We start from the raw sequence: 56,906 nt of genomic DNA on the forward strand, positions 1-56,906 counted from the left end.
CCTCGAAGGCATCGGCATGACCGCCGCGCGCCCGGAGTCCGATGTCGAGCGCATCCAGCGTCAGGTGGATTCGGCACAAAAGGCGGTGAAGCGTGCCGCCACGCTCACCCAGCAGTTGCTCTCGTTCGCCCGCAAGCAACGGCTGGACGGCCGTACCGTGAACGCCAACGCGTTGATCGAGGGCATGCACGACATGATGTTGCGCGTGCTTGGCGAGGCCGCCGACATCCGGCTCCAGTTCGACGACGACCTGCACCTGTGCCGCATCGACCCCACACAGGGCGAGGTGGCGCTGCTCAATATCGTCATCAACGCGCGTGACGCCATGGCCGGCCGTACCGGGCAGGTCATCACCATCGGAACGCGGAACGTCAGCATCGGACCCTCGGACGAACGCTCCTTCAGCGACCTGCGCCCAGGCGGCTACGTCGAGATTTCCGTGACGGACACCGGCAACGGCATGCCGCCGGACGTGATCCAGCGGGTCATGGAGCCGTTCTTCACCACGAAGGAAGAAGGCCGGGGCACCGGCCTGGGCCTCTCCATGGTGTACGGCTTCGCACGCCAGTCCGGGGGCGGGGTGCACATCTACTCGGAAGAAGGCGTGGGTACCACGGTGCGCCTGTTCTTCCCGGCGGCCAGCGCGGATATCCATCACCCGATCGAGAAACGCATCGACCCCACGGTGGAACGCCGCGGTCACGAACGCATCCTCGTCGTCGAGGACCGCGAGGACGTGGCCGAACTGGCGCGCGATATCCTCGAGGAGAACGGCTATGCCGTTCACGTGGCGGCGCACGCACAGGAGGCACTCGCCTACCTGGACGAGGGGCGAAAGTTCGACCTGTTGTTCACGGACCTCATCATGCCCGGCGGCATGAACGGCGTGATGCTGGCCCGGAAGGTGAGGGAGCGGTTGCCGCGCGTGCGCATCCTGCTGACGACGGGCTATGCCGATTCCTCGATCGAACGCCAGGACGCCGGCGGCAAGGAGTTCGACATCATCCACAAGCCGTATGGGCGCGCCGAACTGGCAAGGAAGATTCGTATCGTCCTGGAGGGGCACACGGGCGTCAGTTGACCGGTATGGACGGCTAAATGTTTCCTGAATCGGGCCCCTTGAACTTTTTTCGGAAGTTCATAAATTACGACCGCTGGCCGCTTCGGGGCCAGCCTCGCCACGGCCCATCCCGGGCGTGGCGCCGAGAACTCATTACCATGTTGCGAGGATATGGCTATGCGAACTCTTCTTAATGTGGCTCCGCTCCATCGTTCGAGCGTCGGCTTCGATCGCGTCTTCGACCTGCTGGAGGCGGCCACCGTGCGCGGCCAGTCGGCCGACAACTACCCGCCGTTCGATTCGGTGAAGCTCGCCGACGACCAGTACCGTATCACCATGGCAGTCGCCGGTTTCCGCGAGGACGAACTGGAGATTTCTACCCAGGCGAACTGGCTGCTGGTCAGCGGTGAACGCCAGGCCGAAACCGAGGGCGAATACCTGCACCGCGGCATCGCGACACGTCCGTTCCAGCGACGCTTCGAACTGGCGGAGCACGTGCATGTCACCGGCGCGACGCTCCGTGACGGGCTGCTCTCCATCGAGCTGAAGCGTGAAGTGCCCGAGGCGATGAAGCCGCGGCGTATCGACATCGCGTCGCAGCCGCATCCGAAGGAAAGCGTGCGACACCTGCTGGACCAGGCGGCATCGTGATGTGCGTTTCGTGACATGTGTATCGGGAGCCCTGCGTTTGCGGGGCTCTTTTTTTGCGGGGAAATCTTGGGATTTGGCGGGGGAGCGTACGTGGATCGCGTACATCGTGCGCTCCTACACCTGTGTACTTGGATCGCCCACATCGTGGGCTCCTACATGCGTGCGGATGTAGGAGCTCACGATGTGGGCGATGCTTTGATCGGCGCACGTCACCCTGATCGACGCCGCGTGCCGATCAGGGCGTGCCGTAGGGCAGGGTGTGCTCGGAAGACGTCACGGCGGTGCCGGGGAAGACGCCGTAGGGAAGCATCGTACCCGCTGCGGAAGCGCGGACCGGTGCCGTGGCTGCGGTATCCGCCGAATACGCCGAAGACCTTTGCTCCGAAGTGACGAGGCGATGCCACTGCGGCGCGGTGGCCATGACGCCGAGGGCGAGCACGATCAATGCGAGCGGAAACGCGTGGCCAGCGGGGCGGGCGGAGACGGAGGTGTTCATGCAAGGTCCTGCGCCAGGGCGGGGCGCCCTGTTCTTCGGGTAAAAGCTTGCGCGCTTGCTCGCGTGCGATCCAATCGTTCGTTGCTATGGACGCGATAGGGCCCGCGAATGCGTCAGTCGCGCGCGATGGCGAAGTCGCGGGCCACCGGCGTATCCAGGGCACGGACGATCGATGCGACGATCCGGGCGAAGGCTTCCGGATCTTCCAGCACCATCAGGTGACCGACGCCGGGCATCACGTAGGTTTCCACTGCCATGGCGGCCAGACGCGTGGGCACGCCGAGGGCGCTGGACGAGAGTTCGCCCTGGATCAGGTAGGTGGGTGTCTGCGCCATGACCCGCGACACCGCCGTGGCGTAACCGGGGTGCACGGTTTCCACCAGCAGCGCCCGGGCCATCGCGTGGACCGCGGTGGCGGACTGGTGGTTCAGCCATTCACGTACACGATCCACATGCACGGGATCGCCCCGCAGGTGTTCGGGAGCCAGGAAGACGCCAGGGTCGGCCTGTGCGCGGTCCAGCCATGCCTGGATCTGTCCCGGACCCATGGGGGCGAGGCGCGACGACAGGAAAGCATCGCTGGGGGCGAGATTGCCTTCGGCACTGATCAGGCCGGTCACGCGGTCGGGCCAACGCTCCGCGAAACGGATGCACAGGGGCGCACCGCCCGAATGGCCGGCGAGCACCACCGGCTGCTCGCCGAAGGCCTGGCGGATCAAGCCGTCCAGGTGGGTCACCTGCTCGGCGACCGAGGGCGGGCGTTGTCCTGCATAGGCTCCGTAGCCGATCAGGTCGGGACTGAGCACCCACGCCGGGTCCATGCCGGTGAGCAGTTGCGGGAACCTGAGATGGCCGATGAAGCCATGCACGTAGACGAGCGGTAGTGGCATCCGGACTTCCTCCAGGGAAGTTATCGGCCGGCGTCGTCGTCTGCTTGAGGGGCCGGCATCCCTTTAAGCGTTCCAACTCTCCCTCAGCCGCCCGGCGCGTTCCCGGATGGCCGCCAGCTGCGGTTCGCTCAGGCGGTCCAGGGAGCGCCACTGCAGCGCGGCACGTGGGTGGTGCCGGAATCGGTCCCGATGGCGGTCGAGGAAATCCCAGTAGAGCGTGGTAAAGGGGCAGGCCTCGTCGCCCGTGGCCTTGCCCGGCTGGTAGCGGCAGCCCTCACAGTAGTCGCTCATGCGCTCGATGTATCGCCCGGAGGCCGCGTAGGGCTTCGAGACCATGCGCCCGCCGTCTGCGAACTGGCTCATGCCAAGCGTGTTCGGCGCCTCCACCCACTCCACGGCATCCACGTAGATAGCCAGGTACCAGGCGTGGACCTGCGCCGGTTCGACTCCCAGCAGCAGGGCGAAGTTACCGGTGACCATCAGCCGCTGGATGTGATGGGCGTAGCCCGTGCGCAGGGTCTGCGTAATCACCTCGCGCAAGCACCGCATATCGGTCTGGCCGGTCCAGTAGAACGCCGGCAGCGCCTGCCGCGCGCCGAGCGCATTGGAGGCGAGCAGCCGCTCGGGCGCCAGCCAGTACACCCCGCGCACGAATTCGCGCCAGCCGAGCACTTGTCGCACGAAGCCTTCAACGGAAGCCAGGTCGGCCTGGCCCTGGCGGTAGCGTGACAGGGCGGCCTCGATCACCTCCGCCGGCGATACCAGGCGCAGGTTGAGGCTGGTCGACAGGCGCGCGTGATAAAGCCACGGCTCACCCGTCCACATCGCATCCTGCCACGGCCCGAAGACGGCCAGCCGATGGTCGAGGAAGTCGGTCAGCGCCTGCAGGGCATCGTCCCGGGTCACCGGCCAGTCGAAAGCGCCGGTTTTACCGGGATGATCGGGAAACATCGCCTCCACATCGTCCACGGCGGATCGCGTGATGGCATCCGGTGCGAACGGCATCGGTGCCGGCAGCCAACCCGGCCCCTGCCGTCCGAAGCTCTTCCGGTTCTGCGTGTCGTAGTTCCACTGGCCGCCGAGTGGCTCGCCGTCGTCCAGCAGGATGTCGTGGCGCCGACGCATCCAGCGGTAGAAATGCTCCATCCGGAGCTGGGCCTTGCCCCTGGCCCAGCGGGAAAAGTCGTCTGCGGATACGAGGAAGTGCCGGTCGGGTCGCTCCACGTAGGGCAGGCCATGGGCATCGGCCAACGCGCGCAGGCCGGCGCGAAGCCTGTGCTCTCCGGGACGCACCGCCAGCAGGCGCTGTGGGCGCGCCGAGGCGATCGCCTGGGCAAGCAGGTCGAGCAACGCGTCGGGACCCGGCGCGTCGATCGCGGTGTAGTCGAGCGGATAGCCACGTTCGCGCACGCTGGCCGCGAAATGGCGCATGGCGGCCAGGAAAAGCACGGTGCGTGCCTTGTGCGACCACACATGCTCGGATTCACCCCGGCGCTCGGCCATCCAGACCCGGTCCTGGCCCGGGTCGAAATCGTCGAAGACCGCCGAATCCATGTTCAGCTGGTCACCGAAGACGATAACGAGGTGACGCATCCCTTGCCCCTGGTGCACCGAAAGGACGAGTCCAACAGCCCGCGCGTCAAGCGCAGGCGAATGTCGTACGGGAGCGCGATGCTCCCGTACGACCATGAATCGATCAGGCCTTCGCGTCCTTCGGCTCCTGCTTGAGGACACCCAGGTCCGCACCGGTCACGGGATCGCGTGACGGGTCGGACGCGCCGCGCGTGGCGAACAAGCCCACTGCGGCCTCTTCCTCGCCCGTCAGCTGCACCGACGCGCTGCCGTCGCCACCATCGACCGGGATCGTGTCGTCGGAGGGCACCATGACCTCCCACTGCTCGCCCCGGTTCCACGGTCCAGCCATCTCGCCTTCGCCCTGCGACGTATTGACGTACAGATTGGTGAAGCGCGGGTCGCCCGGGAGCTTGCCCGGCGGGAAGCTCTTGTCCATCGCGTACAGCGCCTTCTCGAAGGACTTCTGGTGGGCGATCTCGCGCGTCATCAGGAAGGTCAGCGCATCTTTCACCCCGGTATCCGCGGTGACGTTGATGAGGCGCTCGTAGACGATCTTCGCGCGGGCTTCGGCCGCGATGTTCGAACGCAGGTCCGCCGTGGGCTCGCCGATGCTGTCCACGTAGGCACCACTGAACGGCACCCCGGCCGAATTGATCAGGGCCGGGCCGCCGCCGAACAACACCTGGGTGACGTGGCTGTCGTTGCCGGCACCCTGAAGCGATCGGAACAACACGGCCTCTTCGTCCACCGCTTCCGCGAGACGCCCCTTGGCGCCGCGATTGAGCATGGCGACCAGCGAACCGATCACCTCCAGATGGCTCAATTCTTCCGTGGCGATGTCCAGCAGCATGTCCTTGCGGCCTGCGTCTTCCTCGGCCAGTGCCTGGGTGAAGTAACGCATGGCGGCGGCGAGTTCGCCTTGCGGCCCGCCGAACTGTTCCAGAAGCAGGTTGGCGAGCGCCGGGTTTCCTTCGCTCACCCGGACGGTGTACTGGAGTCGCTTGTTGTGGCTGAACATGCTGGCGTTACTCTTGGCTGGCTGAGCGGCCAGAGTCGGCGCACGGGTGTCTAGGGCGCGGAGCAAGCGGGTGACGCAATCACGACGGGCGTGAAATAGAGCCGTCGGCGACGCTGGATCGGCTCATCCGGCCCCGGCCGGGCATCGGCGGGCGGGCGGGTGAGTTGCGTCAGGCGCTGGCGGCGTCGGGGTCTTCCTCGAAGACGCGGTGATGGGTCGATCGCCGTCGCGGTGCCTCACCGAGCCAGCCCGCATCCGCCTGCGTATCGTCCAGCCACTCGCGGGGCAGCCCGAGGACGACCTCGATATGGCGCGCCACCAGGACGGGAATCTCGCCGCCCTGCGCCATGATCTCCAGTCGCTTCGCCGTCACGGGATTGCCGAGGTAGTCCACGCGGGCCTCCCACGTGACGATGTCGCCTTCGGTCATCCACTGCAGGATGCGGGCGAGCTGGGCATGGCGGGCGATTTGGATGGGCATGGAAAGATATACGTAGACCGGGACTATACGGATGTAACGGCCGACTGGCGGAACCCTGCAGTCGGATTGCCGATATCGCGCCTTGTTCGCCTCATTCGATTTACGTTAAAGTTCGCGGCGAAACGATGAGCCAGCTGACGGCAAGCCCCAGTCGTCCCAACGATCGGGCGGCCCGATGGCTGTACCCGGTGTTTTCCTGCCTGGGGGTTTATCGTCATGTCTCATCGTCACGGAGGGTCGTTCCGTCGATCCTTGCTCAGCATCGCCCTGGCCGCGGCATCGTCCGCCGCACTGCACGCCCAGGACACGCCACCCGCCGCTACGGGTGCCACCACCCTGGATACCGTGAAGGTGAGGGGCCAGGCCGCATCGCCGTATACCGCCGGCCATAGCGCCTCCACCACTCGCCTCCCGCTCACCCTGCAGGACACGCCACAGTCCATCAGCGTGATCACCGAGCAGCGGATCGCGGACCAGAACCTCACCAACCTGCGCGACGTGCTGGACAACACCACCGGCGTCTCTTCCACGGCGTACGACTCCGAGCGCGTCGTGTTCTGGTCGCGCGGCTTCCAGATCGAGAACATGTCGTACGACGGCGTGCCGGTGGCGTCCAGTCTCAACATCGGCTCCGCCGATGCCTCGCTGGATACGTCGATCTACGAACGGATCGAAGTGATCCGCGGCGCCACCGGGTTGCTCAGCGGCTCGGGCAGTCCGTCGGCCAACATCAATTTCGTGCGCAAGCATGCCGACAGCCGCACGGCGCAGGCCAACGTGACGCTCAGCTACGGCAAGTGGCACACCCAGCGGGAAACGCTGGATGCCTCGGCGCCGCTCAACGATAGTGGCAGCGTACGCGGGCGTTTCGTGGCGGCGCACGAGGAAGGCGACAGCTACCTCGACCGCTACCATCAGCAGAAGAACGTGGCCTATGGGGTCATCGATGCCGACCTGGGCGAGGACACGACGCTCAGCGTCGGCTACGACTGGCAGAAGACACGGCCCACAGGCGTGACCTGGGGCTCGTACCCCGTCTTCGACGATGCCGGCGGCTTCATCACCTGGCCGCGCAGCTTCTCGCCGGCAGCCGACTGGAGCCACTGGAACAACACCACGCAGACGGCGTTCGTCGACCTTATCCATGCCTTCGCCAACGGCTGGCAGCTGCATGCCATGGCCAGCCACCGGCAGACGGATGCCGACTCGGCGCTGTTCTACGTCTACGGCTGGCCCAACCGTGCCACGGGGGAGGGCATCACCCCGTATGCCTACAAGAGCTTCCAGCGCGGCAGCCAGAACAACCTGGATCTCTACCTGTCCGGCCCCTTCAGCGCGTTCGGCCGTGACCACGAATGGGTGGTCGGGCTGACCGGCTCGCAATACCGCACCGATTATTTCGATGACCCGCACGGCGACCTGCCCGACGTAGGCAACTACTTCGACTGGAACGGGCAGTATCCCTATCCGGACTTCGCGTCGAGCAGCGAGCGGGTCTCGATCGCCCGCACCCGGCAGAGCGGCGCCTATGCCGCGGCGCGCCTCTCGCTGGCCGACCCGCTGAAACTGGTGATCGGTGCCCGCTATGCCCGTTGGAAGAACGATACCGACGACAGCACCGCTGGCCTCTATCGCGAGCAGGCCAGCAAGACCATCCCGTATGCGGGGCTCATCTACGACCTGAGCCCCGTCTATTCGGCGTTCGTCAGCTACACGCAGATCTTCGATCCGCAGAACAACCGGCGGCAGGACGGCAGTTATCTGGAGCCGGTTCTGGGCACCAGTCGCGAGGCCGGTATCAAGGGTCGGCATTTCGACGGCGCCCTGAACACCTCGCTGGTCGTCTTCGAAACGAAACAGGACCACGTGGCGGACGCGTTGCCGGGGGTCTACCTGGCCGACGGCCTGACCCAGGCGTACCGGTCGGTCGACGGCACCACCTCGCGGGGCTACGAGTTCGACGCCTCGGGTGCGCTCTCGGCGGACTGGAACGCTACCGTGGGCTGGTAGCACTTCAACGTGAAGTCGCCCGATGGCGGTGCGTTGCGTCCCTCACTGCCCCGCACGCTGGTCAGGCTGTTCAGCACCTACACGTTGCCCGACGCGTGGCATCGCGTCACCGTGGGCGGCGGCGTGAACTGGCAGGGGCCGTCGAAGGCCCAGGTGGATGGTCCGTCCGGTGCCCAGCGGCTGACGCAGTCGTCGGTGACGCTGGTGAGCGCCATGGCGCGCTACGCCTTCAACGAACGCAGCTCGCTGCAGTTCAACGCGGACAACCTGCTGAACCGTAAGTATTTCGTGCTGGACGACTTCAGTAACCTCTATTACGCACCCGGCGCCAGCTGGAATGTGGCCTTCACGTACCGGTTCTTCTGAAATCACGCGCCTGCGCGCGTCACGGGGCGTTCGCAGGCCTTTCGCTTACTCTTGCCCCGCGCCGCCGCGGTCGATGACTTCAGGCGGTGCCCATCCTGCCGATACCGGTGGGACGATAAGGGAGCGCGGATGTCACGACAAAACAGCTGCAGTGCCTGCCGCGACGGCCACGGATTCGCGCAAGCGATCACGATGGCCTTCCAGCCGATCGTCGATGTGCGTGACAGGACCGTGTTCGCCTACGAAGCCCTGGTGCGCGGCGAGGACGGTTCCTCCGCGACGCAGGTGCTTGCGGCCGTGGACTCGGATAACCGATACGCCTTCGACCAGGCGTGCCGCATCCGGGCCCTCGAGTGTGCCGTGGATGTCGGGATCCCGGCCATGGTCTCGATCAACTTCCTGCCCAACGCCGTGTACAACCCCGAGCACTGCCTGCGGGCGACCCTCGCCGCCGCGCAGCGGGTCGGCTGGCCCGTGACGGACGTTATTTTCGAGGTGACCGAGCACGAGGCCATCACCGATCACCAGCACCTGCTGTCCATCCTTACCACCTACCGGCAGCGCGGATTCAAGACGGCTATCGACGATTTCGGTGCCGGCTACGCCGGGCTGAACCTGCTCGCCGACTTCCAGCCCGATCTGCTCAAGCTTGATATCGGCCTGATTCGCCACGTGGACATCGATCGCGTGCGGCAGCGGACCATCCATCACATGCTGCGACTGTGTGACGACATCGGTGTGCAGGTCATCGCCGAAGGTGTCGAAAGGGCGGAGGAATCCGCTGCGCTGACCGATCTGGGTGTGCGTCTGCAGCAAGGTTTCCTGTTCGCGCGGCCCGAGGTCGGTAGGATTCCGCTCACGCATTTCCCGTCGTAAGACAGCGCGTTCACGAACGCTGCCCCGCAAGTTCACACGGTCATTTCCATAGTGTCGGTCTGTTCCCCCGAGGCCCACCCATGGCTGAACGTCACGATATCGTCGCTGCTTTTTCGGATCACCTGGCGGGTGCCAACTTTCCCTGCCTGGCGGCCAAAACGGCCCATGCGCGCGATCAGGTCACGCATGTCGAGGCCGGCGACATCCGCTGCGGCCGAAGCGATGCCGCCGTCGCCGAGGCCATCCAGGCCTTCGCCGCACGGCGCAAGCCCGAGCACGTGTTCCATAGCCTGGTCATCCATTTTCCGGACTCTCCCGCACAGGACGAGGTCGCGTTCGAGACGGCCCTGTTCGCGCGGCTGCAAGGCATCCATGAGGTGGACCGCCAGTCGTTCGTTTGGGATCCGACCGTGAGCGCCGATCCGGGCTCGGACCAGTTCAGCATGAGCGTGGGCGGACAGAGCTTCTACGTGATCGGCCTGCATCCCGGCGCCAGCCGCGCCGCACGGCGACTGGCGCACCCGGCCATGGTGTTCAACCTGCACGCGCAGTTTGAATACCTGCGCGAGCAGGGTCGTTACGACCGGTTGCGCGAGGCCATCATCGAGCGCGACGTGGCTCTCAATGGTTCCGCCAATCCGATGCTGGCCGTTCATGGGCACAGTTCGGAGGCCCTGCAATACAGCGGTCGCCACATCGAAGGGCCGTGGGAGTGTCCCTTCAAGCCGAAGGGAACGCGCCAATGACGGGGGCGGCGATCCATACGATTCCGCCACAGAGCGGCGTGGCCTTCACGTTGAAAGCCGGCCAGCGCCTGACGGTGATCGACCCGATGGGCCAGCAGGTTGCTGACCTGCTGGCATTCAGTGCCGACGACGTCGAGGAAGCCATCTCGTCAGGACGGACGCTGGACTATGCCAGCAAGATCTACCTGTCGACCGGGGATATCCTTTATTCCAATCGCAGCAGCGAAATGCTCGAGATCGTGGCGGACGAGGTCGGTCGGCACGATTTCCTGCTGGCACCCTGTTCCGCTGAGATGTTTCGCAAGCTTTATGGACACACGGAACCGCACAAGGGCTGCTTCGGCAACCTGCGCGATGCCTTGGCTCCCTACGGCGTCAAGGCAGACCGCATTCCCACCGCCTTCAACGTCTTCATGAACGTGCCGGTCAACGGGGAAACAGGCGCGCTGACGGTAGAGCCACCGCTGAGCAAGGCCGGCGACACCACGGTGTTCCTCGCACGCATGGACCTGGTCATCGGCCTGACCGCATGCTCCGCGGGCATGTCCAACAACTTCGCCTTCAAGCCCATCCACTACCGCATCGACGACTGAGTCCGATGCGGCAGGGGAGGGGTGCGGTCAGGGTGTGAGCACGACCTTGCGGCAGTCATCTTCCTTCTTGTCGAACATTTCGTAGCCACGCGCCGCGTCCGCCAGCTTCATGCGGTGCGAGATGATGATGTCCGGTTCCAGCTTGCCAGCCTCGACGAATTCGAGCAGTTCGGGCAGGAATTTCTGCACGTGCGTCTGGCCCATGGCCAGGGTCAGACCCTTGTCGAAGGCATCGCCGATCAGGAAGGCATGGATGAAGCCGGCATACACACCCGGAATGCTGACCACGCCACCGCGTCGCGTGGCGCCGATGCACTGGCGCAGTACTTCGCCCGAACTGGTTTCCAGCTTCAGTGCGCTGAGCACGGTTTCCGTGGTGCTGCCCTTGGCTTCGAAGCCCACGGCATCGATGGATGCATCGACCCCGCGGCCTGCGGTTTGTTCGAGGATGAATTCGGACGCATCCACTTCACTGAAGTCCACAGGGATCACGTCATATGCCGTCACGGCGAAATCCAGGCGATAGCGCTCGGAATCAACCATGTAGATACGTTCCGCGCCCAGCATCCTCGCGCACGCGGCGGCCATGAGGCCGACGGGGCCGGCGCCGAAGATGGCCACGGTGGAGCCCCGCTCGATCTTCGCGTTGAGCACCGCCTGGTAACCGGTCGGCAGGATGTCGGAAAGAAACAGCACACGCTCGTCGGACAGGCTGCCTGGCACCTTGAACGGCCCGACGTTGGCCTTGGGCACGCGCACGAACTCGGCCTGGCCGCCGGGTACGCCACCATAGAGGTGGGAATAGCCGAACAGCGCGGCCGGCGGGGTCATCTTCGCGCGTTTGCGCAGGCTGGCTCCCTGGTCGGGATTGGTCGTCTCGCAGGCGGCGAACTGATCGTTGTCGCAGAAGAAGCATTTGCCGCAGGCGATCACGAAGGGGATGACCACGCGGTCGCCCACCTTGACCTCAGTAACCCCGGGGCCCGCCTGTTCCACGATGCCCATGAATTCGTGGCCGAAGATGTCGCCGTGCTGCGTTTCCGGAATCTTGCCGTGATAGAGGTGCAGGTCCGAGCCGCAAATGGCCGTGGCCGTGACGCGCAGCACGATGTCGTCGGCGTCGATGATCGACGGATCGGGCATCGTCTCGACGCGAACGTCCTTGGAGCCGTGATAGGTGAGTGCTTTCATGAAGTCGTCCGCAGGGGAGGGTAGTCCCGAGTCTCGACGTGTGGAGTTGAACGATCGGTGTTCAAACGTTGACGACGCGCTGATGCTGCGGGACACGTGGCAGTCGCTGCGCGGCACAGGTGTGTCGTTCCACGTGAAATCCCGGTGAAAAACGGGCGAGCGCCACGGTGCGAGCGGTGTGGAACATGGCCCTTATCGGTTCGACCCAGCGCCACGGCATGATATCTTAGGCAGCTATCATCACGGTTCTGGACAGGGGCGGTATGACTTCTAAGGTTTCCGGCGCGGCGCGGTCCCGGAAGATGGATCGGCGAACGTCGCTGGCGCTAGGCGTGGTCGTCGTGTTTTTCGTGATCACCGGGTTCCTGGCGTACCAGAACGTCCGCAGCATCCGCGAGAACAACCAGCAGGTCATCCACTCGCAGCATACCGTGACGGAGCTGAGCGAGGTCCTCTCGACGGCGCAGGATGCCGAGACCGGCCAGCGTGGCTTCCTGCTCACCGGCAACGAGCGTTACCTCGAGCCCTATCGTGCGGCCCTGGCCAGTGCCGCGTCGCGTCTGGACGCCGTGCGCGAGGACGTGAAGGACAACGCCGCGCAGCAGGCGCGCCTCAAGGTGCTGACCGTCCGCTTCAACGACAAGCTGGCCGAACTGAAGGAAACCATCGACCTGCGCCGCACGCAGGGCATGGACGCGGCCGTGGCCGTGGTCAACAGCGACCGCGGCAAGGCGGCCATGGATGCCATCCGATCCCAATTGGCCGCCATGCAGGTCGAAGAGCTGGCCCAGCGCGACGCGCGGGTCGCGGAGATGGCCACCGCCTACAGCAGTGCGCTCACCGGCGGCATCCTCAGCGCCTTGCTGGGCGTCGCGCTGACGGTGTTGGTTGGCGTGCTGATCCGCAGCGCCTCGCGGTCGCGCCAGCGCAACGAGTGGCTGCAGGAAGGGCAACTCGGCCTGGCCGCGGCGATGCAGGGCGACCAGGGCACGCAGGAGCTGGGCGGCAATATCCTCGCCTTCCTCGCCCGTTTCCTTCATGCGCAGGCGGGTGCCATGTTCGTCGATGCCGGCGCCTTCTACGAGCGCATCGGCGAGTACGGCCTGGCGCCGGGCAACGATACGGTGAAGCGCTTCGCGCCGCCGGAGGGCCTGCTGGGCCAGGCGGTGGCCGAGCGCCGTCTTCTCGCCGTGGACGACGTACCCGATGGCTACCTGTCGGTAGGCTCCGCGCTGGGCAGCGAGAAACCGCGCCAGCTGCTGATGCTGCCCAGCGTGGTTGATGGCGAGGTCAACGGCGTGCTGGAACTCGGTTTTTTCCGGCCCGTGGACGAGGATACCCTGGCCCTGCTCGGCGAGATGGCCGCGGACATCGGCGTCGCACTGCGTTCGGCCACCTACCGTGCCGAGCTCAACCGCCTCCTCGAGGAGACGCGCCGCCAGTCGGATTCCCTGCAGCAGCAGAGCGAAGAGCTGCGCGCGTCCAACGAGGAACTGGAAGAACAGAGCCAGGCCCTGAAGCAGTCCCAGCACGAACTGGAACAGCAGCAGGCCGAACTGGAGCAGACCAACGCCCATCTCGAGGAACAGGCCAGCCAGCTGGAGGTGCAGCGCGACGACCTGGCGCGTGCCAACCTCCAGGTCGAGGCCAAGGCCGAGGAAGTGTTGCGCGCCAGCCGCTACAAGTCGGATTTCCTGGCCAACATGTCGCACGAGCTGCGCACGCCGCTCAATTCGGCGCTTATCCTCTCCAAGCTGCTCGCCGACAACCCGCGGGGCAACCTCACGGAGGAACAGGTCAAGTTCGCGCGCACCATCCATTCGTCCGGTAACGACCTGCTCACGCTGATCAACGACATCCTCGACCTCTCCAAGATCGAGGCCGGGCACATCGCCATCCGTCCGGAGCCGTTCACCATCGACGCGATGGTCAAGGGCCTGGTGCCCGGCTTCCAGCCAGTTGCCCAGCAGCGTGCGTTGTCGTTCGAGGTCACCGTGTCGCCGGCATGTCCCGCCGTGCTGAACAGCGACCGCCAGCGCGTGGAGCAGGTGCTGCGCAACCTCCTGTCGAACGCGTTCAAGTTCACCGAGCAGGGCGGCGTGAAGCTCGACGTTGCCGCGGGTGCGCAGGGCGAGGTGGTGTTCGCGGTGAGCGACACCGGCATCGGTATCCCGGCCGAGCAGCAACAGCGCGTCTTCGAGGCGTTCCAGCAGGCGGACGGCACCATCAGCCGCAAATACGGCGGCACCGGCCTGGGGCTTTCGATCTCGCTCGAGCTGGCACGTCTGCTGGGCGGCAGCATCGCCGTGCACAGCGAGGCCGGCAAGGGCAGCACCTTCACGCTCACGTTGCCGGCCACGGCACCGGTCGGCGATAGCGCCGACGACGCGTCGCCGATGGGTGGCGCCGGCGACGCCGGCCGGCCGGCCCGGACGCCCTCGGCTACCGCGTCACCCGCCACGTCGCTCCCGCCCGCCGCCCCGGCGCTCGCCCAGCGCATTCCCGACGATCGCGACGCCGACGACGACGCGCGGCGCGTCATCCTGGTGATCGAGGATGACGAGGCGTTCGCCCGCATCCTGCTCGACCTGACCCGCGAAATGCGCTTCCGCTGCCTGGTCGCCACCAGTGCACAGGAAGCCCTGGCACTGGCCCGGCAGTTCCTGCCGCATGCCATCGTGCTGGACATCGGCCTGCCGGACCAGTCCGGCCTGTCGGTGCTGGATATCCTCAAGCGCGACGTGCGGACACGGCATATCCCCATCCACGTGGTGTCCGCCGAGGATCATTCCCACGCGGCGTTGTCGATGGGCGCCATCGGCTACCTGGTCAAGCCGGTGCAGCGAACGGAACTGGTCGAGGTGCTGGACAAGCTCGACGCGCGGCTCTCCACGCATGTCCGGCGCGTGCTGGTGGTCGAGGACGATGCCGTGCAGCGCGACGCCATCCGCAGCCTGCTGGCCTCGGTGGACGTGGAGACCGTGGAAGCGGGCACCGCGGCGCAGTGCCTGAGCCTGTTGAAGGATGAGACCTTCGACTGCATGGTGCTGGATTTGTCGCTGCCCGATGCATCGGGTTTCACGCTGCTGGAAAACCTCAGCGCGGAAGGCATCCATGCGTTCCCGCCCGTGATCGTCTATACCGGGCGCGACCTCACGAGCGAGGAGGAATCGCGGCTGCGCGTTTACTCTCGCTCGATCATCATCAAGGGTGCCAAGTCGCCGGAACGCCTGCTGGACGAGGTGTCGTTGTTCCTGCACCAGGTGGTGACCGACCTGCCGGCGGAACAGCAGCGCATGATCGAGCAGGCCCAGCATCGCGACGCCTTGCTGGAAGGCCGCCGTATCCTGGTGGTGGAAGACGATGTGCGCAACGTCTATGCACTCATCAACATCCTGGAACCGCGCGGGTGCACGCTCACCGTGGCCCGCAACGGCCAGGAAGCCCTGGATGCGCTGGCGCGTGCCGCCGGGCCCGACGGCCAGCCGATCGACCTGGTGCTGATGGACGTGATGATGCCGGTCATGGATGGGCTGACGGCAACGCGGCACATCCGCGAGGACCACCGCTGGCGGAAGCTGCCGATCATCGCGCTGACCGCGAAAGCCATGCCCGACGACCAGGACACCTGCCTGGCCGCCGGTGCCAGCGACTACATGGCCAAGCCGCTGGACGTCGATAAACTGTTGTCCCTGGTGCGCGTATGGCTGGCCCGATGACCTCACCCACCGCCCAGGCCGACCGCGTCGAGGCCATCGAGATCGAGCTGCTGCTCGAGGCGATGTACCAGCGGTTCCACTACGACTTCCGCGGGTATTCCCGGGCGTCGGTGAAGCGGCGCCTCAGGCAGCTGCGTGAGCGGCTGGGCTACCGCACCTACTCCGCACTGCTCGAGGGCCTGCTGCACGATCCGGCCGTGGTGCCGCAGGTGATCGCCTATCTCACCGTGCAGGTCAGCGAGATGTTCCGTGACCCGTCGTATTTCCGCGCGCTGCGCGAGCACGTGGTGCCGCACCTGCGTACCTATCCCTCGTTGAAGGTATGGGTGGCCGGGTGCAGCAGCGGGGAGGAACTGTATTCGCTGGCCATCCTGTTCCGCGAGGAAGGGCTCGAACAGCGCACGCTGTTCTACGCCACCGACATCAACCCCAGCGCGCTGGAAGCGGCCGCCTCGGGCGTCTACAACCTCGACCGTATCCGTGGTTTCACCGAGAACCACCAGCAGTCGGGCGGGCGCTCCTCGCTATCGGACTACTACACCACCGGTTACGGCAAGGCCACGTTCGACCGCCGCCTGCGCGAGCGGGTGGTGTTCTCCGACCACAGCCTGGTCACCGATGCCGTGTTCGGCGAGATGCACCTCATTTCCTGTCGCAACGTGCTCATCTATTTCGACAACACGCTGCAGGACCGTACCCTGAAACTGTTCAACGATTCTCTCATCCGCAAGGGCTTCCTCGGGCTGGGTTCCAAGGAGAGCATCCGCTTCTCCAGCCAGGCCACCGCCTTCCAGGATTTCGTGCCGGGTGAAAGGATCTACCAGAAGACGTCAGACGATGCTTAAAGAAGCCGATGCCACCCTGAGCCCGGTGTATGTCCTGCTGGTGGACGACCTCGACGACAACCTGCTGTCGCTCGAGGCGCTGCTGCGACGCGACGACCTGGTGCTGCTGAAGGCGCGATCGGGCGAGGAAGCCCTGGAGCTGCTGCTGGTGCACGACGTGGCCCTGGGGCTACTGGACGTGCAGATGCCCGGCATGGACGGCTTCGAGCTGGCCGAACTGATGCGCGGCAACGAGCGCACGCGCCATGTGCCGATCATCTTCCTCACCGCCAGCACGACTGACAACCAGCGCAAGTTCCGCGGCTACGAAGCCGGCGCGGTCGACTTCATCCAGAAGCCCATCGAATGGGACATCCTGCGCAGCAAGGCCAACGTCTTCTTCGACCTCTATCGCCAGAAGCAGCAGATCGCCGACCAGCGCGACCGCCTGGAAGCCTACGCGGAAACGCTGACCCGCTCGGATCGCTACAAGGACCAGTTCCTGGCCATCCTGGCGCACGAACTGCGCAACCCGCTGACCCCGTTGCGCATGGGCCTGGATGTCTTGCGCGGCCACCCGTCGCCCGAGCGTGTCGAGCAGATCCACGGCGTGATGGATCGTCAACTGGTGCACCTGGTGCGACTGGTGGACGACCTGCTGGATGTGTCGCGGGTCAGCCAGGGCAAGATCACCTTGCAGCGGCAGAAGGTCACGGTGGCCGAGATCGTGCAGGCGGCCCTGGAAGCGAGCCAGCCGTTCATCGACGGTGGCAGGCACGCGCTGCGCGTGGACGTATCGCCGCAGCCGATGTGGCTGGAGGGCGACAAGACGCGCCTGGTGCAGGTCGTCGGCAACCTGGTGAACAACGCCGCCAAGTACACGCCGACCGAGGGCCAGCTCGGCGTCGAGGCCTTCCGCGAAGGTGACGAGGTGGTCATCGTGGTGTCCGACAACGGCATGGGCATACCGGCGTCCATGCAGGCCAACATCTTCGAGTTGTTCACCCAGGTCGGTGAGCACCTCACCCGGTCGCAAGGTGGGCTGGGGATCGGCCTGGCCCTGGTCAGGCAGCTGGTAGGCATGCACCGGGGCAGCATCGCGGTCAGCAGTGGCGGCGAGGGCCAGGGCAGTCGCTTCACGGTCCGCCTGCCGTTGTTGCCGCTGGAGCAGGTCGACGAGGCCTCGGCGCATGCGCCCGATGAGGCGCACGGCCGGTCACTGAGCGTACTGGTGGTCGACGACAACGCCGATGTCGCACAGACGCTCGGCTGGCTGTTGCACGACATGGGGCACCGTCACCAGGTGGTGCTCGACCCGCGCGAGGCCGTCGCGGCGGCGCGGACGTTCCAGCCGGATGTGGTGCTCCTGGACGTCGGCATGCCCGCGATGAGCGGCTACGACCTGTGCCGGGCGTTTCGCCAGGATGCCGATCTGGGCCACCTGCCGATCATCGCGCAGACCGGCTGGGGCCAGGCATCCGACAAGCTGGCCAGTACGGGCGCCGGTTTCGACCGGCACCTGGTCAAGCCGGTCGGTGCGGCCGAACTGGCGGAAGCGCTCGATGGCGTGACCCGTGTGGCGGCCCGGGCCGATCACCAGCGATAGGCCACCCGCGTGTACAGGTAGCGACCGCTATAGCCGAACGGCGAGTAGTCGGGGTACGGCCACGTGCCGCCGACCGCGCCGTCGCTGCCGGCCTTGTATTTCTGCGGATAGACGTTGGTGAGGTTGTCCACGCCGGCCGTGAACGTCCAGCCATGGGTCGCGTAGCTGGCGGACAGGTCGAGCAGCCAGCGTGCCGGAAACACCTGGTCGAAACCCGGGTTGCCGACCGGGTCCTGGTTCACCGTGAATTCGCCGTAGCGGGTCAGGGCGCCGTGCAGGTTCCATGGGCCCCGCCCGTAATCGGTGCCCAGCGCGATCTTGTCACGCGGCGCGCCACGCGTGATGTAGCCCTGGGCGATGTGCCCGACGCGCACCAGTTCCAGCCCGTTCTGCGTCAGTGACGCCGGGTTCGGCGCGACCGAGAGGATCGATGTGTGGTTGCGGTTGTAAGCCGCGGTGAACTGCAGTTTGCCTGCGTCGCCCAGGTCGAGGCGGTAGCCGCTGCTGAGGTCGACGCCGCGCGTACGCGTCTTCAGCGCGTTGGTGAAATAGCTGCCGCCCTGGATATTGGCGAAGCCCTGACTGTCCAGGTAAGCCCGCACGGCATCGCCCACCAGGTTTTCGGATGGCACGACGCGGTTGCCGATGGTGATCTGGTACAGGTCGAGCGATAGTGTCCATGCGCCCGGCGCATAGACCGCGCCCAACGTGTAGTTGTGCGACTTCTCGGGCTTCAGCGGCTCGGCGCCGAGGGCACGCGCGACGGGGTCGCTCACCGCGAAGTTGCGGATCTGCGTCGGGACGCCGCCGATGACGTTGGTCGAGGTGGTGGTGTAGAACTGCTGCGGCAAGGACGGTGCGCGGAATCCCGTGGCGGCCGTGCCGCGCAGCGCAAAGGCATCGGTGAAGTCGTAGCGGGCCGAGAGCGTGCCCGACGTCGTGTTGCCGAAGTCGCTGTAGTGCTCGTGACGCACGGCCAGCGAGCCGCTGAGTTTATCGGTGATCTGGTTTTCCAGGCTCAGGTAGCCCGCGACATCGTGGCGGGCGTGGCTGCCGGCGTCGCCTGGCTGGAAACCCGGGAAGCCTTGCGCGCCGGTGCCGACGTACGAGGACGGATCGCCCGCGTCGATGGTGTACTGCTGGTGCAGGTATTCCAGCCCGAAGGCCAGCGTCAGCGGATTGCGCAGCCAGCCGACCTCCAGGTCGCGCGCCACGTCCACATCGAAGGCTTTCTGCGTCGCGATCAGCCGCCCCGCGTTGAATCGTGTCGGACTGGCGTCGCCAAGATCGACGTTGAGCGTGTGGATCGGGTCGATGCCGACCCTGTCGCGGCCGTAGTTGCCGCTGATGTCCCAGCGCCACCCGTGGGTGGTGGTGCCTCGCACGCCGGCCACGAGCGCGCTGTCGATCGAGCGCACGTCGTTCAGGGGCAGGTAGCCGTCAGGATAGATCGACGGCACGTTGCGCGCGCTGTCGTAGGTGCGGAACAGGGCAGGGGACGTGCCTTCGCGGCTGCTGGTGCTGGCGAACGCGTAGGCGTCCACGCCGGCCGACAGCGCGTACTGCACATTCAGAAGCGCCTGGTGGTTGCGGATATCGGGCTCGCCGATGCGCTGCGTGCGTTGGCCGTAAACCGGTGACGACGGGTCGCGATAGTCGCGGCCGCCGCGGTTGGTCGCATCCGCATGGCCCTGGACCAGGCTCAGGCGTGCCCAGCCCTTGTCACCGCCCAGTGGCACGCCCAGGCTGGCCTCGCCCTGCCACTGCCGGCCGTCGCCCGCGCTGTAGCGCCCCGCGGTGATGCTGGCGGTGTTGGTACCCGCGCCCGCCGCGCCCTTGAGCACCACGTTGATGACCCCCGCGATGGCGTCGGAGCCGTATTGCGCGGAGGCACCGTCACGCAGGATCTCGATATGGTCGATCGCCGAGACCGGAATCGCGTTGAGGTCGGCCGGGGCCGAACCCCGCCCGAGCGCACCCTGCAGGTTGAGCAGGGCACTGGTGTGCCAGCGCTTGCCGTTCACCAGCACCAGCGTCTGGTCCGGCGACAGGCCGCGCAGGGCGGCCGGACGAACGATGCCGGAACCGTCGTTGCCCGGCGCGCGGGGAAAGTTGAGCGACGGTGCAAGCCGGGACAGGATCGCGCCCAGCTGCGTATCGCCGAAGGATTGCAGGTCCTGGGCCGACACCACATCGATGGGCGAGAGCGAACTGCTCTGGCTGCGATCGACCGAGCGTGTGCCGGTGACCACCACGGTCTGCAGTTTCGTGGCGTCGTCCTGGGCATGCGCGGCGGAAACGAAGGTTTGGGCCGCGACCACGACGGACAGCGACAGGCGCACGGGCAGGGCATGCTTCATTGGGCGGTTTCCTTGGTTTTTCAGGATCGGCCGCGTGCCGACGCGAAGGCGCCGGGCCGCCGGGTGAACGGGGAAGGGAGCCGCGCCGGCGACGCGCGCCGGCGGGAAACATCAGCTACGACAACAGCGACACGCCACGATCGGCAGGGCGATCGGGGAAGGCGTGTGGATGGGCTGCTGCGTGATCACGATGGTGTGTTCCCCGGAAGCGTCTTGGCTTATGGACGTCTGGAAGGCCGAATGAAAATCCATGCTCGTGCACTATCCTGCGAATGTCAACGTGGCCGGCGCTTTCCGGCGGGTTCGCTGCGTTCCGCTGGGCTGAGCCCGGGCTTCCTGGCGGGGCTCCGATGTCGGTGGTACCGCCAGATCGCCGCTCATCACCGGTGCGACGTGCCTGCCGTGGATAAAAAGTGACAAAAGTGGCCAGGGATTGACCCGGCATCGGGAACTGGCCGATCTAACATGTTGAATTGACGAGAGGTTGGTGCGGCACGGCTCTTGCTTTACACCTCCTGTCGGCCCCCTTGCCGGCCTTCGGATCGGGAGAGGCGACATGGTGGTGCTGCGTGAGTTGGTGGAACGGCTGGTCTGGCGGGTGACGCTCCAGCGCCGTCTCGGTGAAGTCTTTGCCTTGCCGGGCGGGGTGTCGCTGGCAAGCCGCGCCGCGCCGTGGATCAGCGAGGGCGCATGGTGGGGCCGTCACGATGCCGCCACCGAGGCCTCTGCACTGTTCGCCGCGCTGCATCGCGACGACATCCACGAGGCGGCCTTCCGCGCCCATCGCCTGCAGCGCGCCAGTCGCCGGCGCGGCCTCGCGGACGTGGCCGTCCATGCCGAGGCCCTGGAGATCGCCCTGGTGTCGCACGACGCGTGCGGCGCGGTGGCTGTCTGTCATGCCTCGGTTCATCTGGTCCGCTCGCTGACCGGCCAGGGCATCCTCCTTACGTCGCAGCCGTGAACGACGCCCGCCGTGACGCGCTATTGCCGTCGCGGGCGCCCTACCGGACCTGAGTCCCTGGCGGAGTGTGACCGCGCATGACCCCGAGTGACCCCTGCATCACGGAAAGCGAGCGCCTCGCCACCCTGCACGCCCTGCGGATACTCGACACGCCGTCCGAGCCTGTTTTCGACGCGCTGGTGCGCGCCGCGGCGCTGGTTGCCCGGCGACCGATTTCCCTGCTCAGCCTGGTCGATGCCTCGCGGACATGGTTCAAGGCCAACGTCGGCCTGGACGGCGCGACCGAGGCGCCGCGGGAATACGCGTTCTGCCAGCACGTGGTCAACAGCGGGCGGGTGTTCGAGGTGGCCGACACACGGGAAGACCCGCGGTTCGCCGCCAATCCCCTGGTCACCGGCCAACCCAACATCCGTGCCTACACGGGCGTTCCCATCGACCTCGATGACGGTACCGTGCTGGGTGCGCTGTGCGTCATGGCCAGCGAGCCCGGCAGCCTGTCGGCGGAACAGGTGGGCATCCTGCAGCACCTGGGGCATGCCGCCGGCCTGGCCATCGCCCAGCGCGCCGAACTGGTCCGCCAGCGCGAGGCCGCCGAAAGCGAGTCCGCCCACGCACGCCACCTGGAAAAGGAACTGCGCGCCAGCGAGGCGTTCCTGCATCGCACGGGCCGGGTAGCCGGCGTGGGTGGCTGGGAACTCGACCTGGAAAGCAGCACGGTGCGCTGGTCGGAACAGATCTGCCGCATCCACGAGGTGGCGGCGGGTTACCAGCCGTCACTGGACGAGGCGGTCAGCTATTACGCGCCGGAGGCGCGACAGCTCCTTGCCGAGGCGATCGGCGCCGCGGTGGAGAAGAACCTGCCATGGGACATGGAACTGCCCATGGTGACGGCCCGTGGGCGACCGATCTGGGTTCGCGCCGTGGGTGCGCTGGAGCGGGAGGGCGATGTGCCCGTGAAGCTGTCCGGCGCCCTGCAGGACATCACCGACCGCCGCCGCGCCATGCAAGCGCTGGAAACGAGCGAGCGCCGTTTTCGCAAGCTGTTCCAGTATTCGCTGGGCCTGATCTGCACGCACGATCTCGAGGGCATCGTGCTGGCGGTCAACCCCGCCGCCGCCGCGTCGATCGGCTACGGCATAGGCGACATCCTCGGCCGCAGCCTGGGCGACTTCATGCGGCCGGAACGTCGTCCCTACCTGGCCCTGTACCTCGAGCGCATACGGTCCCAGCGGATCGACGCGGGGATGTTCGAGCTGGTGGCGCCGGACGGCTCCCTACGCTACTGGCGCTACCAGAACGTGCTGGATACCGACGCGGAAGATCCCTACGTGCTGGGTCACGCCCAGGATGTCACGGCCCAGAAAAGCTACGAGAAAACCCTGCTGGACTGGTCCACGCGTGACGCGCTGACGCATGCGATGAACCGGAGGTACCTGGCCGGGTTCGAGGCCGAGCAGACCGACGACATGCGCTGGGCCTGCGTCGCCGTGGATATCGACCACTTCAAGCAAGTCAACGACACGCACGGCCACCAGCGTGGCGACGAATTGCTGCTGGCCGTCGCCGATATCCTGCGCGGCGCCTGTGTCCCGGGCGACGTGGTGGTGCGCATGGGTGGGGACGAGTTCATCGTGATCCTGCGCGATCCGCGGCGCGTCGACGAGGCACTTGCCCACGTCGCCCGCGCGCAGGCCGGGACAGGCGTGTCGCTGAGCATGGGCGTCGCGCTGCGCGAGGCGGGCGCGTCCGTCGATGACGTGATCGCCGAGGCCGACCGCGCGCTGTATGCCGGGCGGACGCATTCACGGCGCGAAGCGCGTCATTGATACACTGGGGTTTTCCGCAGGTCATACCGGATGCTCAGGGTCGATGGACTGGTCAAGACGGTGCCCGGCGGGCGCACGCTGTTCGATGGCCTCGATCTGGCGCTGGCCCCCGGTGAATTCGTCGCCGTCACCGGCGAATCCGGTGCGGGCAAGTCCACGCTGCTGAACCTCATCGCGGGTCTGGATACCCCCGATGCGGGGCAGGTACGCATCGGCGGCACCGACATCGCCGGCCTGGACGACGATGGCCGCACGGCGCTGCGTCGCGACAGCATCGGCTTCGTGTTCCAGGCGTTCCATGTGCTGCCGCACCTGGACCTGGCGCACAACGTGGCGTTGCCGCTGGCCCTGCAGGGACGCGAAGCGGGCGAATCGCTGCTCGCCGCGGAAGCCATGCTCGTGGCGGTGGGCCTGGGTGGTCGCGGTGGCGCCTATCCGCGGGAACTGTCGGGTGGCGAATTGCAGCGCGTGGCGGTCGCGCGGGCCCTGGTCCACCGACCCGGGCTGATCCTGGCCGACGAACCCACGGGCAACCTCGATCCCGAGACCGCAGCGCGCACGCTCGCGTTGTTCGTCGAGCGCGTGCGCGAGGCCGGCGCCGCGGTGCTGCTGGTGACCCATTCCGCCGTGGCGGCGGCCGCGGCGGATCGCACGCTCGTGCTGTCGCAGCAGGGTCTCGTGCCGCGTGGCTGAGCGCCGGCTGCTGCCCCTGGCTGGCCGCTGGCTGCTCGGCAGCGAGTGGCGCGCCTATCCGGGACGCGCGTTATCCGCGGTGCTGGCCATCGCGCTGGGCGTCTCGCTCGGCTTCGCGGTGCACCTGATCAACGCGTCGGCGCTGGGCGAGTTCGACAAGGCCGTGCATTCGGTCAGCGGAGCGGCGGATCTCACCCTGCGCTCGGCCAGTCCGCTGGGTTTCGACGAGATGCTTTATCCGCGGGTGGCGCGCCTGGCCGACATCGACGTATCGCCCGTGGTGGTGTTGCCGGCCACCCTCGACGGCACGACGCCGGTATTGCTGGAGGGCGTCGACCTGCTGCGCCCGGCACCCGCCGGACAGGGCGCCGGGCCGATCGATGCAGGTGCCATGGGCGGCCTGCTTGTCGGTGACGCGATCTACCTCTCCCAGGGCGCCCAGAAGCTCGTCGGCCGTGCGCCGGGCGATGTCGTGACGCTTTCGGCCAATGGACGCAGCCGCCGCGTGCGCCTTGCCGGCAGCCTTCCCGATGGCGCGCAGCCACGGGCGGTCATGGATATCGCTGCGGCGCAGTGGCGTTTTGCCGCCCTGGGCAGGCTGCAGCGCCTGGACGTCCATCTGGCGGCATCGGCCGATGCCGCCTCCGTGCGGCGGGCCATCCGCGCGGTGCTTCCTGCCGATGTGGTGATCGCCGATACCGCCAGCGATGTCGCCCGTAACGACGGCCTGTCCGCGGCGTATCGGGTCAACCTCGACATGCTGGCGCTGATCGCCCTGCTCACGGGCGGCTTCCTGGTCTATTCCGCGCAATCCCTCTCGGTGGCCCGCCGACGGTCGCAACTGGCCCTGCTGCGGGTACTGGGCATGGCGAAGGGCAGCCTGCTCGCCCAGATCCTGGGCGAGGCACTGGCACTGGGCCTGCTCGGTGCGGCGGCAGGCATCGGCCTGGGTCTGGGCCTGGCCCAGCTGGCGCTGACGCTGCTCGGCGGCGACCTGGGCGGCGGATACTTCCATGGCCAGGCGCCCCGGCTGGTGTTCGCGCCCTGGCCAGCGCTCGTCTTTGGCGCGCTCGGCGTCGGCGCGGCCGTGCTGGGCAGCATGGTGCCCGCACTGGCGGCATCGCGCATCGCGCCGGGCATCGCGATCAAGAACGCCGGCGATGCCGTCGATCCACGTACGCCCGCGCGGGTGCTGCCGGCGCTTGTGCTCCTGACCGCGGCACTCGGTGCCTCGTTGCTGCCCGCCGTCGGCGGCATAGCGTTGTTCGGATACATCGCGATGGCCCTGCTGCTGGCCGGCGGCGTGATGCTGATGCCCTGGTTGTCGCGCTGGCTGGTGGCACCGCTACGCCACCTCCCCGTACGCTCCGTGGCGTTCCGGCTGGCGGCGGCACGCTTGTGGGGTGCGCCGTCGCAGGCATCGGTCGCCCTGGCGGGCGTGCTCGCCTCCACCGCGCTCACGGTGGCGATGGCGGTCATGGTCACCAGCTTCCGCGGTTCCGTGGAACGCTGGCTGGGCGATGTGCTGCAGGCCGACCTCTACGTCGTGGCGGGGACGGGCGCGGGCGGCAGCTTCGATGCCGCGACCCAGGCACGCATGCGCGCCGTGCCAGGCGTCGCTTGGCTGGGCACCCTTAAAGAGGTGCCGTTGCAGTTCGATGCCCGGCGACCCGCGGTCACGCTGGTGGTCAGGACGCTCGACGGGCCGGGCGCTCGCCTGGCGCTGATCGGCCCACAGCGGCCGCCCCCGTCCGGCAGTCTGCCGGTCTGGGTGTCCGAGCCCGCCTCGCGCATCTATCACTGGTTGCCCGGCGATACGCTGACCTTGCCGCTGCCGGGATCGCCGCGGGCAACCGTGGCCGGTGTGTGGCGCGACTACGCCCGCCAGCAGGGTGCCATCGTCATCGATGAGCGCATGTATACGCGACTGACGGGCGACCGTTCGCGCAGTGGCGTATCCATCGGCGTGATGCCGGGTACGCCTGTCGATGCCGTGGCGGACGCATTGCGCGTGGTCGCGCAGGCCGGCGGCACGGCGGCGACCATCAGCCGACCGGCGGACATTCGCGGCACGGCGCTGCAAGCGTTCGACCGCAGTTTCCTCATTACGTACCTGCTCGAGGGCATCGCGGTGTGCGTCGGCCTGGCCGGCGTGGCGGCCACCATCGGCGCGCAGGTACTGTCGCGCATCCGCGAGTTCGGCATGTTGCGTCACGTCGGGGCGCTGCGCGGCGACCTCGCGCGCATGCTGCTGATCGAAGGCACGCTGCTGGGACTGGTTGGCGGCGTGGCCGGTGTCGTACTGGGCCTGGCCATGAGCCAGGTGCTGATCCGCGTGGTGAACCCGCAATCGTTCCACTGGACGATGGATACCCTGCTGCCGTGGCCGTTGCTCGGCGGTGTCGTCGTTGCACTGGCCGTCGCGACGGGAGGCACGGCGTTGCTGGTCGGACGCCGCGTGCTGTCCACCGATGCCGTGCGTGCCGTGCGGGAGGACTGGTGATGCGGGTGATATGGCCGCGCCGGCTGGCGCTGTGGATGGTTGTCGGCGCGGGCTTGACCGTCGGCTCGTGCCCGGCGGGCGATCGTGTGGCGTACACGCCCGTCTCGCCGGTGTCGACCGTGGTGCTCCCGCGCGACCACGCGGCGCATCCGGGTTACAAGACCGAATGGTGGTACGTCACCGGATGGCTGCAGACGCGCGGCGGTCCGGTTGGCTTCCAGGTCACCTTCTTCCGCTCCCGCTTGCCGTTCGACGATGGCAACCCCAGCCGCTTTGCACCCCGTCAGGCGATCATCGGGCACGTGGCGCTGTCCGATCCCGCCACCGGCCATATCCTGGACGCACAGCGGCTGGCGCGCGAAGGATTCGGCCTGGCCGGCGCGTCGACGGAAGCCGCCGACCTGACGCTGGGCGACTGGCGCCTGCATCGCGAGGCGGACGGCCGATTCACTACGCAGGTGCATGGCGAGACTTTCGCGCTGGACCTGACGCTCACGCCGACCCAGCCGGCCCTGTTGCAGGGCGATGCGGGCTACAGCCGCAAGGGACCGGCGACCGGTCAAGCCAGCGCGTATTTCAGCCTGCCGCACCTCGCGGTTTCGGGCAGTCTTTCGCGCGGCGGCGACAAGGAAACGGTACGCGGTGAGGCGTGGCTCGATCGCGAATGGTCGTCCAGCCTGCTGGACCCGAGGTCGGTCGGCTGGGACTGGGCGGGCCTGAACATGGATGACGGCAGTGCCCTCACCGTCTTCCGTGTGCGCGATGCGCAGGGCCACGCCGTGTGGGCCGGCGGCAGCCTGCGGGCCGCGGACGGCAAGGTGACGGTGCTCGGTCCCGCGGATGTTGTGTTTGCCCCGCGTCGTCGCTGGCGCTCGCCGCGCACCGCCGCGGCGTATCCGGTCGAGACCGAGATCACGGTGACGCTGCCGTCGGGACCGCGTCGCTTCACGCTGCGTCCCCTGTTCGACGACCAGGAACTGGATACGCGTCGCACGGGCGGCCCGGTGTACTGGGAGGGAGCCGTGCAGACCGAGGGTGGGCGCGGCTACCTGGAACTGGTGGGCTACGGCGGCAAAGTCAGCCTCTAGCTTCGCCTTTCTCACCTTCGTGCCGGGCGAGTGCCCGGCTGCGCCAATTCATCAGCGGCGTGGTGCTGGCGCCATGCGCGACGATGCTGAGCGCGACGACGGTCAGGACGGCGGCGGCCGCCGTGCGTGCCTGCGGTCCCGCCAGGCCGTGGACGAGTGCGTACGCCAGATAGTTCAGGCTGCCCAGCCCGCGGATGCCGAACCAGCCAAACAACAACCGACGCTGCCATGGCGCACCCGAACGCACGGTGGCGATCCACACGGCCAGCGGCCGGATCACGAAGAACAAGGCGGCCGCCAGCAGCACCCCGTCGAGGGTGAACAGCGGCAGCACGCCGATGCCCACCATGAACACCATCGCCGCGCCGATCAGCCGTTCCATGGTCTCGCCGAAGGACATGGCATCGGACACGACCCAGCCGACCGCCTGCGCCGGATGCTCCGCTTCCGCCGTCGTGCGCTCGTTGGGATTGACCAGGAATTCCGCCGGTGCGCGAATGCCGTCTTCGTCGTGTGCCTCGGCGTTGTCGTCCACCGGCGGATGGCCATGGGTGACATCCATCTCCACGCGGCGCAAGCCCACGCCCGCGGCGAACGCGGCGAGGAAGCCAGAGCCATGCAGCGCCTCTGCTGCGCCGTAGGCAAGGGCCATGGTGCCCAGCGCGAGCAGGTCGCTCGGCGCGACGCCCTGCGCGGCATGGCGAAAACGGGTGCCGATATGGCCCAGGCCCCAGCCGATCAGGAAACCGATGCCGATACCCCCGACCCAGTCCCAGCCCAGTTCCACGGTGAACCAGTGCGGCCAGAAGCCCGGATCGCCTGTTGCCTCTCCTGTCATCCAGGCCAGCGCAAGGACAAGGAAGGGCAGGGCCGTGCCATCGTTGAGGCCCGCCTCGCCGGACAATCCCACCCGCAGCGCATCGTCGTCGCGTGCATCGTCGACCGACACCAGGCTGGCCAGCACCGGATCGGTGGGTGACAGGATGGCGGCGAGGGCAAGCGACAGCGGCCACGGCCAGCCGAACACCACATGCCCGACGACGCATACGCCGCCAACAGTGAGCACCATGGCCGGCAGCGCCAGGCGCACCGCCATGCGCCAGCCCGGATCGGTGAACGGCAGGCGCAGTTTCAGCCCCGTGATGAACAACGATACGATCATGCCCATCTCGGTCGCTGGGCGCAGCCACCCCGTGCTGCTGCCATCGAAAGCTAATGCGGTCAGCGAAAGCAGCTCAGGGCCTACGGCCGCCCCGGCGACGAGGTAAACGGCAAACGTGGTGAGCGGGCTTCGCTGGATGAACCCCGCACTAGCCGAGGTGGCCACCAGCAACCCACCGAAGAAGATGATCCAACCGAGATAACCCATGGGTCAGCATCCCGCCTGGGGCATGAAACAGCCGCGAAGGGGATGGCAACGCCCGAGCTGCCGTCACTCGCAGGGTGCGGCGACGAGGCGCCGGGTGGTCACACTCTGCGCTCGGGCAGCGGCCACAAGTGGCCGAACTCGCTCAGAGCGTAACCACCCGCCACCTCAGCGACGACAGAGGCCATCTGGGTGGAGAGCAAAGTGTTGGCCACCTCGGGCGGTAAGCCCCGAATACCCGCGTCGCGCGAGGCCGCGAGCGTTGCTTGCCCGACCCGTTACCTCAGGCGTGAGGGAGGTGTCGGGGGGTCATCCTCTGAGCGAGTTCGGCCGCTTGCGGCCGCTGCCCGAGCGCAGAGGGTGACCCCCCGACGCCTCCTCCCCGTGGCCAATCAACGACCGCGAGCATTTCCAGTCCTCGATCATCAAGGCACACCGTATAGCCGTCTCGAAGGCTTCACCATTGCATGGTCAACCTACGCGGCTGCATGCGCGTCACGATGGTGCGCAAGAACTTACGAGGCAAGCATGGTGAAGACGATTCCACGCACACCGGAGGAGCGGGCTCCCCGGCTGGCCTCATTGCGCAACCTGAAGATGGCGAAGTCGGCGCACGCGTTCGTCCGTGGCAACACGGTGCAGTTCTACGAATGGCTGGAGAAGTCCGGGCGCGCGTTGCCCAAGGGGCCGGACATGTGGATCTGTGGCGACTGCCATGTCAGCAACATCGGTCCCGTGGCCGACATGGAAGGCGGAATCGATATCCAGATCCGCGACCTCGACCAGTCCGTGATCGGCAATCCCGCGCACGACATCGTCCGGCTGGCGGTGTCGCTCGCCACTGCGGCGCGCGGCTCCGACCTGCCGGGGGTGGTCACGGCGCACATGGTGGAGCAGTTGATCGACGGCTACGAACGCGCGATGGGCAGCGGCCGCAAGGTTTACCGCGTGGTCGAACGACCGGACGCTATCAAGCTGGTGATGAAGACGGCGCTCAAGCGTCGCTGGAAAGACCTGGCGCGCGAGCGTATCGACGGTAGCCATCCGGTCATTCCCGAAGGGCGTCGCTTCTGGCCGGTCACGGCCGAGGAGCGCGAGGAACTGCATGCGCTGGTTTCCACGGAGGGCATGCGCTCACTGGTGACGCAGATCGTGCATCGTGCCGACGATGCCGCGATCGAACTGGTCGATGCCAAGTACTGGGTCAAGGGATGCAGTTCGCTCGGGCGCCTGCGCTATGCGCTGCTCGTTCGCGTCGGGCAGGGCAAGGGTGAGCTATGCCTGGTCGACGTGAAGGAAGCCCTGCGCGCGGCCGCGCCCCGCAGCACCGATGCCGTCATGCCACGCGACCACGCGTCGCGGGTCAGGGAGGGTGCGCTGCACCTCGCGCCCAATCTCGGCCAGCGCATGCTGGGTGGCCGGGTACAGGGAAGGTCGGTCTTCGTGCGCGAACTGCGCCCGCAGGACCTGAAGGTCGATATCGAGCGCATGGACGGCGACCAGGCCATGAATGTGGCGCGTTACCTCGGCAACGTGGTCGGTCGTGCCCACGCGGCGCAGCTCACCCGCGAGCAGCGCCGCACCTGGCTGGGCGAACTGGCGCGCAACCGGCCGGCGAACATCGATGCGCCGTCGTGGCTGTGGCGCAGCGTGGTCGAGCTGGTACAGGCGCATGAAGGAGGCTATCTGGAACATTGCCGGCGCTACGCCACCGCAGCGCCTTGACGGCTTTCACACGGCGCCCTCACACGAGGTGCTTCACTCCGCACCGAAATCAACCAAGGTCTCAGGGGAACCCATGAACAGCAGCACGCCACAGACGAAGCCGACGGTCGAACCGGAGGTTTCCAAAGTGCTGGACTCCGCCGTCGACGACGCCGAGATGCCCCTACCGAGCGACCCGAAGACGGTGTTCCTCGGTGGTCTGTTCATCCTCGCCGTGCTGGCAGGCGCCTTCGTCGCCAAGGAAGTCATCCTTCCCGTGGTGCTCGCCTTCATCCTCAAGCTCCTGCTCCAGCCGGTAATGCGGTTGCTGGCGCGGATCAAGGTGCCCCGGGTGCTGGCGTCGCTGCTGATGATCCTGGCGCTGTTCGGCATCCTGGCCGGTCTGGGCAGCGCGCTGAGCGGCCCGGCGAGCAACTGGGCCAAGCGCCTGCCCGAAGGCCTGCCGCGCCTGCAGCAGCGTGTGCAGGTGATCAGCGGCCCGCTCGACAGCCTCAAGGGCATGCTCGACCACGCCAAGGGGATGGTGGGTGGTGGCTCCCCGGCCAGCGCCGGTGCCGGCGCGGCGGACGAGAAACAGGCGGCGCCCGTCGCCACGGGCTCGTCGGATATCCAGTCGACCATCCTTTCCGGCGTGCAGACGTTCGCTTCGGAGTTCCTGACCACGTTCCTGGTGCTGTTCTTCCTGCTCAATTCCGGCGACACCTTCCTGCGCCGGCTGGTGGAAGTGATGCCGCGCTTCAAGGACAAGCGTCAGGTGATCGACATCTCCCAGCAGGTCGAGTCCGATGTGTCGTCCTACCTGGTGACGATCACGGTCATGAACGCGGCGGTGGGCGTGGCCACGGGCCTGGCCATGTGGGCGCTCGGACTGCCTGACGCCGCCCTGTGGGGGGCGGTTGCCTTCCTGCTCAACTACGTCCCGATCCTCGGGCCGCTGGTGGGCGTGGTGACCTTCCTCGGGGTGGGCATGCTAAGCCTCGATCCGCTCTGGAAGGCGTTCATGCCGATGGTCCTGTACGGTGCCATCCACATCATCGAAGGCGAGACGGTCACCCCGATGCTGCTGGCCCGGCGCTTCACCCTCAATCCGGTGCTGGTCATCGTGGCGCTGCTGTTCTGGGACTGGATGTGGGGTGTCCCGGGCGCCATCCTGGCCGTGCCCATGCTGGCCATCACCAAGATCGTCTGCGATCGCATTCGCCCGCTTGCCGCCTTCGGCCACTTCCTGGAAGGGGAGAAGCACGGCATCGACCCTTGAAGAAAAGGTTCGTCACACAGCGGGCTAGAGTCGCAACAGGGAAATCGCGATCTCGACCACGATGAGGACGACGATCGCGATTTCCAGCAGTTCGGAGCGCCGGCTCGACGCTTCTTCGTACAGCGCTGCGTAGGTATCGCGCACGATCGCCAGTTTGCGGTCCACCGAGGCACTGAGCGTCGGCACGCGAAACAGCGACAGTGCGCTGCTGTACACGCGAGCCAGGTAGACGTCCTCGGTGACTTGCAGGGCATTGTCCACGCGCTCGGTCAGCTCGGTCACCTCCGCCACCAGCGTGTAGAGGCGCCGTGCGAGGTAGGCGAAGCGGCGCGATGCGAGCAGCGAGGCCGCAGTGCGTGCGTTTTCCACCTGGTCGTACATCAGTGGCAGCTCGTCGTCCAGCAACGTGTCGTAGTAGCGCAGCTCCACCAGCTGCGCATTGGCCACCTCGATCACGTCGGCCACGTCGGTGTCGCGGCGCGGTTCGTAGATGAAGGCGCGGTCCCAGTTCAGCACCACCAGGTCGTCGGCGTAATACGAGAAGCTGCGCGACAGCAACTCGTTGCGTGCCGCGCGCGAAAGGGGGCGGCTTTCGCCGGAAAGTACCTGGGTCAGGTCGATCCGGCTGCGCAGCGACTCCGCATCCAGGGGCGTGTCGAAGGCATGCACCGTCGCGATGAGGTAGTCCTCGTCGATGGCGCTGGTGGCCGGCCGGTCCAGCGAGGGCAGGATGACGTCGCGCACGCGGGCGAGCAGGTCGGTCCAGAAGGCGGGGTCGGCCCCGGCACCGACGCGTGCGTCGAGTGATTCCACGTCGCGCGCGAACACCTCCCACGGCTGGTTCTTCACCGCGATGCGTAACGACAGCGCCGCCACGCCGAAATCGTAGAGTCGTACGGACAGCAGGGCGGTGGCATCGCGGTCGGCGAGCGGAAAGGCGATCTCGCCCAGCGCCAACCACAGCGGCGCGACACCGAAGGACACGGCCTTGGGCGGCGTCGAGAGGTGCGAGCGATTGAAGGCCTGGCCCGAGCGTTCGGCCCATAGCCGCTCGGCGTGGGCAAGATCGATGCTGTAGGCGATGTCGATCAGGCGCAATGCCGTGAGTTCGCCATCGGCGACGGCCGGCTCGTTGGGATTCACGTGCTTGCCTTGACAGGAAAGGCGCAGTGTAGCGCCCGGTTCTTGCCCCCGCGTGTCAGCGCGCGGGATACCCCGCGGGACCGTGCCGTGTCGCGCGTGCAACCCCTACGCGTCCAAGGCGCAGCGCGCAGCCGAGCGCGGCCAGGCCGAGCACGATCGCGGCTGCCAGCAGCCACAGGTCGAGGCTTTCGATGGGATCACGTGCTTCCGGTGTGGCTCCCAGGGGCGGCGAGACATCGAACAGGCGCCAGGCCACCCAGGCAAGGGCCGGACCGATCGCGGCCGCCGCCCAGGTCGCCGTGCGCGAGGCCAACGGTGCCTGTGTCGCGACGAGGGCAATCACGACCCCGACCGCGGCGGCGACGCTCAACAGCATCATGTGGGACATGGGACGCCTCGCAGCCAGCAAGAACCTGAGCCCATCCTAAGGATTCCAGATGACAGTCGCGTGGTCTTGCGAACGGTTCGGGGTGTCGACCCATGACTTTTGGCCTATTCAGGCCGCCCGGCGAGATGCCGATAGCCTGCAAATGTGACGGGGGTCACAGTCGAGGGGGCAGGGCGATGGGGACGCGTGGGTCGTCGCTGAGAGAGATTCCGACCGGGAAGCTCCGGCTTGGCATGTTCGTCCACGACGTCGGCGTGTCCTGGGTATCGCATCCGTTCTGGCGCACGAAGTTCCTGCTGGAGACCGCCGACGACCTGGCCACGCTGCGTTCGCTGGATGTCGCCACCGTCTGGATCGATACGGCCAAGGGGCTGGGTGAACTTCCCGCTGTCGCCAGGGCGGACGTCGCCGACAGCGCCGCGTCGTCGACAACCAACGACGCGATGGCCGTGGAGCCGCGGTGCCCCCCGGCGGCTGCCGTACCCGATCCTGTCCTCACCGCCCAGGCGCTGTGCGAACGCGCACGGGGTGTGGTGGTACGCATGTTCCAGCAGGCGCGCCTCGGCGGCGGCATCGATCCCACGGCGGCGCGCGAACTGGTCGACGACATGTCGCGCTCGATCGAATCGCATCCCTCGGCCCTGCTCAGCCTGGTGCGCCTGAAGACGGCGGACGATTACACCTATATGCATTCGGTGGCCGTGGCGGCGTTGATGCTCAGCTTTGCCCGCCACATGAACCTGGATGCGCTGCGCGTGCGCGCGGCGGGCATGGCGGGCTTGTTGCACGACGTCGGCAAGTCGCAGGTTCCGCTGGATGTGCTGAACAAGCCGGCCGAACTCAGCGCGACGGAAACCTCGCAGGTGCGCCGGCATCCGCAACTGGGCCATCGCTTGCTGGTGAGCCGCGGCGGCATGGATCCGGAGGCACTGGACGCGTGCCTGCACCATCATGAGAAGTTCGACGGCACCGGCTACCCGCACGGGCTGGTCGGCGAGCAGATCACCCGGCTGGCACGCATGACCGCGATCTGCGACGTGTACGACGCGATCACATCGGAACGGCCGTACAAGAAAGCCTGGGACCCGGCGCATGCCGTCCAGCGCATGGCGAGCTGGAAGGGCCATTTCGACCCACGCCTGTTCCGCGCGTTCGTGCGCACGGTGGGTGTCTATCCGACCGGCGCCCTGGTACGGCTGGAATCGGGACGCCTGGCCGTGGTGCTGGATGGCTCGCGCGAAGCGCTCACCCAGCCGCTGGTCCGCGTCTTCTACTCGATCGTCGAAGGCCGCCGGGTGGACCCGTTCGTGCTCGACCTGGCCGAAACCGGATGCGCCGATCGCGTGCTGGCGAAGGAAGCGCGCGGCGAATGGTCGGATGCCGAACTGGCCGAGCTCGCGTTGCCCTAGGGCGGCGTGGTGCCGAAGATATGCAGGGCGGCGTGCTGCAACAGCATGATCGTCTTGGCATCCACGATCGTGCCGCGGGCGACCATGGCCAACGCCTCGTCGAATGGCGTTTCGATCACCTCGATGTCTTCACCTTCGGCGGCGATGCCACCGCCGCTGCCGACCTTGGCCGATGCCTCGTACGTGGCGACGAAGAAGTGCAGTTTCTCGGTCACCGACCCGGGGCTCATGAACGCCTCGAACACCTTGCGCACGTCGTGGATGCGATAGCCGGTTTCTTCCTCCACCTCCAGACGGATGCGTTCCTCCGGCGTGGCATGGTCGAGCAGCCCGGCGGGTGCTTCGATCAGCAGGTCCGCATAGCCGTTGACGAACGCGGGGAAGCGGAACTGCCGGGTCAGCACGACGGTGCGCATCCGCTCGTTGTACAGCAGCACCACGGCGCCGTTGCCGCGGTCGTAGGTTTCGCGTTGCTGGCGCTGCCAGCTGCCGTCGGAGCGATGGAAATCGAACACGGTCTTCTTCAGCAGGTACCAGTCGTGCGAGAGCACGTGGCTTTCGACGATGCGTACACGGTCGGCAAGTGGGGGCATGGGGGCACCTGGGGACTCGACAACGAGGGGGTTGCACGGTAACGTGCAGTTTCGTGCAATGTCAATGAAGTTCGTGCAACCATGCTGACCACCCACCGCAAGCAGGCCATCCTCGCCGCCCTCCAGCGGGACGGGCAGGTGATTGCCAAGACCCTGAGCGACGCCTTCGGCGTGTCCGAGGACACGGTGCGTCGCGACCTGCGCGAACTGGCGGCGGAAGGGCTGCTCCAGCGCGTGCATGGCGGCGCGCTGCCGGCCTCGGCAGCCATGGGCGACTTCGTGCAGCGGCAGGACATCCACATGGGCGTGAAGCGGGCCATCGCCGCCCGTGCCGCCAGCATGATCCTGCCTGGACAGGTGGTGATCCTCGATGGCGGCACGACCTGCGTCGAGATGGCGCGCTGTCTTCCACCCGCGCTGGAGGCCACCGTGGTGACGCATAGTCCCAGCGTCGCCGTGGCACTGGCTGCGCACCCCCGCATCGAGGTGGTGCTGATCGGCGGACGGCTGTTCAAGCATTCCGTGGTCACCGTCGGGGCCGCCGCCGTGGAGGCGCTGTCGCGCATCCGTGCGGATACGTATTTCATGGGCGTCACCGGCGTGCATCCCACCGAGGGGTTCAGCACGGGCGACCTCGAGGAAGCGCACATGAAGCGTGCGCTTGCCGCCCGGGCCGCCGACGTGGTCGTGCTGGCGTCCACCGAAAAGCTCGGCGCGGCGTCGCCCTATGTCATCGGCGGTATCGACATGGCCCAGAGCGTGGTGGTCGATGATGCCGCGCCGGATACGCTGCGCCGGGCACTGGCCCAGGCAGGCGTTTCCGTCGTGGTGGCCCAGGGGCCGCGGTCAGCTACGCCGTCCTGAATCCAGGCGCAGGCCGCTGCTCCGGCATACATCGATACCGGGGAACGTCAAGGCGGCCCCGTTGCGAAAGGTCACCCGGAAGTCGCGCAGGCAGTCGCCGGCGGGTAGCCGCACCGTGGCGTCGGTGCGTCCGCCCTGGAGGGGCGGATCCAGCGGCAGCTCGGCGAAGGCACCGCTACCGGCCGGTGCGACGCCCAGCGCGGTCGCGGTGTCGAAGGTGGCGTTTATCACGGTGAACAGGCGCGATGCGGAGACGCGAGCGGGCGATTCGACGGCGGCCGCGGGCAGGGCGACGAGGACGATGACGCAGACAAGGGCGATACGGATGGACGACATGGGGCAGCTCCGGCGTGATGTTGGTCCGAAGCAGAGCGCTTGCGCGGTCGTTTGCGTAGCGCCGCGGGACGAATCGTCGCGGTGCGCGGACGAATCGTAGCCGGCGCACACCGGCGTTGACGCGCGTCGCGAGGCGCCCAAGACTGGGCCCTCTTTTCCGTGGATATCGCCATGAAGGTCCGGCTTGGAACCCTCGACATCGGCCTGGGCCGCTATCTGGGCGTATGGACCGTGGTTGCGGTGGTGTTCGCGGTGCAGCGTTCCATCCACGACGACCTGGACAGCCACGGGTTCGATGCCGTCACCTACCTGCGCTGGTCGCTGATCCAGTGGTACAGCTGGGCGGCGCTGGCGCCGCTGGTCTTTCGTCTTGCCGCGCGCTACCGCTTCGATCCCGCGTTTCGCATGCGCGGGGTCGGCATCCATGCGCTGGCCAGCATCGTCGTCACCTTCCTGTCCATGCTGATCGGCGCAGTGGTGTCCACCTTCTTCGAGCCCAGCGGCCTGGGCGAGCAGCTGCACCAGTTCACCCGGCACATGGGCACGGGGTTGTTCACCTACTGGGCCTTGCTGGCGATCCAGCAGAGCGTGCAGCTGCATGAGGAAAAGACCCGGCGCGAGATCGAGGCCAGCCGCCTCGCCAGCGAACTGGCGCAGTCGCGACTGCACGCGCTGAAATCGCAGCTGCAGCCGCATTTCCTGTTCAACACGCTGCACGCGATCGCCACGTTGCTGCGCGAGGATGCGCTGTCCGCCGAGGATATGCTGATCCGCCTGAGCGACCTGTTGCGGGCGTTCCTCGAAGACCAGGACGGCCAGGAGATCACGCTGCGGCGCGAACTGGTCCTGCTGGATCTCTACCTCGGCATCCAGCAGATGCGCTTCAAGGATCGCTTGTCCACGCGGATCTACGTGCAGCCCGACACGGTGGAATGCGCCGTGCCCAGCCTGATCCTGCAACCCATCGTCGAGAACGCGATCCGCTACGGTATCGGCGAGCAGGTGGGCGACGACCGGGTCGAGGTCGATATCCGGCACGAAGGCGACAGCCTGGTCATCGAGGTGCGCAACCACAACAGCACCCTGGAGCGGGCCGGACCGGAAGCGACGCCATCCGGCCACGGCATCGGCCTGCGCAACACCGCCCTTCGGCTGCGCGAGCTGTACGGCGACGCCGCCGGGCTGCGCCTGGACATGATCTGGCCCCGCGGCGTGGCCTGTCGCATCCACCTGCCTTATCGCGAGCTGGACGACGCCGACGACATGCCGGAGATCATGCCCGCATGAGCCTCGCGACCCTGGTGGTGGACGACGAGCCGCTGGCCCGGCATGCGATCGTGAGGTTGCTTCGCGAGGATGCCGACATCGAGATCGTCGGCGAGTGCGGCGATGGCCTGTCCGCCGCGCGTGCCATCCGGGAGCAGTCGCCGGACCTGGTGTTCCTCGACATCCAGATGCCGGGCATGACGGGCATGGACGTGGTGGGAACCATCGGTGCATCGCGCATGCCCGCCACCGTCTTCGTTACCGCGTTCGAGCACTACGCCGTGCGCGCGTTCGAGGCGCACGCCGTCGATTACCTGGTGAAGCCGTTCAGTCGCGACCGCTTCGCCGAGACGCTGCGTCGCGCGAAGGCCCGCTTGCACGCGCGCGGGGGCGCTGCGGCGGTGCCTCAAATGCAGGAAGTGCTGGACGCGCTACGCGAACGCAAGGATTACCTGCAGCGTCTTCCGGTCCGCGTGGACGAGCACATCACCCTGGTCGATGTCGACGACATCGTCTGGATCAAGGCCTCACGCAACACGGTGCGGCTGCACCTGGCCTCGTGCGAGTACGAGATGCGCGAGACGATGGCCACCCTGGCCGAGCGCCTGGATCCACGACGGTTCGCCCGCATCCATCGGTCGGCCATCATCAACGTCGCCCGGGTCAGCACCATCCAGCCGTGGTTCAACGGCTACCACGTGGTCACCATGGACACCGGGCAGAAGCTGCGCATGAGCCGCTACCAGCAGGCCTCCTTCATGCGGCTGCTGTCCCCGGGAAGCAACGCGGGCGACTGACGCAAAAAAGCGCCACCGTTCGGCACGGCGGCGAGGGGAGACTGCAATGGCGGCCGTCCATGGCCTTTGGTTTCTTGTTATGCGTGGTATGGCGTCAGAAGTCGTACGTGGCCGTGAGGCGCGCGTAGCGGGGCGACTGGTAGTAGATGCCGGCACCGTACGTGTTGGACACGGTGAACTTGTCGTCCTCGTACGTGGAGTCCACGAGCAGCGGCTTGCGCTCGTTGGTCACGTTGAACACCGACAGGCCGAAGGCCAGCTTGTGGTCCGCGAACGACGGACGGTACTCGACCGCCAGGTCCAGCTGCTTCACCCAGGGCAGGCGCGTGTCGCCCGGGGCGAACAACTTGCCAGCGCACGAGTGGTAGGCCGAGCCGTAGCCGATCGGATCGTCGTTGTCCGGGCCGAAATAGCCCAGGCACGAGCGCGGCGCGCCGGAGGTGATCCGCATGGAGCCGGAGAACATCCATTCCGGGGTCAGCTGGTAGGAACCGTAGGCCTTGAACTGGTGCGTACGATCGTTGGCGAGCAGGCCGTTGCTGTGGATCATCAACTCCCTGGAGTCCCAGTCCTGGGTCTTGGAGATGTCGTCCTGGCCGATATCCGATTTGACCTGGCCTTCGGTGTTGCCGAAGCTCCGGGAGAACGTGTAGTCGGCGCGGAACGCCCACTTGCCGTCGAACGGGTGCTCCATGTACATGTCCAGCGCGTAGTACTTGCGCTTGGCGCCGGAGGTGAAGCCCCAGTCGTCGGTGGACATGCGCACGCGCGTGCGGCCGTTGCCGTCGGCATTGGCCAGGCTGAAGGTGTTGGTCTCGCCGGGGTTGAAGATGACGCAGCCGGGGATCGTCACGCTGGCCGGGTCCACGCCCTCGGTCTGCAGCTTGTCGGCAATCCTGCCGGTGTCGCACACGTCGTCGATGGCGGTCTGCAGCTTGCGATAGGTCAGCTTCATGCCGCCCACCCACTGGTCGCCCAGCGTCTTGTCGAAGCCGAGGATGGCCTCGTCCTGGTACTGCGACTTCAGGTCGGTCGCCGTGATCGACTTCGGATCGTTGGCCTGGCCGTATTCGCCGCCGGACGACACCGGGCCGGGGCCCAGGGCGGTGAGGCCCGTCGGGTTGCCGACCGGATCGATACCGGTATAGGTGAAGTACTCATCCGTATAGGTCGACGAAGACGCGCCACGAATCGCCACGCTGTTGGGCAGCGCGAGGTAGTAGCGGCCGAGGTTGCCGTACACCTTCAGCGACGAGTCGCCGAACACGTCCCACGACGCACCCAGGCGCGGCGCCCACTGGTTGCCGCTGTCGACGTACACCTTGTGGTTGTTGTTGTAGTTCTTGAACTTGTCGTTACGCAGGCCGAACGTGAAGAGGAACCGGTCCGAGACCTGCCATTTGTCTTCCAGGTAATACGCTTTCTGGTCGACCGCCATGCTGGTGATGGTGCTGAAGATCTGCTTGTCGACGAAATAACCGTCGCCACCCGGCGCGCCCACGCCCAGGCTTTCCGAAATGGCCTGATCCGGTGCACTGGTCTGGCGATAGCGATAGTAGTAACCCGGGCCGGTCGTCGTCTGGCCTTCGTTGTGGCCGTTGAACTTCATGTTGTCGATACCGCCGGTAAGCCGGTGGTCGCCGACCTGCCATTCCAGGTCCGCACGCAGGCCGTGCGTCTTGCTGTTCGCGTCGGGTGCGTTCTTCGTGGTGGTGGTCGCGCTGTTCGAGATCGGCGTGCCGCCGTTCGCCGCCGGATCCTGCAGGTCGGGGCGATTGATGAACGGCGTGATGCCGTCATCGCCGGGGTTGTTCACCAGGTCGTCGGTGCGGCTCTTGCCGTAGGTCGCCGAGAACGTGAGGTCGTCGGTGATGTAGCTGGTGTACTTGGCGATCGCGTACTTCGACGCGTCCTTGGTGCTGTTGGGGTAGGTGCCGGTGAATGGCCCTGCCTTGCGCGTGGCGTAGTCGTAGTTGTAGTACGCACCGCTGCGCTCGTCGTTGGAACGGATGCCGGTCAGCTCGAGGATGTTGGCGTCGTTGATGTTCCAGTCGAGCTTGGCGTAGTACTTGGGCAGGTTATAGGTGTAATGGTTGTTGGCGATCGGGTTGGCGATCGCGGTGTTGCTGGACGTGCCTTCGGTCTTCTCCGTTTCCGCGGCCACGAAGAGATACAGCTTGTCCTTGATCAGCGGACCACCGACGTAACCGCTGACGGTGCGGGTCCACTGCGTATTGCCCTGGCGGTTGCGGTAGATCGAACCGGCCAGCGACGGATCGGTGTAGCTGTAGCCTTCGGGCAGTGCGCCGTCGGGAAAATACTGGCTGCCGAGGGTGGAGCGGGCGAACTTCGGCTCCCACAGCACCTGCGCGCCGAAGTGCCACTCGTTGGTGCCGCGCTTGCCGACCTGGCTGATGACGCCGCCATCGGAGCGGCCGTACATGGCGCTGTAGCCGCCGGTATAGACCTCCTGCTGGTCGATCGCGCCGTACGGCAGCGACACGCCACCCAGGTTCTTCAGCGGGTCGGAGGTGCTGAAGCCGTTGATGTAATAGGCGTTCTCCGACACGCCGGCACCGCCGAACGAAACCACGCGGCCGAAATCGCCCGAGCCCGTGACGACACCGGGTGCCAGCAGCGCGATGGCTTCGGCACTGCGGCCCAGCGGCAGACGCGCCAGCTGCTCGGAGGTGATGACGGTGCGCGAATCCACCGACGAGACGTCGATCGCCGGCAGCGCATTGGCCGATACCGTGACCGAATCCAGGGCCTGGGCGTTGCTGGCCGCGGCGGCACCGGCGAAGGACACCTCCGAGCCGGCACCGACGGTGAGGCCCACATCCTTGCGGGAATCGACGACCTTGCCATCCTGCATCACGTTGACCGTGTAGCTGCCCAGCGGCAGGCTGCCGATGCGGTAGCGGCCATCCTGGCCCACGGTGACCTCGCGGGTGACACCGGTACTGCCGGCCGCCTGCACGGTGCTGCCCGGCGTGGCCTGGCCGAAGATCGACCCCGTGGTCGACTGCGCGAAGACCGTGCCCGTGCTGCCGAAACCCACGGCCAGCGCCATGGCCAGGGCGGTGTGGCGCAGCATGCGCGACGAGGTGATGTAGCGTGAAGTCATGGACGAAGCTTCCCCAGATGGGTCCGTGACGGACCGGAAAATCGGCCGATGGCCGAAACCACCATGACTGCGATGTGGTGCCGCACATTCCCCCGAACGTGCGGCATCGACAGCATGGCAATGTTGCACCGCGTCACTGAGCGGCTTGACGCAACATTGGCGTAACAATTGAAAAGGGTCAAGCCAGGCAGCGTCGGAAAATCCGCATGGGTATGGGCACTTGCGCACGAATAACGCGTGAAATGGCCTGTTTGACCTTCATTTCACTCAAATCGGGCGTTTTTCCTACGAATCATTCCTAGAAATTACTCAAATAATTACGACCGCACGTTTATGCGCGGAAGGACGTCGCCCCGACTCAACCTTCGCCGAAAGCGCGGTCTATCTCTGTGGACACCGCAACCATCGCCGCACCGAATCCCGGCTGCGGCTCGGTGCCGGAGGGCCCGAGCAGGCAGAGCAATACGTTCGCCGCCTCGGCGATGCCGGTAAGGCCTTCGGGTGCCGCGAGGAAGGCGATGCGGCGTGCGCGACGGCGACTCTCGTCGAGGTCGCCGCACACCGCGGCTTCGTTCATGGTGACGGCATCGACGATGATGTCGCCCATGGTGTAGCTGGTCGCCGTGTCCTGATCCTGCTGCATCTTCCCTCTCCCAGTGGCTCGGTCCGCAGCATAACGGCGCGGGCGTCGGCGGGATGTCGATCCTGCCGATGCGGCCCGGGCGGACGGCCGATCTGTGACGATGGTCGCATCGTACGCGAGGGTGGAGAAGCGGTGTGCTCCGGAACGGTTACAGGTCGAACGACGCGGATACCAGGAACGTGCGCGGCGCGCCCTGGGTGAGATAGCCGCCGTTGGACGTTGCCCAGTACCCCTTGTTGGCCACGTTCTGCACGGTCAGCCGGAAGGTGACCGGCACACCCTCCAGGTGCGTGGTGGTCCGTGCGCCGATGTCGTAGGTGGTCCAGGCCGGTAGCGTCAGCGTGTTGGCGTTGTCCAGGTATTGCTTGCCGGTGCGCACGGCGCGTGCGCTCAGCGTCACGTCCGGCGTGTTGGGGATATCCCACTCCGCGCCGAGGTTGGCCTGGAAGCGCGGCGTACCGATGGAATCCTTGCCTTCGTTGATGCCGTCCTGCGTGTCGGTCTGTTCGGGCTGGATGTAGTTCGCGCCGCCCAGCAGGCGCAGTCCCGCCACCGGTTCACCGAAGAAGCTCCATTCGACGCCGCGGTTGCGCTGCTCGCCGTTCACCACGTACGTGTTGCTGGACGGCTCCACATAGGCATTGGGCTGCTTGATCTGGAACAGGGCCAGCGTGCTGCCGAATTCACCGGCGTCCCACTTCACGCCCAGTTCGTTCTGCTTGGACTTGTACGGGGCGAACACCTGGCCGGCATTGGTGACCGCACGGCCGGCGAACTGGTCAGGGGCCTGGCCACCCTGGGTCAGGGCCTCGATGTGGTTGGCATACACCGACCAGTGGTCCGCCACGCGGAAGTTCACGCCGACCACCGGGCTGTTGGCGAACTGGCTGTACTGCGAGTTCTTCACTTCGGTGGCGTAGGCGTAGCCGATCACTTCGAGCTTCTGGCGGCGCGCGCCGAGGGTGACCTGGAGGCGGTCGTCCATGAAACCGAAGGTGTCGGACACGGCCAGGCTGCGCAGCAGGGTGCGCCCGGTGATGCCCGGATCGCTGATGGGGCCGATGTCGTAGACGAAGTTCGGCACCGGCACGTAGGTGGGGGCGTAGATGTTGGTCTGGATCGGGTCGAGCGAGCCGGCGTAGGCGGCCTTCTTGCGGAAGTTCAACGCTGAGACGCTGACGTTGACGCGCTGGCTGACATCGCCGTCGAAGGAGGCGTTGAGGCCCGCCTCGCCCGTGGCGGTATCGGCGATGTAAGGCACGGTGAAGCGTGTCTCCGTGGCGCGCCCGCTGCCGTCCAGCAGCGTGGGGCTCACGTAGTCGCCGTACTCGTTGCCGTGATGCGCGCCCGCGGCGACGTAACCCGTCAGCCACGGCGTGAAGTCGTATTCCGCACGCACCACGCCGAAGGTGTCTTCCAGGGACGAGTTGGACCACGGCTGGGCGTAGTTGGTCTTCGCCGAGGGCGCGCGCGGCACATAGGTAAGGCCGCTGGTGTAGACCACCGCGCGGCCACCCGTGATGACCTGCTTCTGGTAACCCAGGTCGGTGGTGATGCGCAGGTTGTCGCCCTGGAAATCGAAGGCGACGCCCAGCGCGGTGACGCGGCGTTGCTCGCCGTCGATCGCCGTGTTGCCGTCGCGGTGCACCGCGTTCACGCGCAGGCCGAACGCGTCGTTGCTGCCGAAGCGGCGGCCGATGTCCACGCTGCCGCCGGTCTGGCTGTCGCTGCCCCAGTCCAGGCCGATGCGGGTGATCGGGGTGGCTTCCGCCCGCTTGGGCGCGATGTTGATGTTGCCGCCAACCGCCGAGCCGCCCGGGCTGATGCCGTTGAGGAAGGCGCTGGCGCCCTTGAACACCTCGACGCGGTTGACCAGCTCGGGGGCCAGCAACTGACGCGGCAGCATGCCGTACAGGCCATCGAAGCCGATGTCGTCGCTGGCCACCTGGAAGCCTCGGATGACGAACGTCTGCGAGAAGTTGCCGTAGCCGAAGCCGGTGCGGACGGACGGATCGTTGGCGACCACGTCGCCCAGCGACCGGGCCTGCTGGTTGCGGATCAGCGTGTCGGTATAGCTGGTCATGTTGAACGGGACGTTCATCAGGTCCTGGTTGCCGAGCACGCCGAAACGGCCACCCTGGGCGACCTGGCCACCGGCATAGGCGGCGGTGGGCGGGGCGACATTGGCCTTGACCTGCACGCCGGAGAGGGTGGTCGCGTTGTCGGCGTGGCGCGTCTGGTCGGCCGTGGCTGCTTCGTCCGTCGCATGGGCGGTCCCCGCGAGGAGGAGGGCGCCGACGAGGGCGGCGCGAATGGACACGGTAAGGCGGCGAGGCGCCTGAGAAGCGATGGCGAGCATGAAGATCCCGGAGCGAGGGCGTACGACAAAGGCGAATGGAAATGCGAATCGCTCGTATTATGATCGATCCGCGTACCACCCGCCAGTGGCGAGACGCCGCAAAGGGCCGTCCCTGGCCCTGGGCCACCGTGCCGGTCATGCGCCCGGCGCGGTGGCCCCGTCCCTCAGCGGCCTAGGTCACTCAGGAAACGCCGCGTGTATTGCAGCGCGCTGGTGCCCGACACCGAGTTGCAGGTGGGCGAGGCGTAGCCGCTGTTGTTGCCGTTGGCGCACGGGGTATCGCGGTCCAGCGACCAGAAGTGCACGCCGGCCAGCTTGTTGGTCGCCGCGTAGGCCGTCACTTCGTCGATATCCTGCAGCGTGAAGGTTTCGCTGGACACGTCGTTGACCCCGATCATGGGTGTCAGCTCGATCTTCGTCAGCGGGATGCCGTAGGTGTGCTGAAGGTTCTTGGCCGCCTGGATGGCCGAAAGGCCCATGTCGCAGCTGCCGCCGCTCACCACGCAGATGGCCGGGCCGGCGGCGCCGTAATCCATGGTCATGAGGTTGATGGTGTAGTGCTGCAGGCCCGAGGCCAGCACGGCACGGACCACGGTATCGCCGGTGTTGTTCAGGCCGCCGTAGCTGCCGTCGGAGGCGGCCAGCGTAGCCAGCGTGAACGAGAAACGCAGGTTGGGGTACAGGCCCTCGGCGTATTTGGCATTGGCGATCAGCGCACTGAGTTGCGCCGGGGTCTGCCCCGCCTCGATGTCGAAGTCGATGCCGACCAGGTGCGAGGACTGGTAGGTCTGGATGAACTTGGCCATGCCCGCGCTGCTGCCGCAGGTGAACGTGCCGGCCTGTCCGCCGGTGGAGACGACGTAGTTCACCCCGGCGCTGTTCAGGCGAGCGATGTTCGCGCTGGCAAACGCCGCGGCGGGCACGCCGCCCCAGTTCTCGCTGCCGCATTCGCCGGTGGCGAAGGCAAGGGTGATCGCCCCCAGGTTGGGAACCTGCGTGGACACCAGGCTGCCGCTGCCGACCACGGGAATACGTGTGCCGGTGACCAGCGTCGACATGATGTTGGTGTTCCAGTCGAGGTTGATCGTGATGTCCTTGTAGGGACTGAACAGCAGGCTGCCCGCGGCCGGGGGTGGGTTGCTCGGCGGCGGGTCGGTGGGCGGCGGGTTGGTCGGTGGCGTGCTGCCGCCACCGCTGCATGACCCCTGGGAGGTCCACGGCTGGCCGGACCCCGCCGCGCCGCTGTGGGTGGCCGGATCGTCGCCCTGGGTCCACCAGTTGGCGACGTAGTTCGAGCCGTTTTCGCTGGCCGTGTTGCCGCCGTTGTAGACCGTACCCGCCTGCCAGGCGGCGGCGCATGCGGTGGCGGCATGCGCGGATTGCAAGGGAACGACGGGGGAAAGGGCAAATGCGATGGCGAGGCCGAGGCTGCCGGTACAGCCGCCCAGGGCCGTGCGCGAACGCAGGAGTGATGACGTAAGGAACATGGAGCGCCTCCAGATCGATGGTGTTGCCAAAGGAAGGGGCGCACCAGCCCGCGGCACCGTGCCGTAGCCTTCGTCCCCCGACCGCGTCCCTGCGCGACAGGCCCAACCGCGGTTGGGCAACTCCGGTCTAGTCCGGAATGACAACGTTGTCTATCCGCTTTTTCACAAATCGCAGTCGTGTGGACGCGGGGTGGGTCCGAGGGGATTGCCGCGATGCACGGCATTTTTACGGTGCAATCGTTGCGGGGAGGTATGGCGTTCGTGCTGCGCCGCGCCAGCGTCGGCACGGGCTGTCATGTCGGTAGTTGGCTCGTTATGACAACGACGGTCAATCGAACGTGGGGCGTGCGCCCGCGTGCCGTGCGGTCACTTGCCGAAAAACCGCTTTAGGCCGGTGGCGTGACCACGAGCGTCGGTGCATCGACCGGTATCCGGCGCAACTTCAGGGCGCGTGTGGTGGCGGCGACCAGGGCGGGCGCGGTATCCGCGTCCACGAGGGTGCGCAGGATGTCGCGAAGCAGGCGCAGGTCCTGGCGAGCGCCAATGGCATCGGACAGCAGGGACATATCCTTCGCGAGTGCCTTTTCCCGATCGGCGTGATGGGGCGCCGGCAGGCCAGCAGCCTTGCGTGCCTTGCGCACCAGCTCGAGCTGCATGCGCAGGCGGCGGGCACGGCGGCGCCAACGGTGGAGGTTGGCCACCGAGGCGGACTTACGCATGCGCTTGCGTGCCTTTGCCACGCGTCGTTCGGAGTGCGCCAGCGCGTGGTCGATCTCTTCCGTGGTCATCGCCTGCCACGGAAGCGCATGCACCTGGCGGGCCAACATCCGGACCTCGCTGCGGCGGCGTTCGAAGCCAGGGTCCTTGGTCAACGCGGCGGTCAGACGGCCTTCGCAGCGCAGCGTCAGCAGGTCGATGGCACGGCCCCAGGATTCGGGACCGGCTCCTGCACAGGCCTCTACATCGACCGCCAGGGAGCCGGCCAGCGACGTCGCGGTTTCCACGGCCACATGGGCGTCGCGCAAGGGCGACAATCCGACGGCGAGACGGTCGATCGCCTTTTCCAGCGACGGCAGTGCATCGGCGAATGTCGTGGTACCCAGCCGCAGCAGGCTCTTCAGTCGCCGCAGGGATTTGCGGGCCTCATGGATGCCGCGATGGCGGTGCTGCGTGTCGCCCAGCGCACGCAACGCGCGGCGGCATTCGCGGGACGCGGCGTCGGCGAGGGTCGTGGCAAGCGGGGAGGGCGTTTGCATGGGCGCATTCATACCACGGCCGGGGGCCTTCACATGCTGCCGCCCGTGTTGACACGGTTGTGTCATGTGCCGTTGCTACCTCTGGGAGCCCACGACCGGAGGCGCGCCATGAACAGCACCGTCCTGACCGAACACGCCGCGGGGTCGCCCCAGACACGCCTGATCAGCCTTGGCGTCTTCGCCGTGGTACTGGTCGCCGCGGCGATCTATGTCGGCGTCCAGCTCGGCCATGACCTGCATGTGGCGCCCACCAGTCCCGTGTTCGAATACGTGCTGCTCGGCGTGGCGCTGACCATCGCCCTGGCCTTCGAGTTCGTCAACGGTTTCCACGACACCGCCAACGCGGTAGCCACCGTGATCTACACGCGATCGCTGCCCGCCAGTTTCGCCGTGGTGTGGTCCGGCAGCTGGAACTTCGTCGGCGTGCTCGTCTCCAGCGGCGCCGTGGCGTATGCGGTGCTGCAACTGCTGCCCATCGGCCTGGTGTTGAACGTGGGTACGTCGACCGGTTTTGCGATGGTGTTTGCGCTGTTGCTGGCAGCGATCGTATGGAACCTGGGCACGTGGTACCTCGGCCTGCCGTCGTCCAGTTCGCACACACTGATCGGCTCGATCATCGGCGTCGGCCTCATGAACCAGATGATGAACGCGGGCAATGCCAATGCCGCCGTCGACTGGAGCCAGGCGCTCAGCGTCGGCAAGGCGCTGCTGTTTTCACCGTTGATCGGCTTCGGCCTGGCCTTCGCCCTGCTGATGCTGCTGAAGACGTTCGTCAAGGCCCCGGAGCTTTACGCCGAACCCCACGGCGACAAGCCACCGCCGTTCTGGGTGCGCTGCCTGCTCATCCTTACCTGCACCGGTGTGTCGTTCGCGCACGGCTCCAACGATGGCCAGAAGGGCATGGGCCTGATCATGCTGATCCTGATCGGCACGGTGCCGGGCGCGTATGCCCTGAACAAGGCGGTGACCCAGGGCGAGACGCAAAGCTTCGCCTCGGTGGCCCACCACGCGAGCGAAACCTTCGCCCGGTACGCGGTCGGCGCGGCACCGGTGGCGTCACCGCGCGGCGAGATCGAGCGCTACATCCAGTCGCGTCAGGCCACGCCGGCGACGATGGCGGCGCTGGTCAGCCTTTCCGACGCGATCGGTGCGCAGGTGGCTCATCGCCCGACGCTGGCCGACGTGCCGCAGCACGAGGTCAACAACGTGCGCAACGACATGTATCTCACATCCGAAGCGCTGCGCCTCATGGAGAAGGACAAGAAGCCGGCGTTCACGGCGGACGACAGCGCCGTGCTCGGCAACTACCACGCGCTGCTGGACAAGGCCACCAAGTTCATCCCCACATGGGTGAAGGTGGCCGTGGCGATCGCGCTGGGCCTGGGCACCATGGTCGGCTGGCGACGCATCGTCCGCACGGTGGGCGAGCGCATCGGCAAACAGCACCTGACCTATGCGCAGGGCGCGTCGGCCGAGGTGGTCGCGATGCTCACCATCGGTGCGGCGGATCGCTTCGGCCTGCCGGTGAGCACCACCCACGTGCTGTCGTCGGGTGTGGCGGGTTCGATGGTCGCCAACGGTTCGGGCCTGCAATGGTCGACCGTGCGCAGCATGCTGATGGCCTGGGTGCTGACCCTGCCGGTGTCGATCGTGCTGGCCGCGAGCCTGTTCTGGCTGCTGCGCCACGTGTTCTGAACGCGGCCGGGGCGCCGTCAGGTCAGGATTCCGGCGATGCCTTCTTGCGTGGCTTGCGCGGTTTGGGCTCCGCGCTGGCGATCAGCGACTGCAGGTAGGCGATGCCTTCCTCGGGCGGAAACCAGGCCACCACGTCTGCCACGCTGAGCGTGTAACGCAACCGCAGGGCCTCGAACTCGGCGCGTGCGGGTGCCAGTGGATCGACCTTCGGCGGACGCCCACGGCGCTTGGGCGGCGCCGCAGGCTCGGGAGCCGGCGGCGGCGTAACGACAGCAGGGGTGTCGGCCGACGGCTTTTTCGATTGCCGTTCCAGCGCCGCCAGTTCCTCCTGGAATTGCTTGAAATCGTACTTTCCGGACCAGTTCATGCTCATGCTTTGATCGTGGGTCGAATCATTATCGCACGCCGGCCCCTCGCTTCCCCGTCATCAGGCGGCGCGGAAGGTGACGACCAGCACATCGCGATGGGAGGCTTTCGAGGCGTCCAGCGGCGTGACGGGCGTGACGCCGTGGAAGACGCGGGGATCGTGGATGAGGGCGGCATCGAGCGGACGGGTGAGGGTGAATTCGCCCAGCGGGCGCCCGTCCGGCGTATGGATGGTGGTGGTGCCGCTGGCGATGTTTTCACGATCGACCAGTAGCACCAGCACGTAGTCCACACCGTCCCGGTGGCTGCCCTCGGGCGTGGGCTCGCCGGCCACGCCGGCAGTGGCCTCGATGCGGAACTGGTGAACCTCGACGTGCCAGGTTTCCACGGTGGGCGAGAGGCCGCCGAAGATGTCGCGGCAGAAGTCGAGGATCGCGCTCATCGTGGCACCGCCGGCGATCTCGGGCAGCACCGGAGCGAACCACCGCGCGATGTCGCCTTGCAACGTGTTGTAGGCCAGGGTCTGGAAATGCGCCTGATGCGGACGCGGCTCGACATGGCCGAACCGGGAGGCGGCGAACACGGCATGGCGACGACGGCGGAACCGGCCGGTGGCGGCCAGGTAGGTATCGGGCTCCAGTGCGTTCCAGCTCGCAGCGAAGGTGTCCCAGTCGGCCAGGGGCGCGATGTGCGACACCAGGCCGCGCATCGCATCGCCCTGCACGAAGGCGAAACCTTCGTCGCGCACCTGGTCGTGGAGGGTCGATTCGGAAACGGCGAGGGGAGCGTTCATGGCGTCAGTATACGGCCGGCACTCCACGCTGCGCTGCGGCAAACGGCCTCGCCGGACCGTTGCGCTCAGGGCACGCGCAACGGCTGCGGCTTGTCCAGCGCGACCAGCAAAGGACCATCGCGGTCGTAGACATCGGGCTTGTAGCTCAGCTTGCCGTCGTCGGCGATGTCCACCGTCCAGTAGGCCAGCAGCACCGGAACCGCGGTGGGCAGGGTCACGTTCTGCGTTTTCTTCGAGGCCAGGCGCTCGTCGATGGCCTGCCGGCTGAACTTCTCCGGATCGTTGAACAGCAGTTCGACCAGCTCCAGCGGGTGCTCGACGCGTATGCAGCCGGAACTGGTATCGCGCTTGGCCTTGGCGAAAAGCTCCTGGTGCGGGGTGTCGTGCAGGTAGACCGCGAAGGAATTGGGGAAGCGGATCACCACCTGGCCCAGCGAATTGCCCGGGCCGGCATCCTGGCGCAGCGTGATGCCGCGGGGGTTCTTCCAGTCGACGCTGGCGGGCGACACGGTGTTGCCGGCGCTGTCGAGCACGCGGATGCGGTTGTTCGCCAGGTAGGCCGGATTGCTGCGGACCTTGGGGAGCATGTCGTTCTTGAGGATGGTGGGGGGCACCGTCCAGGTCGGGTTGAAAGTGACGTAGGTGATCTGCGAGCGGAAGATCGGGGTGCTGCGGTAGGGCTTGCCGACCTGTACGCGCGATTTCCATACCGGGTTGCCGTCGCGGTAGAAGGTGATCTTGTAGCCCGCCACGTCGACCACCACGAACGTGCCCTGCAGGGAATGCAGGAGCCAGCGCGCCCGTTCGAGGTTGGCCCGCACCTGGCCGATCCGGTCCTGGACGGGGACGTTCAGCGCCGCCAGCGTGCCGGCACCCACGCTGCCGTCGGCGTCGAGGTACTGGTCGGCCTGGAAGCGTTTGACCGCGTCGGCCAGCGGGTTATCGAAATGGTGCCCGTGCGCGAGGGTCGGGTCGAGGTAGCCGCCGGCGACCATCCGGGCCCGCAGCGTTTCCACGCGGACATCCTTCATGCCGGGCTTGAGCGTCGGACCCTCCGGGACGATCGGCCAGCCACCCTGCGCCGCCGTGGTGCGGAGCTGGGCGAGTGCATCGCGGAGTTTCGCGTAGAGCGGGTTCTGCGGTCGGGCCATGGCGAAGGCCTGGTCGACGCTGCGTTCATCGATGGCGGTCTGCAGCATCGACATGCCCTGCTGGGGATCGATCGCCGCGGCGTCGAAGTTCCAGGTGGGGTCGAGCCGGACCGGATCGACCTTGCCGCGGGCCAGCTGCACCAGTGCGGTGATGTAGGCGCCCGTGGCGGCGATCTCGAAATCCGCCTTCTGCTGCGGCGAGGCGTTGGCCCGGTCGGGGGCGTCGGCCAGGGCCTTCAGTTCGGCAAGGTGGTAATCCTCGGGCAGCAGGCCGTCGGCCTCGACGGAGGACAGGCCTGCCAGCAGCTGGTGGACGTTGGCATCGTCGGACCAGGCCGGCGTATAGCGACGCTGCATGTAGAAGTCGGTCAGGGCCTTGCCCAGGGCCGCGTCCTGGCGCGGCAGCATGCCGCCCTGCAGGGGCGCCATCTGCTGCAGGCGCGCGTAGATGGCCTGGGCGAGCGGATCGTCCAGTGCCGGCGGGGCAGGAACGGAAGCCGTGGTAGCAGGATCGGGCGCGATGATCGGTGGCGGTGAAGCAGCCGACGCCGCCGTGGTCGGGGCCGTCTGCGCACTGGCCCCGGCAGCGATCGTGGCGGTGAGAAGCGCCCATGCGAACGCATGGCGCCTTGCTTCCATAGTCATTATCTATCGCTTCCTGAATTCGCTAGCAGAACATCTAAGCCTTTCACATATATGAATGGCACGGATGTGACGACTTTGTGGTCAATAAATGATCAGCGCGTTAGCATGCCCCGTCGCACTCCATCCGGCTGGCCGCATGATTCGATCGTTTCGCTCGTACCTCGCCTGTGTTCCCCTGCTTGGCGCCCTGTGTCTGTTCGTGACGCCCGCCCGGGCGACCGACTCGCTGGGTGAGGCGCTGTCCCGGCTGGCGCCGTCGGCTGACCCGCGGGTGATCGACCTGGCCGTGAAAGCCTCCGAATGCGCGCAGACCCAGGGTGGGGTGCCCTCGGACCGGTTGGCGGTGATCGATTACTCCCGGCCGTCGTCGCAGCCGCGCCTGTGGGTGTTCGACACGGTCAAGCGCAAACTGCTGTTCCAGGAACTGGTAGCACACGGCAAGAACAGTGGGGACGCCAACGCCACCCGATTCTCCAACGCGCCGGAAAGTCTGGCTTCCAGCATCGGCCTCTTCCGTACGTCGGATACCTACATGGGCAAGAACGGGTATTCCCTACGGATGACCGGCCTGGAGCAGGGCGTGAACGACCAGGCCCTGGCCCGCGCGATCGTGATCCACGGCGCCGCCTACGTGAACGAGGCGATGGCGAAGGTGGCCGGTCGCATCGGACGCAGCTGGGGTTGCCCCGCCGTGCGTACCGCCGTTGCGCACAAGCTCATCGACGCCCTGAAGGGTGGCCAGATGGTGTTCTCCTACTACCCGGATCGCCGCTGGCTGGCATCGTCACAGTACCTCAAGTGCACGGGCGGACAGCTGGCGAAGGCGGAAGCAAATACCGCCACCCGCGCCGGAATCTGATCCTCGGCCCCGGCTCGCGCTAGAATTCCCGGACCCTTACCGTGGAATCGAGCATGAAATACGTTCTTGCGATCGCTGCCTGTGTCGTCCTGGCCGGCTGCGCCACCAGCGGCATGACCGATACCCTGCCCAAGCTCAGCAGCAAGACGAGCAAGAGCGTCACGGCCTACGTGCAGTGCGTGGAGCCCAAGTGGCAGGCACTGGCCAAGGACGCCAAGGGCAACGCCAAGGACGACGAAGGCCGCGTGACCGCCAACGCCGACGGCAAGCACGAGCGCCTCGACGTGACCGCCAACGGCAGCGGCGCCCAGGTCGTCATGTACGAAATCCAGAAGGCCAAGAGCGGCGACTACGACAGCCGCTTCCGCGACGAAGCCATCGCCTGCCTCGGCGATTCGTCGTCCCCGGCATCGGTCTCGCCAGCACCGGCCCCGACACCGGCCGCCGCACCGTCGACGCCGTTGTCGCCGTCCACGCCGCCGTCGATGCCTTCGCCCACGCCTTCGTCAACCCCGTAGGAGCGGACGATGTCCGCGAACCGTCACGGCATCTACCGCGACTGAAGCCATGCACGGCATCCTGCCGGCGTTTCCGTGCCCCCCCCCGAGAATATGCGGGGGCGGCACCTCGGTCCGAAACGTGATTGCCGTCGCACTTCACCCGACGCATCGGCGCGACCATGCCGCGACAGGGCGCACGGGTCGTCGAAGGGAGGGTGCATGGAGTCGGTTCGTTATCGGCGCACACGCGGGCTGCAGGCCGAATATCTGGTGGAATACGATCCCGACGGTTATCGCATCAGCCGCGATGGCCGGTTGCGTCGGGCCAAGCCGCTCGGTGCGGCCTGTCAGGCGATGGGGCGGCGCGAACGCAAGCGCGCCGCGCGCCAGTTCGCCATCGACGACATCGAAAAACTCATCGGCATGGAAGAGTAGCGATCAGGCGACGGGGCGGGCGCTTCGCGCTCGCTCGACGGCTTCCAGCAACTGGGCCCGATCGAACGGTTTCTCCAGGAACACGGCGGTGCGCGGGAACGGCGCCAGATCCTGCGGAAGCCGACTGGAAATGACCACGATGGCCGTCGAGGGGCGCTCGCGCAACGTGGCCTGCAGGATCACGCTGCCGCGCCGTTCGCCGGGGGTGTCCGCATGGATGACCAGCAGGGCGAGGTCGTCCATGGCGTTGAACGCCGCCTTGGCCTCCCGGTAGGTCATGACCCCACGGGCGTCGAACCCCGCATCCGACAGGACCATCGCCACCGTCTCGGCGACCATGGCGGCGCGATCGTAGACGAGGGCGGGGGGACTGGCGAAGTCGTTCATGGCGCGATTCTATCGCTGCGCGCGCCGCTTTGGCAGAGCGATCTTACGTGGAGGCGGGTGGCCACGCCGCGTTGATCGCCTTCATCCTGGCCATCAGCTCGCGAATTTCCTCATTGCGGTCCGCGATGCGCTTCTCCTCAGCCGCCTTCTGTGCCGCGAAATCCTCGTTGGTGCCTTGAACGGCCTCGTTGACCAGCCGGCAGGTTTCCTCGGCGGACGCGGCCCGCGTGTGAAAACCCAGGCGATCGGCCAGGATTTCCATGCGCAGGCCCGGATGGGTCTGCTCCAGCGCACGGGCCCTGACCAGGAAGAACTGCTGCCAGTCACGGTCCGGTGCTCCTGAAAGCACGGCCTCGACCCGGGGGATGTCCGGCCGGTCGAACTGCTCCGTATCGTCCACCGCTTCGAAGGTGTCGATGTCGATCCAGTCTCTGCTGGCCATGGGGAGGTTCTCGTCGGGAGTGGGGCGCGATTGTTCGGTGTATCGTGTGCACGGTTCGTCAGCGGCGGGCGCCCTTTCACCGGTCGTCCACGGTGCCCGGCCAATGCTCTTCACATTCCTTACCGAGGCTGATCCCATGCGCTATCTGGTTCTTGCCGGCCTTGCCGGTACCGTCCTGCTTGCCGGTTGTGCCACCCAGAACGAACGCCATGTCGGCATCCACGACGTGCCGTCCAGCACGGTGCTGGGTAACCAGGCCCCTTCGGACGGTGACGCCACGCTGAGCATCGTGCGCAGCCAGGGCCTGTGGGGTGCGGGCTGTTCGAGCGCCATCTACCTCGACGACAAGATGGTCGCGGACATGGAGATCGGCGAGCAGCTGGTGCTGCGTGTACCCTCGGGCACGCGCAAGCTCGGCGTGATGCCCCATGGCGCGTGTTCCGCCGACCGTATGGACGTCGATGCCACGGTGGGTCAGGGCGAATCGCGCACCTTCGCCATCCCCGCCAGCGGCCTGGGCCTGACGACGCAGGCGCCGCCCAAGGCCTGAGGCCTTGCCAAGGCCATCGCGGTAGCGCAAGAATCAGGTGTCGCCGCGACATCGGCCCAGGGGGGATTGTTTCGTGCATCGACGGCTCGTGGGCAAGTATTCCGTGGAAGTCCGCACCCTTCGTGCGCCGTCGGGCGTATGGAAGTCGGCTTATATCGTCGAACTGGCCGTGCATGCCGGTCCGCGCGACTTCGTCATGATTACCCTTCTGGACGAGTTCGTGGACGAGCGCCAGGCCGTGGATACTGCCATGGAGCGGGGCGCTCGCCATGCGCTATGGCTTGACGAGTCCCTCGCCGTCGCCGACGTGACTGCCGCGCCGACCCAGCCATAACGCGCTCGCGACGACCCACCGACTAGCTTCGCCGCCATGGGCCACCGGCCCCTTGAGGCGGAGCCAGTACCTTGCAGCAGACCACCCTGTACGTTCCGTTCAACGCGTCCACCCGCAGTCCCTGGATCTTGCGGCGCAACGCCGAACTCGTGGGCCAGTACGCCACGCGTGAGGAGGCACTGCGCCACGCGGTCAGCCTGACGGCCACGCTGCGCGCGCAATCCGGCCACGTGGTCGATATCAAGGTGGAGGACGAAGCCGGCCACTGGTCGGCGGCAAAGACGGGCGAGGCCAAGGAGGCCGGCGTCCCCGACTGAGTCGGTGACGCCCAGTCTCAGGATGTGAGATAGCCACGCGGGATAAAAGGGGCCCTCCTTTCCGGATGCGCCCATGGCCGCCTACCTCCAAGCCCGCCGCCACGACGAAGCGGATGCCGTACTGGCCAAGAGCCTGGACGGCCGGACCCTGGCCAGCCGCCTGACGGACAAATACGGCGATCGCGTGGCCACGGCGTTCACCGTGTTCGGCCGCGAGGGTACGCTGGTGCCGTTGCCACCCGACCTTCCCGAGGGCGTAGCTCGGGCGTTGGCGTCGCGTGGCATCGAGCAGCTCTACAGCCACCAGCAGGAGGCCTGGGACGCCGCCCGGGCGGGGCGTCACGTGCTGGTGGCCACGCCCACGGCCTCCGGCAAGACGCTCTGCTACACCTTGCCCGTTGTGTCTTCCGTGCTGGAAGCCGGCGCGAAGGCGCTCTACCTGTTCCCGACCAAGGCGCTGGCCCAGGACCAGGTGGCGGAACTGCTCGAACTCAACCGCGCGGGCGACCTTGGCGTCAAGGCGTTCACCTTCGATGGCGACACCCCGGGCGATGCGCGCCAGGCCATCCGGCTGCACGGCGATGTGGTGGTCAGCAATCCCGACATGCTGCACCAGGCCATCCTGCCGCATCACACCAAGTGGGCGCAGTTCTTCGAAAACCTCCGCTATGTGGTGATCGACGAGATCCACACCTACCGCGGTGTGTTCGGCTCGCACCTGGCCAACGTGCTCCGTCGCCTGAAGCGGATCTGCGCGTTCTACGGCGTCACGCCCCAGTTCGTGCTTTGCTCGGCGACCATCGGCAACGCCACCGAGCATGCCCAGGCGCTGATCGAGGACGACGTCGTCACGATCGCCGCCAGCGGTGCGCCCAGCGGCGA

General features: G+C 66.9%; 49 protein-coding genes and 1 pseudogene (2 of these 50 cut by a window edge). 28 read left to right on the plus strand and 22 right to left on the minus strand.

Annotated elements, in window-relative coordinates; genetic code table 11:
• Together QRN34_RS11660 and QRN34_RS11665 are read left to right on the plus strand one after the other, a co-directional pair.
• A protein-coding gene (locus tag QRN34_RS11660; protein WP_285404985.1) for a histidine kinase famiy protein crosses the window boundary here: on the plus strand, nt 1-1,081 show its 3' portion. 482 nt of this gene lie to the left of the window's left edge; 1,081 of the gene's 1,563 nt are visible here — the last part of the coding sequence; the start codon falls outside the window, past its left edge; the stop codon is at nt 1,079-1,081.
• A 156-nt stretch (nt 1,082-1,237) separates the two neighbouring features.
• Nucleotides 1,238-1,711, plus strand: coding sequence for an Hsp20 family protein (locus tag QRN34_RS11665; RefSeq protein WP_285404636.1), 474 nt, complete (start codon nt 1,238-1,240; stop codon nt 1,709-1,711).
• Between the two features lie 235 nt (nt 1,712-1,946).
• Here the strand turns inward: QRN34_RS11665 and QRN34_RS11670 are convergent, their stop codons facing one another.
• From QRN34_RS11670 to QRN34_RS11690, 5 genes are all read right to left on the minus strand, one after another.
• A complete protein-coding gene (locus QRN34_RS11670) occupies nt 1,947-2,207 on the minus strand; it encodes a hypothetical protein (protein WP_285404637.1) in 261 nt (86 codons plus the stop codon).
• A gap of 113 nt (nt 2,208-2,320) precedes the next feature.
• Nucleotides 2,321-3,097 (minus strand): alpha/beta hydrolase, encoded by a 777-nt coding sequence (locus QRN34_RS11675; RefSeq protein WP_285404638.1) that lies wholly within the window; start codon nt 3,095-3,097, stop codon nt 2,321-2,323.
• Nucleotides 3,098-3,160: 63 nt separating this feature from the next.
• Nucleotides 3,161-4,690 carry a cryptochrome/photolyase family protein gene (locus QRN34_RS11680; RefSeq protein WP_285404639.1) on the minus strand — a complete coding sequence of 510 codons (1,530 nt, stop codon included), beginning with the start codon at nt 4,688-4,690 and terminating at the stop codon, nt 3,161-3,163.
• 103 nt (nt 4,691-4,793) lie between these two features.
• The gene (locus tag QRN34_RS11685) at nt 4,794-5,690 is read right to left on the minus strand and encodes a manganese catalase family protein (RefSeq protein WP_285404640.1); all 897 of its coding nucleotides are present in this window, start codon (nt 5,688-5,690) and stop codon (nt 4,794-4,796) included.
• Between the two features lie 169 nt (nt 5,691-5,859).
• Nucleotides 5,860-6,171 carry a hypothetical protein gene (locus QRN34_RS11690; RefSeq protein WP_285404641.1) on the minus strand — a complete coding sequence of 104 codons (312 nt, stop codon included), beginning with the start codon at nt 6,169-6,171 and terminating at the stop codon, nt 5,860-5,862.
• Nucleotides 6,172-6,387: 216 nt separating this feature from the next.
• Between QRN34_RS11690 and QRN34_RS11695 the strand changes: the two are divergent.
• From QRN34_RS11695 to QRN34_RS11710, 4 genes and pseudogenes are all read left to right on the plus strand, one after another.
• Nucleotides 6,388-8,547, plus strand: a pseudogene (locus tag QRN34_RS11695) (TonB-dependent siderophore receptor).
• 129 nt (nt 8,548-8,676) lie between these two features.
• Entirely contained in the window at nt 8,677-9,423 is a 747-nt protein-coding gene (locus QRN34_RS11700; RefSeq protein ID WP_285404642.1) for an EAL domain-containing protein, read from the plus strand.
• Nucleotides 9,424-9,503: 80 nt separating this feature from the next.
• On the plus strand, nt 9,504-10,169 hold the full coding sequence (gene gntA / locus QRN34_RS11705; protein WP_285404643.1) for a guanitoxin biosynthesis heme-dependent pre-guanitoxin N-hydroxylase GntA: 666 nt from the start codon (nt 9,504-9,506) through the stop codon (nt 10,167-10,169).
• The gene (locus QRN34_RS11710) at nt 10,166-10,762 is read left to right on the plus strand and encodes an urea carboxylase-associated family protein (RefSeq protein WP_285404644.1); all 597 of its coding nucleotides are present in this window, start codon (nt 10,166-10,168) and stop codon (nt 10,760-10,762) included. Before gntA ends, QRN34_RS11710 begins: the two co-directional genes overlap by 4 nt.
• A gap of 27 nt (nt 10,763-10,789) precedes the next feature.
• Here QRN34_RS11710 and QRN34_RS11715 read toward each other — a convergent pair whose 3' ends face one another.
• Entirely contained in the window at nt 10,790-11,953 is a 1,164-nt protein-coding gene (locus QRN34_RS11715; RefSeq protein ID WP_285404645.1) for a zinc-dependent alcohol dehydrogenase, read from the minus strand.
• Between the two features lie 302 nt (nt 11,954-12,255).
• On the opposite strand from QRN34_RS11715, the gene QRN34_RS11720 reads away from it, so the two are divergent.
• The 3 genes from QRN34_RS11720 to QRN34_RS11730 are packed head-to-tail and all read left to right on the plus strand — an operon-like array spanning nt 12,256 to nt 18,102.
• Nucleotides 12,256-15,672: a response regulator gene (locus QRN34_RS11720; RefSeq protein WP_285404646.1), complete on the plus strand. Its 3,417-nt coding sequence runs from the start codon at nt 12,256-12,258 to the stop codon at nt 15,670-15,672.
• Complete coding sequence (locus QRN34_RS11725; RefSeq protein WP_285404647.1) at nt 15,669-16,517, plus strand: CheR family methyltransferase; 849 nt, start codon at nt 15,669-15,671, stop codon at nt 16,515-16,517. The genes QRN34_RS11720 and QRN34_RS11725 overlap by 4 nt, the downstream gene beginning before the upstream one ends.
• Nucleotides 16,510-18,102, plus strand: coding sequence for a response regulator (locus tag QRN34_RS11730; protein WP_285404648.1), 1,593 nt, complete (start codon nt 16,510-16,512; stop codon nt 18,100-18,102). Before QRN34_RS11725 ends, QRN34_RS11730 begins: the two co-directional genes overlap by 8 nt.
• Here QRN34_RS11730 and QRN34_RS11735 read toward each other — a convergent pair.
• Nucleotides 18,090-20,462: a TonB-dependent receptor gene (locus tag QRN34_RS11735; RefSeq protein WP_285404649.1), complete on the minus strand. Its 2,373-nt coding sequence runs from the start codon at nt 20,460-20,462 to the stop codon at nt 18,090-18,092. The genes QRN34_RS11730 and QRN34_RS11735 overlap by 13 nt on opposite strands.
• Nucleotides 20,463-21,018: 556 nt before the next feature.
• Between QRN34_RS11735 and QRN34_RS11740 the strand changes: the two genes are divergently transcribed.
• The 5 genes from QRN34_RS11740 to QRN34_RS11760 all read left to right on the plus strand — a co-directional run bounded on the left by QRN34_RS11740 (nt 21,019) and on the right by QRN34_RS11760 (nt 27,533).
• On the plus strand, nt 21,019-21,423 hold the full coding sequence (locus QRN34_RS11740; protein ID WP_285404650.1) for a hypothetical protein: 405 nt from the start codon (nt 21,019-21,021) through the stop codon (nt 21,421-21,423).
• A gap of 77 nt (nt 21,424-21,500) precedes the next feature.
• The gene (locus tag QRN34_RS11745) at nt 21,501-23,249 is read left to right on the plus strand and encodes a diguanylate cyclase (protein ID WP_285404651.1); all 1,749 of its coding nucleotides are present in this window, start codon (nt 21,501-21,503) and stop codon (nt 23,247-23,249) included.
• Nucleotides 23,250-23,279: 30 nt separating this feature from the next.
• On the plus strand, nt 23,280-23,942 hold the full coding sequence (locus QRN34_RS11750; protein WP_036141683.1) for an ABC transporter ATP-binding protein: 663 nt from the start codon (nt 23,280-23,282) through the stop codon (nt 23,940-23,942).
• Nucleotides 23,935-26,445, plus strand: a complete 2,511-nt coding sequence (locus QRN34_RS11755; RefSeq protein WP_285404652.1) for an FtsX-like permease family protein — start codon at nt 23,935-23,937, stop codon at nt 26,443-26,445. The genes QRN34_RS11750 and QRN34_RS11755 overlap by 8 nt, the downstream gene beginning before the upstream one ends.
• Nucleotides 26,445-27,533, plus strand: a complete 1,089-nt coding sequence (locus QRN34_RS11760) for a lipocalin-like domain-containing protein (protein ID WP_285404653.1) — start codon at nt 26,445-26,447, stop codon at nt 27,531-27,533. The genes QRN34_RS11755 and QRN34_RS11760 overlap by 1 nt, the downstream gene beginning before the upstream one ends.
• Here the strand turns inward: QRN34_RS11760 and QRN34_RS11765 are convergent.
• The gene (locus QRN34_RS11765) at nt 27,523-28,902 is read right to left on the minus strand and encodes a cation:proton antiporter (RefSeq protein ID WP_285404654.1); all 1,380 of its coding nucleotides are present in this window, start codon (nt 28,900-28,902) and stop codon (nt 27,523-27,525) included. The two genes, QRN34_RS11760 and QRN34_RS11765, sit on opposite strands and share 11 nt — an antisense overlap.
• 525 nt (nt 28,903-29,427) lie before the next feature.
• Here QRN34_RS11765 and QRN34_RS11770 point away from each other — a divergent pair.
• Nucleotides 29,428-30,624: a DUF2252 family protein gene (locus QRN34_RS11770; protein WP_285404655.1), complete on the plus strand. Its 1,197-nt coding sequence runs from the start codon at nt 29,428-29,430 to the stop codon at nt 30,622-30,624.
• 73 nt (nt 30,625-30,697) lie between these two features.
• Nucleotides 30,698-31,882, plus strand: a complete 1,185-nt coding sequence (locus QRN34_RS11775; protein ID WP_285404656.1) for an AI-2E family transporter — start codon at nt 30,698-30,700, stop codon at nt 31,880-31,882.
• A 24-nt stretch (nt 31,883-31,906) separates the two neighbouring features.
• Here QRN34_RS11775 and QRN34_RS11780 read toward each other — a convergent pair whose 3' ends face one another.
• Nucleotides 31,907-33,025 carry a hypothetical protein gene (locus QRN34_RS11780; protein WP_285404657.1) on the minus strand — a complete coding sequence of 373 codons (1,119 nt, stop codon included), beginning with the start codon at nt 33,023-33,025 and terminating at the stop codon, nt 31,907-31,909.
• 55 nt (nt 33,026-33,080) lie between these two features.
• Nucleotides 33,081-33,413, minus strand: coding sequence for a hypothetical protein (locus QRN34_RS11785; RefSeq protein WP_285404658.1), 333 nt, complete (start codon nt 33,411-33,413; stop codon nt 33,081-33,083).
• A gap of 176 nt (nt 33,414-33,589) precedes the next feature.
• Here QRN34_RS11785 and QRN34_RS11790 point away from each other — a divergent pair, with 176 nt between their 5' ends.
• Entirely contained in the window at nt 33,590-34,822 is a 1,233-nt protein-coding gene (locus QRN34_RS11790) for an HD-GYP domain-containing protein (RefSeq protein ID WP_285404659.1), read from the plus strand.
• On the opposite strand, the gene QRN34_RS11795 is transcribed toward QRN34_RS11790, so the two are convergent.
• Nucleotides 34,819-35,415 carry an NUDIX domain-containing protein gene (locus tag QRN34_RS11795; protein ID WP_285404660.1) on the minus strand — a complete coding sequence of 199 codons (597 nt, stop codon included), beginning with the start codon at nt 35,413-35,415 and terminating at the stop codon, nt 34,819-34,821. The genes QRN34_RS11790 and QRN34_RS11795 overlap by 4 nt on opposite strands.
• A gap of 81 nt (nt 35,416-35,496) precedes the next feature.
• Here QRN34_RS11795 and QRN34_RS11800 point away from each other — a divergent pair, with 81 nt between their 5' ends.
• The gene (locus QRN34_RS11800) at nt 35,497-36,279 is read left to right on the plus strand and encodes a DeoR/GlpR family DNA-binding transcription regulator (protein WP_285404661.1); all 783 of its coding nucleotides are present in this window, start codon (nt 35,497-35,499) and stop codon (nt 36,277-36,279) included.
• On the opposite strand, the gene QRN34_RS11805 is transcribed toward QRN34_RS11800, so the two are convergent.
• Entirely contained in the window at nt 36,262-36,615 is a 354-nt protein-coding gene (locus QRN34_RS11805) for a hypothetical protein (RefSeq protein WP_285404662.1), read from the minus strand. The two genes, QRN34_RS11800 and QRN34_RS11805, sit on opposite strands and share 18 nt — an antisense overlap.
• Nucleotides 36,616-36,786: 171 nt before the next feature.
• On the opposite strand from QRN34_RS11805, the gene QRN34_RS11810 reads away from it, so the two are divergent.
• Together QRN34_RS11810 and QRN34_RS11815 are read left to right on the plus strand one after the other, a co-directional pair.
• Nucleotides 36,787-37,902, plus strand: coding sequence for a histidine kinase (locus tag QRN34_RS11810; protein WP_285404663.1), 1,116 nt, complete (start codon nt 36,787-36,789; stop codon nt 37,900-37,902).
• The gene (locus QRN34_RS11815) at nt 37,899-38,678 is read left to right on the plus strand and encodes a LytTR family DNA-binding domain-containing protein (protein WP_285404664.1); all 780 of its coding nucleotides are present in this window, start codon (nt 37,899-37,901) and stop codon (nt 38,676-38,678) included. Before QRN34_RS11810 ends, QRN34_RS11815 begins: the two co-directional genes overlap by 4 nt.
• A 94-nt stretch (nt 38,679-38,772) precedes the next feature.
• Here the strand turns inward: QRN34_RS11815 and QRN34_RS11820 are convergent, their stop codons facing one another.
• The 5 genes from QRN34_RS11820 to QRN34_RS11840 form a co-directional block, all read right to left on the minus strand.
• Nucleotides 38,773-41,805, minus strand: a complete 3,033-nt coding sequence (locus tag QRN34_RS11820; RefSeq protein WP_285404665.1) for a TonB-dependent receptor — start codon at nt 41,803-41,805, stop codon at nt 38,773-38,775.
• 358 nt (nt 41,806-42,163) lie between these two features.
• Nucleotides 42,164-42,448, minus strand: a complete 285-nt coding sequence (locus QRN34_RS11825) for a hypothetical protein (RefSeq protein WP_285404666.1) — start codon at nt 42,446-42,448, stop codon at nt 42,164-42,166.
• A gap of 148 nt (nt 42,449-42,596) precedes the next feature.
• Nucleotides 42,597-44,807 (minus strand): TonB-dependent siderophore receptor, encoded by a 2,211-nt coding sequence (locus QRN34_RS11830; RefSeq protein WP_285404667.1) that lies wholly within the window; start codon nt 44,805-44,807, stop codon nt 42,597-42,599.
• 164 nt (nt 44,808-44,971) lie between these two features.
• Nucleotides 44,972-46,294, minus strand: coding sequence for a carbohydrate-binding protein (locus QRN34_RS11835; protein ID WP_285404668.1), 1,323 nt, complete (start codon nt 46,292-46,294; stop codon nt 44,972-44,974).
• A 386-nt stretch (nt 46,295-46,680) separates the two neighbouring features.
• Nucleotides 46,681-47,550, minus strand: a complete 870-nt coding sequence (locus QRN34_RS11840; RefSeq protein WP_285404669.1) for a CHAD domain-containing protein — start codon at nt 47,548-47,550, stop codon at nt 46,681-46,683.
• Between the two features lie 108 nt (nt 47,551-47,658).
• Between QRN34_RS11840 and QRN34_RS11845 the strand changes: the two genes are divergently transcribed.
• On the plus strand, nt 47,659-49,245 hold the full coding sequence (locus tag QRN34_RS11845; protein ID WP_285404670.1) for an inorganic phosphate transporter: 1,587 nt from the start codon (nt 47,659-47,661) through the stop codon (nt 49,243-49,245).
• Nucleotides 49,246-49,267: 22 nt separating this feature from the next.
• Here the strand turns inward: QRN34_RS11845 and QRN34_RS11850 are convergent, their stop codons facing one another.
• The 3 genes from QRN34_RS11850 to QRN34_RS11860 all read right to left on the minus strand — a co-directional run bounded on the left by QRN34_RS11850 (nt 49,268) and on the right by QRN34_RS11860 (nt 52,200).
• Nucleotides 49,268-49,618 (minus strand): 2-hydroxyacyl-CoA dehydratase, encoded by a 351-nt coding sequence (locus QRN34_RS11850; RefSeq protein WP_285404671.1) that lies wholly within the window; start codon nt 49,616-49,618, stop codon nt 49,268-49,270.
• Nucleotides 49,619-49,672: 54 nt separating this feature from the next.
• The gene (locus QRN34_RS11855; RefSeq protein WP_285404672.1) at nt 49,673-50,404 is read right to left on the minus strand and encodes a 2OG-Fe dioxygenase family protein; all 732 of its coding nucleotides are present in this window, start codon (nt 50,402-50,404) and stop codon (nt 49,673-49,675) included.
• A gap of 65 nt (nt 50,405-50,469) precedes the next feature.
• Nucleotides 50,470-52,200 carry a L,D-transpeptidase family protein gene (locus QRN34_RS11860; protein WP_285404673.1) on the minus strand — a complete coding sequence of 577 codons (1,731 nt, stop codon included), beginning with the start codon at nt 52,198-52,200 and terminating at the stop codon, nt 50,470-50,472.
• Nucleotides 52,201-52,336: 136 nt separating this feature from the next.
• On the opposite strand from QRN34_RS11860, the gene QRN34_RS11865 reads away from it, so the two are divergent.
• The 3 genes from QRN34_RS11865 to QRN34_RS11875 all read left to right on the plus strand — a co-directional run bounded on the left by QRN34_RS11865 (nt 52,337) and on the right by QRN34_RS11875 (nt 53,994).
• Nucleotides 52,337-53,059: a murein L,D-transpeptidase catalytic domain family protein gene (locus QRN34_RS11865; RefSeq protein ID WP_285404674.1), complete on the plus strand. Its 723-nt coding sequence runs from the start codon at nt 52,337-52,339 to the stop codon at nt 53,057-53,059.
• 53 nt (nt 53,060-53,112) lie between these two features.
• Nucleotides 53,113-53,577, plus strand: a complete 465-nt coding sequence (locus tag QRN34_RS11870; protein ID WP_285404675.1) for a hypothetical protein — start codon at nt 53,113-53,115, stop codon at nt 53,575-53,577.
• A 201-nt stretch (nt 53,578-53,778) separates the two neighbouring features.
• On the plus strand, nt 53,779-53,994 hold the full coding sequence (locus QRN34_RS11875) for a hypothetical protein (protein WP_036141637.1): 216 nt from the start codon (nt 53,779-53,781) through the stop codon (nt 53,992-53,994).
• A 3-nt stretch (nt 53,995-53,997) separates the two neighbouring features.
• Here QRN34_RS11875 and QRN34_RS11880 read toward each other — a convergent pair whose 3' ends face one another.
• Both QRN34_RS11880 and QRN34_RS11885 read right to left on the minus strand, forming a co-directional pair.
• Entirely contained in the window at nt 53,998-54,381 is a 384-nt protein-coding gene (locus QRN34_RS11880; RefSeq protein ID WP_285404676.1) for a hypothetical protein, read from the minus strand.
• 43 nt (nt 54,382-54,424) lie between these two features.
• Nucleotides 54,425-54,823 (minus strand): hypothetical protein, encoded by a 399-nt coding sequence (locus QRN34_RS11885; protein ID WP_036141633.1) that lies wholly within the window; start codon nt 54,821-54,823, stop codon nt 54,425-54,427.
• A 136-nt stretch (nt 54,824-54,959) separates the two neighbouring features.
• Between QRN34_RS11885 and QRN34_RS11890 the strand changes: the two genes are divergently transcribed.
• The 4 genes from QRN34_RS11890 to QRN34_RS11905 form a co-directional block, all read left to right on the plus strand.
• On the plus strand, nt 54,960-55,373 hold the full coding sequence (locus tag QRN34_RS11890; protein WP_285404677.1) for a hypothetical protein: 414 nt from the start codon (nt 54,960-54,962) through the stop codon (nt 55,371-55,373).
• Nucleotides 55,374-55,446: 73 nt separating this feature from the next.
• Nucleotides 55,447-55,707 (plus strand): hypothetical protein, encoded by a 261-nt coding sequence (locus QRN34_RS11895; protein WP_285404678.1) that lies wholly within the window; start codon nt 55,447-55,449, stop codon nt 55,705-55,707.
• Nucleotides 55,708-55,778: 71 nt separating this feature from the next.
• Nucleotides 55,779-56,024, plus strand: coding sequence for a hypothetical protein (locus tag QRN34_RS11900; RefSeq protein ID WP_285404679.1), 246 nt, complete (start codon nt 55,779-55,781; stop codon nt 56,022-56,024).
• 73 nt (nt 56,025-56,097) lie between these two features.
• Nucleotides 56,098-56,906, plus strand: partial view of a DEAD/DEAH box helicase gene (locus QRN34_RS11905; protein ID WP_285404680.1) — the beginning only. The gene runs 1,612 nt beyond the window's last position; 809 of the gene's 2,421 nt are visible here — the first part of the coding sequence; its start codon is at nt 56,098-56,100; the stop codon falls past the right edge of the window.

Origin of the sequence: Luteibacter sp. ME-Dv--P-043b (genome assembly GCF_030209605.1) — a bacterium.
In the GTDB taxonomy this organism is placed as follows: domain Bacteria; phylum Pseudomonadota; class Gammaproteobacteria; order Xanthomonadales; family Rhodanobacteraceae; genus Luteibacter.

Bases quoted from the DNA above. Each gene is read 5' to 3' on its own strand.
- QRN34_RS11690 (WP_285404641.1), bottom strand. From the start codon at position 6,171: ATGCCCATCCAAATCGCCCGCCATGCCCAGCTCGCCCGCATCCTGCAG.
- QRN34_RS11715 (WP_285404645.1), bottom strand. From the start codon at position 11,953: ATGAAAGCACTCACCTATCACGGCTCCAAGGACGTTCGCGTCGAGACG.
- QRN34_RS11860 (WP_285404673.1), bottom strand. From the start codon at position 52,200: ATGACTATGGAAGCAAGGCGCCATGCGTTCGCATGGGCGCTTCTCACC.
- gntA (WP_285404643.1), top strand. From the start codon at position 9,504: ATGGCTGAACGTCACGATATCGTCGCTGCTTTTTCGGATCACCTGGCG.
- QRN34_RS11830 (WP_285404667.1), bottom strand. From the start codon at position 44,807: ATGCTCGCCATCGCTTCTCAGGCGCCTCGCCGCCTTACCGTGTCCATT.
- QRN34_RS11845 (WP_285404670.1), top strand. From the start codon at position 47,659: ATGAACAGCACCGTCCTGACCGAACACGCCGCGGGGTCGCCCCAGACA.
- QRN34_RS11745 (WP_285404651.1), top strand. From the start codon at position 21,501: ATGACCCCGAGTGACCCCTGCATCACGGAAAGCGAGCGCCTCGCCACC.
- QRN34_RS11865 (WP_285404674.1), top strand. From the start codon at position 52,337: ATGATTCGATCGTTTCGCTCGTACCTCGCCTGTGTTCCCCTGCTTGGC.
- QRN34_RS11725 (WP_285404647.1), top strand. From the start codon at position 15,669: ATGACCTCACCCACCGCCCAGGCCGACCGCGTCGAGGCCATCGAGATC.
- QRN34_RS11820 (WP_285404665.1), bottom strand. From the start codon at position 41,805: ATGACTTCACGCTACATCACCTCGTCGCGCATGCTGCGCCACACCGCC.
- QRN34_RS11735 (WP_285404649.1), bottom strand. From the start codon at position 20,462: ATGAAGCATGCCCTGCCCGTGCGCCTGTCGCTGTCCGTCGTGGTCGCG.
- QRN34_RS11740 (WP_285404650.1), top strand. From the start codon at position 21,019: ATGGTGGTGCTGCGTGAGTTGGTGGAACGGCTGGTCTGGCGGGTGACG.
- QRN34_RS11835 (WP_285404668.1), bottom strand. From the start codon at position 46,294: ATGTTCCTTACGTCATCACTCCTGCGTTCGCGCACGGCCCTGGGCGGC.
- QRN34_RS11790 (WP_285404659.1), top strand. From the start codon at position 33,590: ATGGGGACGCGTGGGTCGTCGCTGAGAGAGATTCCGACCGGGAAGCTC.
- QRN34_RS11870 (WP_285404675.1), top strand. From the start codon at position 53,113: ATGAAATACGTTCTTGCGATCGCTGCCTGTGTCGTCCTGGCCGGCTGC.
- QRN34_RS11700 (WP_285404642.1), top strand. From the start codon at position 8,677: ATGTCACGACAAAACAGCTGCAGTGCCTGCCGCGACGGCCACGGATTC.
- QRN34_RS11720 (WP_285404646.1), top strand. From the start codon at position 12,256: ATGGATCGGCGAACGTCGCTGGCGCTAGGCGTGGTCGTCGTGTTTTTC.
- QRN34_RS11680 (WP_285404639.1), bottom strand. From the start codon at position 4,690: ATGCGTCACCTCGTTATCGTCTTCGGTGACCAGCTGAACATGGATTCG.
- QRN34_RS11785 (WP_285404658.1), bottom strand. From the start codon at position 33,413: ATGTCCCACATGATGCTGTTGAGCGTCGCCGCCGCGGTCGGGGTCGTG.
- QRN34_RS11795 (WP_285404660.1), bottom strand. From the start codon at position 35,415: ATGCCCCCACTTGCCGACCGTGTACGCATCGTCGAAAGCCACGTGCTC.
- QRN34_RS11800 (WP_285404661.1), top strand. From the start codon at position 35,497: ATGCTGACCACCCACCGCAAGCAGGCCATCCTCGCCGCCCTCCAGCGG.
- QRN34_RS11730 (WP_285404648.1), top strand. From the start codon at position 16,510: ATGCTTAAAGAAGCCGATGCCACCCTGAGCCCGGTGTATGTCCTGCTG.
- QRN34_RS11710 (WP_285404644.1), top strand. From the start codon at position 10,166: ATGACGGGGGCGGCGATCCATACGATTCCGCCACAGAGCGGCGTGGCC.
- QRN34_RS11855 (WP_285404672.1), bottom strand. From the start codon at position 50,404: ATGAACGCTCCCCTCGCCGTTTCCGAATCGACCCTCCACGACCAGGTG.
- QRN34_RS11770 (WP_285404655.1), top strand. From the start codon at position 29,428: ATGGTGAAGACGATTCCACGCACACCGGAGGAGCGGGCTCCCCGGCTG.
- QRN34_RS11670 (WP_285404637.1), bottom strand. From the start codon at position 2,207: ATGAACACCTCCGTCTCCGCCCGCCCCGCTGGCCACGCGTTTCCGCTC.
- QRN34_RS11765 (WP_285404654.1), bottom strand. From the start codon at position 28,902: ATGGGTTATCTCGGTTGGATCATCTTCTTCGGTGGGTTGCTGGTGGCC.
- QRN34_RS11750 (WP_036141683.1), top strand. From the start codon at position 23,280: ATGCTCAGGGTCGATGGACTGGTCAAGACGGTGCCCGGCGGGCGCACG.
- QRN34_RS11775 (WP_285404656.1), top strand. From the start codon at position 30,698: ATGAACAGCAGCACGCCACAGACGAAGCCGACGGTCGAACCGGAGGTT.
- QRN34_RS11665 (WP_285404636.1), top strand. From the start codon at position 1,238: ATGCGAACTCTTCTTAATGTGGCTCCGCTCCATCGTTCGAGCGTCGGC.
- QRN34_RS11850 (WP_285404671.1), bottom strand. From the start codon at position 49,618: ATGAGCATGAACTGGTCCGGAAAGTACGATTTCAAGCAATTCCAGGAG.
- QRN34_RS11885 (WP_036141633.1), bottom strand. From the start codon at position 54,823: ATGGCCAGCAGAGACTGGATCGACATCGACACCTTCGAAGCGGTGGAC.
- QRN34_RS11685 (WP_285404640.1), bottom strand. From the start codon at position 5,690: ATGTTCAGCCACAACAAGCGACTCCAGTACACCGTCCGGGTGAGCGAA.
- QRN34_RS11840 (WP_285404669.1), bottom strand. From the start codon at position 47,550: ATGCAAACGCCCTCCCCGCTTGCCACGACCCTCGCCGACGCCGCGTCC.
- QRN34_RS11805 (WP_285404662.1), bottom strand. From the start codon at position 36,615: ATGTCGTCCATCCGTATCGCCCTTGTCTGCGTCATCGTCCTCGTCGCC.
- QRN34_RS11675 (WP_285404638.1), bottom strand. From the start codon at position 3,097: ATGCCACTACCGCTCGTCTACGTGCATGGCTTCATCGGCCATCTCAGG.
- QRN34_RS11760 (WP_285404653.1), top strand. From the start codon at position 26,445: ATGCGGGTGATATGGCCGCGCCGGCTGGCGCTGTGGATGGTTGTCGGC.
- QRN34_RS11880 (WP_285404676.1), bottom strand. From the start codon at position 54,381: ATGAACGACTTCGCCAGTCCCCCCGCCCTCGTCTACGATCGCGCCGCC.
- QRN34_RS11890 (WP_285404677.1), top strand. From the start codon at position 54,960: ATGCGCTATCTGGTTCTTGCCGGCCTTGCCGGTACCGTCCTGCTTGCC.
- QRN34_RS11875 (WP_036141637.1), top strand. From the start codon at position 53,779: ATGGAGTCGGTTCGTTATCGGCGCACACGCGGGCTGCAGGCCGAATAT.
- QRN34_RS11825 (WP_285404666.1), bottom strand. From the start codon at position 42,448: ATGCAGCAGGATCAGGACACGGCGACCAGCTACACCATGGGCGACATC.
- QRN34_RS11810 (WP_285404663.1), top strand. From the start codon at position 36,787: ATGAAGGTCCGGCTTGGAACCCTCGACATCGGCCTGGGCCGCTATCTG.
- QRN34_RS11815 (WP_285404664.1), top strand. From the start codon at position 37,899: ATGAGCCTCGCGACCCTGGTGGTGGACGACGAGCCGCTGGCCCGGCAT.